This is a genomic window from Corynebacterium sp. HMSC055G02 (genome assembly GCF_001809065.1).
Classification (GTDB): Bacteria; Actinomycetota; Actinomycetes; order Mycobacteriales; family Mycobacteriaceae; genus Corynebacterium; species Corynebacterium jeikeium_D.
The window spans coordinates 1-57,331 of the sequence record NZ_KV795638.1; the positions used below are offsets into that span (position 1 = coordinate 1).

At 59.9% G+C, this 57,331-nt stretch carries 50 protein-coding genes and 4 tRNA genes; 15 read left to right on the forward strand and 39 right to left on the reverse strand.

Annotated features, from left to right (window positions below; translation table 11 throughout):
• Nucleotides 1-167: 167 nt before the first annotated feature.
• The 20 genes from holA to HMPREF2547_RS03050 all read right to left on the reverse strand — a co-directional run bounded on the left by holA (nucleotide 168) and on the right by HMPREF2547_RS03050 (nucleotide 25,341).
• Nucleotides 168-1,226: a DNA polymerase III subunit delta gene (holA, locus tag HMPREF2547_RS02960; protein WP_083296851.1), complete on the reverse strand. Its 1,059-nt coding sequence runs from the start codon at nucleotides 1,224-1,226 to the stop codon at nucleotides 168-170.
• A gap of 166 nt (nucleotides 1,227-1,392) precedes the next feature.
• The gene (locus HMPREF2547_RS02965) at nucleotides 1,393-3,198 is read right to left on the reverse strand and encodes a ComEC/Rec2 family competence protein (RefSeq protein WP_070604672.1); all 1,806 of its coding nucleotides are present in this window, start codon (nucleotides 3,196-3,198) and stop codon (nucleotides 1,393-1,395) included.
• Nucleotides 3,182-3,952: a ComEA family DNA-binding protein gene (locus HMPREF2547_RS02970; protein ID WP_241482456.1), complete on the reverse strand. Its 771-nt coding sequence runs from the start codon at nucleotides 3,950-3,952 to the stop codon at nucleotides 3,182-3,184. Before HMPREF2547_RS02970 ends, HMPREF2547_RS02965 begins: the two co-directional genes overlap by 17 nt.
• Nucleotides 3,953-4,078: 126 nt before the next feature.
• On the reverse strand, nucleotides 4,079-5,422 hold the full coding sequence (locus tag HMPREF2547_RS02975) for a DegV family protein (protein WP_070439396.1): 1,344 nt from the start codon (nucleotides 5,420-5,422) through the stop codon (nucleotides 4,079-4,081).
• Nucleotides 5,412-6,119, reverse strand: coding sequence for a histidine phosphatase family protein (locus HMPREF2547_RS02980; RefSeq protein ID WP_049193921.1), 708 nt, complete (start codon nucleotides 6,117-6,119; stop codon nucleotides 5,412-5,414). The genes HMPREF2547_RS02975 and HMPREF2547_RS02980 overlap by 11 nt, the downstream gene beginning before the upstream one ends.
• A 2-nt stretch (nucleotides 6,120-6,121) precedes the next feature.
• Nucleotides 6,122-6,580, reverse strand: coding sequence for a ribosome silencing factor (gene rsfS / locus HMPREF2547_RS02985; RefSeq protein WP_005511538.1), 459 nt, complete (start codon nucleotides 6,578-6,580; stop codon nucleotides 6,122-6,124).
• An 87-nt stretch (nucleotides 6,581-6,667) separates the two neighbouring features.
• Nucleotides 6,668-7,423 carry a nicotinate-nucleotide adenylyltransferase gene (nadD, locus tag HMPREF2547_RS02990; RefSeq protein WP_049171017.1) on the reverse strand — a complete coding sequence of 252 codons (756 nt, stop codon included), beginning with the start codon at nucleotides 7,421-7,423 and terminating at the stop codon, nucleotides 6,668-6,670.
• Nucleotides 7,424-7,444: 21 nt separating this feature from the next.
• Nucleotides 7,445-8,788 carry a glutamate-5-semialdehyde dehydrogenase gene (locus HMPREF2547_RS02995; RefSeq protein WP_239660012.1) on the reverse strand — a complete coding sequence of 448 codons (1,344 nt, stop codon included), beginning with the start codon at nucleotides 8,786-8,788 and terminating at the stop codon, nucleotides 7,445-7,447.
• 14 nt (nucleotides 8,789-8,802) lie between these two features.
• Nucleotides 8,803-8,955, reverse strand: coding sequence for a hypothetical protein (locus tag HMPREF2547_RS10830; RefSeq protein ID WP_016422316.1), 153 nt, complete (start codon nucleotides 8,953-8,955; stop codon nucleotides 8,803-8,805).
• Entirely contained in the window at nucleotides 8,956-9,669 is a 714-nt protein-coding gene (locus HMPREF2547_RS03000) for a class E sortase (RefSeq protein ID WP_049171011.1), read from the reverse strand.
• A gap of 175 nt (nucleotides 9,670-9,844) precedes the next feature.
• A complete protein-coding gene (proB, locus tag HMPREF2547_RS03005) occupies nucleotides 9,845-11,191 on the reverse strand; it encodes a glutamate 5-kinase (protein WP_049171008.1) in 1,347 nt (448 codons plus the stop codon).
• A gap of 98 nt (nucleotides 11,192-11,289) precedes the next feature.
• Complete coding sequence (gene obgE / locus HMPREF2547_RS03010) at nucleotides 11,290-12,804, reverse strand: GTPase ObgE (RefSeq protein WP_049171005.1); 1,515 nt, start codon at nucleotides 12,802-12,804, stop codon at nucleotides 11,290-11,292.
• Nucleotides 12,805-13,060: 256 nt separating this feature from the next.
• Nucleotides 13,061-13,318: a 50S ribosomal protein L27 gene (gene rpmA / locus HMPREF2547_RS03015; protein ID WP_016422312.1), complete on the reverse strand. Its 258-nt coding sequence runs from the start codon at nucleotides 13,316-13,318 to the stop codon at nucleotides 13,061-13,063.
• Nucleotides 13,319-13,358: 40 nt separating this feature from the next.
• Nucleotides 13,359-13,667: a 50S ribosomal protein L21 gene (gene rplU, locus HMPREF2547_RS03020; RefSeq protein ID WP_005511541.1), complete on the reverse strand. Its 309-nt coding sequence runs from the start codon at nucleotides 13,665-13,667 to the stop codon at nucleotides 13,359-13,361.
• A gap of 383 nt (nucleotides 13,668-14,050) precedes the next feature.
• Nucleotides 14,051-18,100: a translation initiation factor IF-2 N-terminal domain-containing protein gene (locus HMPREF2547_RS03025; RefSeq protein WP_070604675.1), complete on the reverse strand. Its 4,050-nt coding sequence runs from the start codon at nucleotides 18,098-18,100 to the stop codon at nucleotides 14,051-14,053.
• A 571-nt stretch (nucleotides 18,101-18,671) separates the two neighbouring features.
• Nucleotides 18,672-19,082, reverse strand: coding sequence for a nucleoside-diphosphate kinase (gene ndk, locus HMPREF2547_RS03030; RefSeq protein WP_038629458.1), 411 nt, complete (start codon nucleotides 19,080-19,082; stop codon nucleotides 18,672-18,674).
• An 84-nt stretch (nucleotides 19,083-19,166) separates the two neighbouring features.
• Nucleotides 19,167-19,682: a DUF4233 domain-containing protein gene (locus tag HMPREF2547_RS03035; RefSeq protein WP_049190860.1), complete on the reverse strand. Its 516-nt coding sequence runs from the start codon at nucleotides 19,680-19,682 to the stop codon at nucleotides 19,167-19,169.
• Nucleotides 19,679-21,184 carry a bifunctional tetrahydrofolate synthase/dihydrofolate synthase gene (locus HMPREF2547_RS03040; RefSeq protein WP_224784299.1) on the reverse strand — a complete coding sequence of 502 codons (1,506 nt, stop codon included), beginning with the start codon at nucleotides 21,182-21,184 and terminating at the stop codon, nucleotides 19,679-19,681. The genes HMPREF2547_RS03035 and HMPREF2547_RS03040 overlap by 4 nt, the downstream gene beginning before the upstream one ends.
• A 224-nt stretch (nucleotides 21,185-21,408) precedes the next feature.
• Nucleotides 21,409-24,144: a valine--tRNA ligase gene (locus tag HMPREF2547_RS03045; RefSeq protein WP_070604680.1), complete on the reverse strand. Its 2,736-nt coding sequence runs from the start codon at nucleotides 24,142-24,144 to the stop codon at nucleotides 21,409-21,411.
• A 213-nt stretch (nucleotides 24,145-24,357) separates the two neighbouring features.
• Complete coding sequence (locus HMPREF2547_RS03050; RefSeq protein ID WP_016422306.1) at nucleotides 24,358-25,341, reverse strand: malate dehydrogenase; 984 nt, start codon at nucleotides 25,339-25,341, stop codon at nucleotides 24,358-24,360.
• Between the two features lie 230 nt (nucleotides 25,342-25,571).
• On the opposite strand from HMPREF2547_RS03050, the gene HMPREF2547_RS03055 reads away from it, so the two are divergent.
• A complete protein-coding gene (locus tag HMPREF2547_RS03055) occupies nucleotides 25,572-26,357 on the forward strand; it encodes a TetR/AcrR family transcriptional regulator (protein ID WP_016422305.1) in 786 nt (261 codons plus the stop codon).
• Nucleotides 26,358-26,420: 63 nt separating this feature from the next.
• Here HMPREF2547_RS03055 and clpX read toward each other — a convergent pair whose 3' ends face one another.
• The 5 genes from clpX to HMPREF2547_RS03080 all read right to left on the reverse strand — a co-directional run bounded on the left by clpX (nucleotide 26,421) and on the right by HMPREF2547_RS03080 (nucleotide 30,753).
• Nucleotides 26,421-27,683: an ATP-dependent Clp protease ATP-binding subunit ClpX gene (gene clpX, locus HMPREF2547_RS03060; RefSeq protein WP_042388518.1), complete on the reverse strand. Its 1,263-nt coding sequence runs from the start codon at nucleotides 27,681-27,683 to the stop codon at nucleotides 26,421-26,423.
• Nucleotides 27,684-27,856: 173 nt separating this feature from the next.
• Nucleotides 27,857-28,480: an ATP-dependent Clp protease proteolytic subunit gene (locus HMPREF2547_RS03065; RefSeq protein ID WP_369707172.1), complete on the reverse strand. Its 624-nt coding sequence runs from the start codon at nucleotides 28,478-28,480 to the stop codon at nucleotides 27,857-27,859.
• Nucleotides 28,481-28,526: 46 nt separating this feature from the next.
• A complete protein-coding gene (locus tag HMPREF2547_RS03070; protein ID WP_016422302.1) occupies nucleotides 28,527-29,099 on the reverse strand; it encodes an ATP-dependent Clp protease proteolytic subunit in 573 nt (190 codons plus the stop codon).
• Between the two features lie 141 nt (nucleotides 29,100-29,240).
• On the reverse strand, nucleotides 29,241-30,704 hold the full coding sequence (tig, locus tag HMPREF2547_RS03075) for a trigger factor (RefSeq protein ID WP_141744327.1): 1,464 nt from the start codon (nucleotides 30,702-30,704) through the stop codon (nucleotides 29,241-29,243).
• Nucleotides 30,677-30,753: transfer RNA gene (locus tag HMPREF2547_RS03080), tRNA-Pro, on the reverse strand. The genes tig and HMPREF2547_RS03080 overlap by 28 nt, the downstream gene beginning before the upstream one ends.
• Nucleotides 30,754-31,316: 563 nt before the next feature.
• Here HMPREF2547_RS03080 and HMPREF2547_RS03085 point away from each other — a divergent pair.
• Nucleotides 31,317-31,391 (forward strand) — tRNA-Gly (locus HMPREF2547_RS03085).
• 186 nt (nucleotides 31,392-31,577) lie between these two features.
• Nucleotides 31,578-31,790, forward strand: coding sequence for a hypothetical protein (locus HMPREF2547_RS03090; protein ID WP_048735147.1), 213 nt, complete (start codon nucleotides 31,578-31,580; stop codon nucleotides 31,788-31,790).
• Nucleotides 31,791-31,828: 38 nt separating this feature from the next.
• Here HMPREF2547_RS03090 and HMPREF2547_RS03095 read toward each other — a convergent pair whose 3' ends face one another.
• From HMPREF2547_RS03095 to HMPREF2547_RS03105, 3 genes are all read right to left on the reverse strand, one after another.
• A complete protein-coding gene (locus tag HMPREF2547_RS03095) occupies nucleotides 31,829-33,349 on the reverse strand; it encodes an alpha/beta fold hydrolase (protein ID WP_126107929.1) in 1,521 nt (506 codons plus the stop codon).
• Between the two features lie 260 nt (nucleotides 33,350-33,609).
• The gene (locus HMPREF2547_RS03100) at nucleotides 33,610-34,899 is read right to left on the reverse strand and encodes an MFS transporter (RefSeq protein WP_070604682.1); all 1,290 of its coding nucleotides are present in this window, start codon (nucleotides 34,897-34,899) and stop codon (nucleotides 33,610-33,612) included.
• Nucleotides 34,896-36,419, reverse strand: coding sequence for a glycoside hydrolase family 1 protein (locus tag HMPREF2547_RS03105; RefSeq protein ID WP_049170990.1), 1,524 nt, complete (start codon nucleotides 36,417-36,419; stop codon nucleotides 34,896-34,898). Before HMPREF2547_RS03105 ends, HMPREF2547_RS03100 begins: the two co-directional genes overlap by 4 nt.
• Nucleotides 36,420-36,794: 375 nt before the next feature.
• Between HMPREF2547_RS03105 and HMPREF2547_RS03110 the strand changes: the two genes are divergently transcribed.
• Nucleotides 36,795-37,028, forward strand: coding sequence for a hypothetical protein (locus tag HMPREF2547_RS03110; protein WP_048734899.1), 234 nt, complete (start codon nucleotides 36,795-36,797; stop codon nucleotides 37,026-37,028).
• 146 nt (nucleotides 37,029-37,174) lie between these two features.
• Nucleotides 37,175-38,056 (forward strand): hypothetical protein, encoded by an 882-nt coding sequence (locus HMPREF2547_RS03115; protein WP_016422295.1) that lies wholly within the window; start codon nucleotides 37,175-37,177, stop codon nucleotides 38,054-38,056.
• Between the two features lie 16 nt (nucleotides 38,057-38,072).
• Here the strand turns inward: HMPREF2547_RS03115 and HMPREF2547_RS03120 are convergent, their stop codons facing one another.
• On the reverse strand, nucleotides 38,073-38,690 hold the full coding sequence (locus HMPREF2547_RS03120) for a DJ-1/PfpI family protein (protein ID WP_016422294.1): 618 nt from the start codon (nucleotides 38,688-38,690) through the stop codon (nucleotides 38,073-38,075).
• Nucleotides 38,691-38,797: 107 nt separating this feature from the next.
• Complete coding sequence (locus tag HMPREF2547_RS03125) at nucleotides 38,798-39,271, reverse strand: ribose-5-phosphate isomerase (RefSeq protein ID WP_005511109.1); 474 nt, start codon at nucleotides 39,269-39,271, stop codon at nucleotides 38,798-38,800.
• Between the two features lie 228 nt (nucleotides 39,272-39,499).
• Here HMPREF2547_RS03125 and HMPREF2547_RS03130 point away from each other — a divergent pair, with 228 nt between their 5' ends.
• Nucleotides 39,500-40,705 carry a TIGR04053 family radical SAM/SPASM domain-containing protein gene (locus tag HMPREF2547_RS03130; RefSeq protein WP_049170988.1) on the forward strand — a complete coding sequence of 402 codons (1,206 nt, stop codon included), beginning with the start codon at nucleotides 39,500-39,502 and terminating at the stop codon, nucleotides 40,703-40,705.
• 27 nt (nucleotides 40,706-40,732) lie between these two features.
• Here the strand turns inward: HMPREF2547_RS03130 and HMPREF2547_RS03135 are convergent, their stop codons facing one another.
• Nucleotides 40,733-41,377, reverse strand: a complete 645-nt coding sequence (locus tag HMPREF2547_RS03135) for a mycothiol-dependent nitroreductase Rv2466c family protein (protein WP_016422291.1) — start codon at nucleotides 41,375-41,377, stop codon at nucleotides 40,733-40,735.
• A gap of 129 nt (nucleotides 41,378-41,506) precedes the next feature.
• Between HMPREF2547_RS03135 and pepN the strand changes: the two genes are divergently transcribed.
• Complete coding sequence (gene pepN, locus HMPREF2547_RS03140) at nucleotides 41,507-44,209, forward strand: aminopeptidase N (RefSeq protein ID WP_049170984.1); 2,703 nt, start codon at nucleotides 41,507-41,509, stop codon at nucleotides 44,207-44,209.
• 67 nt (nucleotides 44,210-44,276) lie between these two features.
• Nucleotides 44,277-44,675 (forward strand): globin, encoded by a 399-nt coding sequence (locus tag HMPREF2547_RS03145; protein ID WP_038628076.1) that lies wholly within the window; start codon nucleotides 44,277-44,279, stop codon nucleotides 44,673-44,675.
• Between the two features lie 36 nt (nucleotides 44,676-44,711).
• Here HMPREF2547_RS03145 and HMPREF2547_RS03150 read toward each other — a convergent pair whose 3' ends face one another.
• From HMPREF2547_RS03150 to HMPREF2547_RS03170, 5 genes are all read right to left on the reverse strand, one after another.
• Complete coding sequence (locus tag HMPREF2547_RS03150; protein ID WP_048734886.1) at nucleotides 44,712-45,515, reverse strand: DUF8185 domain-containing protein; 804 nt, start codon at nucleotides 45,513-45,515, stop codon at nucleotides 44,712-44,714.
• A 6-nt stretch (nucleotides 45,516-45,521) separates the two neighbouring features.
• Nucleotides 45,522-45,965: an acyl-CoA thioesterase gene (locus HMPREF2547_RS03155; RefSeq protein ID WP_048734885.1), complete on the reverse strand. Its 444-nt coding sequence runs from the start codon at nucleotides 45,963-45,965 to the stop codon at nucleotides 45,522-45,524.
• 136 nt (nucleotides 45,966-46,101) lie between these two features.
• A complete protein-coding gene (ettA, locus tag HMPREF2547_RS03160) occupies nucleotides 46,102-47,772 on the reverse strand; it encodes an energy-dependent translational throttle protein EttA (RefSeq protein WP_016422285.1) in 1,671 nt (556 codons plus the stop codon).
• A 285-nt stretch (nucleotides 47,773-48,057) separates the two neighbouring features.
• Nucleotides 48,058-48,618, reverse strand: coding sequence for a single-stranded DNA-binding protein (locus tag HMPREF2547_RS03165; RefSeq protein WP_049170979.1), 561 nt, complete (start codon nucleotides 48,616-48,618; stop codon nucleotides 48,058-48,060).
• 232 nt (nucleotides 48,619-48,850) lie between these two features.
• The gene (locus HMPREF2547_RS03170) at nucleotides 48,851-50,998 is read right to left on the reverse strand and encodes a bifunctional copper resistance protein CopD/cytochrome c oxidase assembly protein (protein WP_049170976.1); all 2,148 of its coding nucleotides are present in this window, start codon (nucleotides 50,996-50,998) and stop codon (nucleotides 48,851-48,853) included.
• Nucleotides 50,999-51,084: 86 nt separating this feature from the next.
• Between HMPREF2547_RS03170 and HMPREF2547_RS03175 the strand changes: the two genes are divergently transcribed.
• Nucleotides 51,085-51,157, forward strand: a tRNA-Arg gene (locus HMPREF2547_RS03175).
• Between the two features lie 651 nt (nucleotides 51,158-51,808).
• Here HMPREF2547_RS03175 and HMPREF2547_RS10835 read toward each other — a convergent pair.
• Nucleotides 51,809-52,084 carry a hypothetical protein gene (locus tag HMPREF2547_RS10835; protein ID WP_160313715.1) on the reverse strand — a complete coding sequence of 92 codons (276 nt, stop codon included), beginning with the start codon at nucleotides 52,082-52,084 and terminating at the stop codon, nucleotides 51,809-51,811.
• 366 nt (nucleotides 52,085-52,450) lie between these two features.
• On the opposite strand from HMPREF2547_RS10835, the gene HMPREF2547_RS03185 reads away from it, so the two are divergent.
• The 4 genes from HMPREF2547_RS03185 (at nucleotide 52,451) to HMPREF2547_RS11045 (ending at nucleotide 54,746) form a co-directional block, all read left to right on the forward strand.
• Nucleotides 52,451-52,852: a hypothetical protein gene (locus HMPREF2547_RS03185; protein WP_049193745.1), complete on the forward strand. Its 402-nt coding sequence runs from the start codon at nucleotides 52,451-52,453 to the stop codon at nucleotides 52,850-52,852.
• A gap of 48 nt (nucleotides 52,853-52,900) precedes the next feature.
• On the forward strand, nucleotides 52,901-53,302 hold the full coding sequence (locus HMPREF2547_RS03190) for a hypothetical protein (protein ID WP_070438898.1): 402 nt from the start codon (nucleotides 52,901-52,903) through the stop codon (nucleotides 53,300-53,302).
• 110 nt (nucleotides 53,303-53,412) lie between these two features.
• A complete protein-coding gene (locus HMPREF2547_RS03195; RefSeq protein WP_049193743.1) occupies nucleotides 53,413-54,081 on the forward strand; it encodes a DUF3800 domain-containing protein in 669 nt (222 codons plus the stop codon).
• A 542-nt stretch (nucleotides 54,082-54,623) separates the two neighbouring features.
• Nucleotides 54,624-54,746 (forward strand): hypothetical protein, encoded by a 123-nt coding sequence (locus tag HMPREF2547_RS11045; RefSeq protein ID WP_255456329.1) that lies wholly within the window; start codon nucleotides 54,624-54,626, stop codon nucleotides 54,744-54,746.
• Nucleotides 54,747-55,405: 659 nt separating this feature from the next.
• Here HMPREF2547_RS11045 and HMPREF2547_RS03200 read toward each other — a convergent pair.
• Nucleotides 55,406-56,050, reverse strand: a complete 645-nt coding sequence (locus HMPREF2547_RS03200; protein WP_016422282.1) for a TetR/AcrR family transcriptional regulator — start codon at nucleotides 56,048-56,050, stop codon at nucleotides 55,406-55,408.
• A gap of 95 nt (nucleotides 56,051-56,145) precedes the next feature.
• Nucleotides 56,146-56,334 carry a hypothetical protein gene (locus tag HMPREF2547_RS03205; protein WP_042388509.1) on the reverse strand — a complete coding sequence of 63 codons (189 nt, stop codon included), beginning with the start codon at nucleotides 56,332-56,334 and terminating at the stop codon, nucleotides 56,146-56,148.
• Between HMPREF2547_RS03205 and orn the strand changes: the two genes are divergently transcribed.
• On the forward strand, nucleotides 56,333-56,986 hold the full coding sequence (gene orn / locus HMPREF2547_RS03210) for an oligoribonuclease (protein WP_016422281.1): 654 nt from the start codon (nucleotides 56,333-56,335) through the stop codon (nucleotides 56,984-56,986). The two genes, HMPREF2547_RS03205 and orn, sit on opposite strands and share 2 nt — an antisense overlap.
• A gap of 142 nt (nucleotides 56,987-57,128) precedes the next feature.
• A tRNA-His gene (locus HMPREF2547_RS03215) sits at nucleotides 57,129-57,204 on the forward strand.
• The last annotated feature ends 127 nt before the right edge of the window (nucleotides 57,205-57,331 follow it).

Sequence of the window (57,331 nt, forward strand, 5' to 3'; positions counted from 1 at the left end):
CTGAAAGTCAGACACACTTTTTGCTACTTAACCCTTAGTGGTTGCGTTTATGGTTGGCGGCGGTGGGGCGATGCGAGTTACTGACTACGTTTATGACAAAAATGGCCTGAAAAATGGCTTGAAAGTGTCATAAACTCACACAGTTTCACATTTGCAGCCCGTAAATTTTAACGCCGATGGGACGAATGGGCCAGCTCAGCGATACGAAGCACCGACTGTTCCAGCGACAGCTCGGGAGTCGACGAGGCTCCCTTGGTGTCCGCATCCAGTTGTGCCGCGACAACCACAGCGCGAGCAACCGCCGGGGTTGACCAGGCAGATGCCAACCGCTGAGTTTTTTCCAACTTCCACGGCGGCATGCCATAGCGGTGGGCATCTCTACGCGCATTGACACCACGTGCCCCGTGGAGCCGCGCTACATCACCGACCATTCCCGTGATTGCAGCCGACAGCAGTGCCGGTGCCATGCCCAGCTGCAAGGCGCGGCGCATCTTGGCCAACGCTTCCCCACCGCGACCGCGCAGTGCGAGCTCGGCAATCTCAAAGCCCGAGACCTCCGCCGAAGCACCGTAGTAGGTGCGCACTGCTTCCGAGGTGACCTTGCCCGCTGTATCCGCACACAGCTGGGAAATGGCGGTCGCCAGTTCGCGGAGGTCTGAACCGACCGCATCCAGGACGGTATCGATGACGTCGCGACGCACCTTAACCCCGTGTGAGGCGAATTCTTCGCCAACAAAACCGGGCAAGTCGTTTCGCTTAAGCGGTTGAGCTTCGAAAAAGCGGACCCCCAACTTACGCAGGTCAGCGACCATCTTTTTCTGACGCCCCTCACCGCTGTGAAGGAGAATCAACGTGATGCCCGGCGCGGGATCCTTAACCGAATCCATCAACAGCTTGGCAGGCTCTTTGCCGGCGTCTTGGCAGTCGGTAACAACCACGATCCGGTCATCTCCAAACAACGAGGGGCTGAAAAGCTCCACGGCATCGACAGTGGTCATGTCCCCTGCGCGGATGTTGGTCACAGGCACCGAGCGTCCACCCGGATCGGACTCCGTTGCTGCCTGCGCGCGGACGGCAGCGACAATGGCGAGGCGGGCGCGGTCTTTCAGCAGTTCCTCTTTGCCCACAATCAAATTCACGGGTGCGACGGCGCTCAATCCCGACCTCTTTTCCGCGTTGATTCCTGCGACTGTTGTTTCTAGCCTACGGGACAGCCCGGATTTCACCTTCCTCGCCAGACTTCACCATTGGAATACAGGGCTTGTGGCCCATCTCGCTGTGGGCACACCACAGGAATGTGGTCGGGTGTCATTACGGTTTCTCGCACACGCGGACCACACTCGCGGGCGATAAACCACTGGGGTGAGCGGCCTGATTGGGACGGTTGGCCGCTCACGGATTCAGCGATGTACGACGGGGACTCCACCGCCACGGTTTCTGTCGTGGGGTTATTGGTGGTGTCATCGAGCACCTGGACGTCCCCGCCTCTTCCTCGGTGAGTCCGAGTGCAATTCGGCACTGCCGGCTGAGCGAGGTCGGTGCAGGGTAACCAACCGATGCCACATGGTTGACGGGTTCTCCGACAGCCTCCGCGTGAATGAGAACAACCTGGTTCTTCTCAGCGCAGGCGGCAGCACTCCACCCCTGTGGGGCACGCGCAATGTCCAGCCCGAACACCCAAATAACGGCATAACTACCTGCTGCCAAGACAGCGACACAGGCCCCAGCGCGGAGCGCAAAACGGGGCCACGCCCAGAGCGTCGTCAAGCATGCGAACGTGAGCGTGCAGGAGATGACCAACGTGACCGCCCCAGTGGCGGACGCGACGATTCCCGCAGCGAGGCGTGCGACCTGATGAATCCACCATGCGCACGGCGCGGCGCACCAGAGCAGCGCACTGACCAGCCAATTGAGATGCAGTGCGGCGGCAACGGCAGCGAGCGAACCAGCGATAGTAACCGGTGCGACGGCGGGCGCGGCGAGGAGATTGGCGAGCAGTGAGACGTGACTAATTTCGCCGATGAGAAGCGCCAATACGGGCATGGTGACCACGTGTGCGGCAATCGATACGGCGACGGCGCGGACTACTGGGGCGGGCCAGGTACCCATAACGGTGGTGGCGGACAGGCGTCTGGCAAGGGGCTCGGCAAGAAGGACTAACCCAGCGGTGGCTGCGACCGACAGGGCGAAGCCCACTGATACCGATAGGTCTGGTGCCAGGAGAATCAACCCAATAATGCCAGCCGATAGCGCCGCGATGGCTTGGCCAGCTCGTCCTACGAGAATCGCCAACAGCCCAATGCAACCGGTGACCACTGCGCGTAGCACTGACGGTTCTGTGCCCACAATTGCCACGAAGCCGTACAGGGCAAGTGCGGCGACTGCGACCCGCACCCGCGGCCCAGCCCACGAGAACACGGTTACAACAGCCCCGATAACAAGCGCAACGTTCGCTCCAGAGACTGCTGATAGATGTGAAAGCCCAGAGGCAGTCATCATGTCGCCGTCGTTGAGGCTAAAGCCGCGCTCATCGCCGATGGCCATGGCGGGAATCAGGCGGTCGGGACCAACGGGAAGATTCTGCGCCGAGTCAAAGAGCTGCTGGCGCACCTGAGCTGCCAGCCCCTGCGGTGGCGCGATGACCTCAATATCGCCGCGCAGATTCAGCTGGATACCACTAATGCAGGGTTTGCTGGCCACACGTATACCGGCTGTGGATTCAACTACGGCGTCTCTCGTGACCGCCAACAGTTGCTCGTCTCCGAAAACCGACACCTGCCCCGGAAGGCCCTCGATGCGGGCCTTCGCGCTGGCCCCGAACTCGGTAGCTTTCGGCTCGGTGACGAGGCGCAATTGCACTTTCGACATCCCGCCAATGTCGTCATAGAGCTCGTGGGCTCGGGCTTGCGCTATGCGGATTCGCGTGGCCACCGCAACACTGGCCACCGCCACAGCTGGCACCACGATAGTGACGATTGCTCGCCAGCCGGAGGTCACCGCACCTCTTCCCCATCGCCACGACCAACGCTGCCACGCCCACGGCAACACCACCGCAGTCACGATTGCGGTTGGTGCCACAACTATCGCCCATTCTGGGCGCATGATCACTGCCACCGCAGTCGCCCACGCCAACACCGCTGCTGGCACTAGCCGCACGTCGAGCCCAGCACGAGCGCGCAGGTCAGACGGTGGCGGCATCGCGCAGAGCCTCTACCTTAGCCGGGCCGATTCCCGGAACCTCCTCAAGTGCGTCGATACTCGCAAAAGGCCCGTTCTTTTCACGAAAGTCGATGATTTTGGTCGCCGTTGCGGGTCCAATTCCGGGCAATTCCTCCAGCTGCGTAGCAGTGGCGGTGTTGATGTTGATCTTTCCGTCAGAGCCACCCGGGCCAGCCCCGCCTGCAGCACCGGCGCCAGAACCGCCAGAAACATCGGAACCGCCCTCCGCCGTCCCTGCTGGCAGCGCCTCTGTCCCAACCACAATCTGTTGACCATCTACCAACGGTGCCGCCAGGTTCACGCTGGCAGGATTAGCCTCCGGCAAAAGCCCACCCGCACGCTCAATTGCCTCCACCACCCGCGCACCCACTGGCACCTCCACCACGCCTGGATTCACAACCAATCCCACCACCGACACAATCAACGGCCCCATCTGTGCCTGAGCGTTAGTCTCCTTTCCCGCACCGGCTGGCGTCTCCGCTGGGGTTTCGGTCGTCTCCGGTGTCGTCCCCGCGACAGCCGCGTCCTGCACCGCAGGCATCTCCACCTGCGGCGTCGACGGCCACACCACCGCAGCGATTACTCCCAAGGCCAACACCGCAATCACAATGCACGCAGCCATCGCCACCCGCGGCGTCACCACCGCCCGGCGCGTGGAAAAGTCCACCGCCATGCGCTTGTCTTGATCAATCGGTTCCAGATAGTCCGCCAGCCGATTCCGCAAATTCGTCACGATGCGCACACTAGCGCCCCGCCCCACATGCCACCTCGACGAAAGCACTCATCGAGGCGCCATCTGTGGATAAAAATTGGCCTGTGGGGGTTATCCACAGGCCACATCATCTTCGCAGTTCAGCAACTACTTCTTCTTCTCGTCGCCGTCATCATCACGCTTGTTGCTTGACGACGACTCCCGCGATTTCTCCCCTTCGGTGCCAAATACAGCTCCCTCGGGATCGGACTTATCGCGCAGCGCCAAATCAGAGATAGCCTTCGCCAGACGCTCAGCTTTATCCAGAGCTGCTTGGCGATTCTCACTCCACGTTGGCAATTTAGAAACCGCCGTGGTGAAAAGCGGAATTCCCTGTTCATTAGTCACGACTGTGCGATGGATTCGTTTATTGCGGTTGCGACTGGCAGCCGGATTCTCAACTACTTTCACCGCAGCCTGGTCGGTGATTGGCTCACCTGGGTCCGTGGTGCCAGCGTTTTCAGCCGAACCATCCGTGTCAGCAGAGTCACCGGAATCGACTAAGTTCCCGGAATCGTGTTCCACCGTGTCCGCAGCCTCAGCATCAACAGCAGGCGCGTCACTCTCCTCCACGCTGTGGAGCAGCGCTGTCACGCCCATCTCTGTTTCAAAATCCATGGCATCCGAATCAATCGAGCCACCGGAGACCATGCCAACTGCATAGGCTCCCTGTCCGACATGAGCGGTAAGAGACTCCGGCAAATCGAGGATTCTAAACCGGGTATCGTCGGGTAGCTCTTCGGCAAGCATGGCCTGGAGCTCGTGAACGTCGTCAAGCGCGTCGGAATGATGCAGCAATACCGCAGGCGGACGGTTCGCCGATGACGCGGACCGCACCATCTTCGTGGCGAAATCCACCATGCGCTGCTTGACCTTCGCTTCTGTCCGGCACTTGGCGACGAGCGCCAGTGAGCCATCTTTGATGCCGACGATGGGCTTGATAGCGAGAGCCGTGGAAAGCATCGCTTGGCCCGCGGAGATGCGACCACCACGGCGCAGCGAATCAAGCTTTGGTACGAACAACCAGAGTCGATAGCGCTGCAGCACATCACGAGCAACATCGGCAACCTCATCACGACTGGCCCCGGCCCTCGCAGCCTTGGCCGCCGCGATGGCAGCGGCACCGACTCCGGCTCCGACTGTGTCGGTATCGATGACGGTCACACGGTCAAGCGCACCAGCAGCTGTGACAGCGTTAGACCAGGTCGCGGACATTCCCTTGCCAAGATGCAGGGCGACAACGCCAGCGTCAGAACCATCCTTGTTGGAGCGTTCCAGCGCACGCGCATATGCGGCGCACAACTTCAGTGGACTGACTGCCGACGTGGTGACGGCGTCTTCATTGATGTCATGGCCGATGGGAACCACGGTGATGTCGAGCTTGCGGGCAACCTCGGGCATCAGGCACGCGGTGTCATCAACAACAATGCGAACGCGACCGTCACCGGGCATGGCGGCCTCCTGAAGAATCAGAAACCTGCGACTCCCGCTCACGGACCTTCGCGTTAAAAGCATTCAGGTACCAGGAGGTCTCACCATTGACGCGCGTGCGCTGCTCCATTTCGACCCACGCAGTGTTGCCCAGGCCGTTGAACGTGCTGAAGTAGTCGCGCGGCATCTGCAGCAGGGCTGCGGTAGCGGCAGCAATGGCACCACCGTGGGATACGAGCACAAAGGTATCCAACTCCCAATCGGGGTTGGCCGCTAGCTCAGCAATGACCGCCAGCATTCGGTTGGAAACCTCAAAGCGGGTCTCGCCGCCCTTGGGAGCCCAGTTGAGATTATGGCGCCAGTGGTCACGCATACCGGGAAACGCGGAGTCAATCTCGTCGTAGGTGCGCTCTTGCCATTCACCGAGGTTGGTCTCACGCAGGCGCTTATCAAAACTCAACTCTGCACCGGTGGCCTCAGCTAGCGCGCGGGCGGTGTCGGCTGCCCGGGTCAGGTCAGAGGACACGATTTTTGTGATTCGCGGTTCAGCCTCCGCCAGGTACTGCGCCGCAGTACGGGCTTGCTCGCGACCAACGTCGGAAAGCTGCGTGTCCAGCTGTCCCTGAATGCGGCCGGTAGCGTTATACGAGGTCTGCCCGTGCCGCAGCATAATCAGGCGACGTCGAGCGGCAACATGTGCCTCGCGTGAGCCCGCCACAATTAAAACTCGTCCGTGTCCGGGTTTTCGGCAGCCAGCGGAATCTCGTCGATAGAACGAGCATTGCGGGCGGAATCTTCGCCGTCCTCGTTGCTCGGCTGCTCGATGCCCTCGACCTCGATGCGCGGGCAATCGCGCCACAGTCGATCCAGGCCGTAGAAGTCGCGTTCTTCACTGCGGAAGACATGCACGACAATGTCGCCGTAATCCAGCAGCGCCCAACGTCCCTCACGGACACCTTCGCGGCGAACCGGCTTTGCGCCGAGGTCACGCAGATCGTCCTCAATTTCGTCGACGATTGCGGCAACCAGACGCTCATTGTCAGCACTGACCAGGACGAATGCGTCCGTAATCACCACCGGGCCAGAGACATCGAGAACAACGACGTCCTCACCCTTTTTGCTATCGGCGGCCTTCGCCGCGGCGGTCGCCAGCTCAATGGCGCGTGGTTGTGCAGTCACGAAAGACTTCAGCTCCTTGTGATTAAAAGTCGTGAAAAACAGCGTTTGTACTTGTAACTTACCGTCTCAGCGGGATTTTGCTAACTTTCAGTCCGCGGTATCGGACTTCGCATCCACCGATGCCGCATCCTCGGAGGTCGAGTTCACCGATGCGGGGCCCACAGAACCAACCGTGCCCTCAGCAGACTGGTACAGACCCCGCTTAGCGATGTACTGCACCACGCCATCCGGCACCAAGTACCAAACAGGGCGTCCTGCCTCCGCACGCTTTCGACAATCGGTAGAAGAAATAGCCATGGCGGGAATCTCGATGAGGTGCAACCGTGAAGCGTCGATTCCTTCCAGGTCCTCTGCCCGCAGGTGAACCCCTGGACGAGTGACACCGACGAACGTTGCTGCGTCGAACATCTCCTCCCAGTCCCGCCACGTCATAATCTTCTGCAGCGCATCGGCACCGGTAATGAAGAACAGATCCGCGTTGGGATAGATGACCTTCAAATCCCGCAGCGTATCGACGGTATAGGTCGCACCCGGCCGATCAATATCAACCCGCGAGACCGAAAACTGCGGGTTCGACGCAGTGGCAATGACCGTCATCAGGTAGCGGTCTTCGCTGTGAGAGACCTTCCGGCCGCGTTTTTGCCACGGTTCACCCGTGGGCACGAAAAGCACAAAGTCGAGGTCAAAACGGTCTGCCACTTCGCTCGCGGCAACCAGGTGACCATTGTGAATGGGGTCAAAAGTGCCACCCATTACGCCAATGCGCTGCCGGGGCGCTTCCGCCGACTTCGCTGTCAACGCGGCGTGTACTCGCGACCGCACACTTTTCTTGCGCTTAATCATGACTGGCACTTTACCCGGGCACTACGGACGAGTCTGTCCACGACCAGCCAGAACCCACTTGCTGCTGGTCAACTCCGGCAGCCCCATGGGCCCACGGGCGTGCAGCTTCTGGGTGGAAATACCAATCTCTGCGCCGAAACCGTACTGCTCACCATCGGTGAACGCAGTGGAGGTATTGACGCTGACAGCGGCAGCATCAACACGGTCGACGAACTCCTGGCACACGCCCCAGTCACGTGCAGAGATAGCTTCCGTGTGACCCGAGGAGTACTCAGTGATGTGATCCGTCGCGGCCACCACACCGTCGACAATGCGTGCGGCAATGTCTAGCGAAAGGTACTCATCCGACCAGTCTTCTTCCGTCGCAGGAATGACCTCACCGGTCCACCCAGAGGCCGCCAGATTATCGACATCGCCGTGGACCGCAATGCCCGCGTCGGCAAGCGCGTCCAAAATGCGGACCTGATCCTGCGCGGACAGCGCCGAGTCAATGAGAACCGTTTCAGTGGCGTTACAGACGCTCGGACGGCGGGTCTTGCCGTTAATCATCAGCGCAATCGCCTCGTCGATATCGGCGGAAGCATCGATGTAGATATGGCAGTTACCGGTACCGGTCTCAATGGTCGGCACCGTTGCCTTCGTCACGACGGCCTCAATCAGACCGGCACCGCCGCGCGGAATCACTACGTCAACCAGGCCGCGGGCAGTGATGAGATCCTGCACGGAATCGTGGGTCTCACACGGCAGCAGCTGAACAAGGTCCTCCGGTGCATCGTGGTTGGCCAGCACCTCACGCAAAACCGCGACCAGCTGCGTGTTGGAGTGGACGGCGGACTTGGAGCCACGCAGCAAGGCCACGTTGCCCGACTTCAGCGCCAGACCAAAGGCATCGACAGTAACGTTCGGGCGAGCCTCATAGACCATGCCCATCACGCCCAGCGGAACGCTGACCTGGGAAAGCTTAATGCCGTTAGGAAGAGTGCTTCCCCGCAGCACCTCGCCTACCGGATCCGGCAGGGCCGCAACCTGGCGCAGCCCACCGGCAATACCCTCAACACGATTGGCGTCAAGACGCAGGCGATCCAGCAGGGAGTCACTAAAACCACGGGCCTTACCGGCCTCGATGTCCTTGGCGTTGGCTACCAGAATCTCTTCAGTACGGGCGACCAGCGCATCTGCTGCGGCCAGCAGGAGCTCGTTCTTGCGTGCCGACGTAAAGCGAGCCAGCTCTCCCGCGACAGCCTTGGCACGCTGTGCCTTATCTAAAACCTCGGCGCGCTCAGCAGCACGCTCCGGGCTAAGAGCCGAATCCTCGGCAATGCCCTGTTGAATGGTGTTAGCAGTTTCGTTCGTTTGAGCAGTCATGTCTACCAGCATAACTAGAGTGAGACATCATTTGAAGGAATTAGCTCAGCAACCCAAGGAAAGATGTAATTCATCAACAGCAGGAACACGATGACGGCAATCACGATGGTGATGATCGCTTTCACCCACCACGGACCCGGCAGGGATCGCCAAAAAGCTGCGTACATCTAGTTGACCTCCTTGGTCTCAACACCGGCGAGAACCGCGTGAATAATGAGCCGATGAGTGTTGTCCCACTGCGGATGGCAGGTAGTCAGCGTAAGTAGAGTCGCGTCACCGACCGGATTGAGGACATCGGCGCGGTCTGGAGTGACAATGTGCTGGCCGGGAATCTCGGGGACGTTAGTTCCTTCTGGCACGCAGTCGAAGCTTTCCCCTGCGCCAGCCATACCGTCGACCGGCAATACCTTGTAGCGGTAAATAGCATCACGCGTCTCTACGGTGATGTCATCGCACGTCTGCAGGCGGTCAATGTTGTCAAAGGGAGCTCCGTGGCCGTCACGATGGGCGGCATAAGAGCTGTTGCCCACCTGCCCCGGAAGGGCTGTGCTCGGATAATGGCCGGGGCCACCGCGCAAAACTTCCTGAGAGACACCTTCGAATACGACCAAATCGCTAAAACCGGCCTTAGGAGCGGAAATCATCGCCACCGCAGAGCCAGGCACCCAGGAGCCCTCAACAGCTGGCTCCGTGCCTTCTGGCGCCTGAGCTGCGGCCGATGCCGGTGCGGACCATGCCTGCTGCAGCTCATCACGAGCCTGCTGCTGAGCTTTCCCAGTTTCAAGACCAGACCAGTACAGCAGATAAAAGGCGAAGAGCGCCACCAGCACTCCAGCTGTCAAGAGCAACTCGCCGATGACGCCAATAATTTTCGATAACACACTTAGGATTATGCCCGAAAGTTCCTCATCCAGGCAGTCCGCGCTCAGGCGCTCCTCCCCCCAGCCAGTCCGCACTCAGCTAGTCCCCACTCAGCCGGTCTTTGCCGAGGCACCTCTGTCCGGGCGCGCCCAGGTGCGCGTCTTTAAGCGCTGCAGCTCTCAGCGCAACGCTCTCCTAAGCGCGGGAGGCGAAATCCGACAGGTAGTCGGCATGGACGACAGGCTTCTGCATGTCATTCGGCAATTCCTCGGTGTGGTAGCCGATCATGCCCAGCAATTCTTCAGAGTCATAGTTGACCTCGCCGCGTCCGATGACCTCACCGCTCGGGCCAATCAGGTCGACGATGTCACCAGCGGAGAACTCACCGTCAACCGAGGTGATACCGACCGGGAGCAGCGACTTGCGCATGCGGGTCACAGCGTCGACCGCGCCGGCATCCAGGCGAAGCAGGCCCGAGCTATCCGCTGCGTAGAGCATCCAGAACTTCCAGGCGCTCAAGCGGTTGTCCTTCGCGGCGAAAGCGGTTCCCACATCTGCCTGGTCCAGTGCTCGCTCAATGTTGGACGCCGAAGTCAGCAGCACCGGCACCCCAGCACGCGAAGCCAGGCGTGCGGCAGACACCTTCGAGGCCATTCCACCGGTGCCCAATGCCCCACCGTCACCGGCGATAACACCACGCAAGTCGTTACCGCTGCGCACCTCTGGCACAAAGGTTGCACCTGGATCGGCCGGGTTGCGGTCGTAGAGGCCGTCGACGTCGGAAAGCAGAATCAGTGCATCGCAGTACGCCAGGTGACTGACCAGGGCGGCCAGGCGGTCGTTGTCGCCGAAGCGGAACTCCGAGGTCGCGACCGTGTCATTTTCGTTGACAATTGGCACTGCACCCAGCTGGCGCAGGCGGTCGATAGTGCGCTGAGCGTTGCGGGCACGCGAACGCACACCTGCATCGTCCGAGGTCAAAAGCACCTGCGCAGAAGTGCGGCCATAGCGCAGGAAGGAGCGTCCCCACTCCTGTGCCAGGCGCACCTGCCCCACCGCTGCAGCCGCCTGCTTGGTCGCCAAATCAGTGGGACGCGAAGTCAGCCCCAGCGGCCCCATTCCGGATGCCACCGCGCCGGAGGACACGACAATGACATCGCTAAAGCCCATCCGCTTTTCCAGGGCATCGGCAATGAAGTCGATGCGTTCGGGATCGGTACGACCGTCAGATCCGGTCAACGAGGAAGAACCAATCTTCACCACGACACGCTTCGCGGTCCGAATTGCCTCACGAGTCTCGGAATCGAAACCGCCTTTGGTTCCCGGAGATAAATTCTCAGTCGCCTTTTCAATCTCAGCGACGGTGGACTCAGGATTGTTGTGAAGCAGCTCGTCGACCTCCTCACGGGAAATCGGCGCGTCCGATTCAGACTTCGGGGTAGCTACCGGGGCATCTAATGCATCTGCTCCAGTGACGTCAACATCGTTGGCAACGGTGTCGGAAGGGATAACTGACTCACTCATTTCACTAATGGAAAACATGACGGTCTAATGTAATTCTGACTATATAATTGTTTAAACAATTAATGGCAAAATGCAAGTTTGAAGTCTTCGCTTGCCGACGACGCTGGCGCCCGCGACTATGAGTACCGGTCGCGAATAGCCTCTTCGCCATCTCCGAAATCGTACTCGTCAATCAGACCACGGCGGGCCTGCGATGCACGCTTACGCTGCTCAGCGCTAGTGCGCTCGTTGACGTAGAGACGATCGTCGGTACCACGGCCACTCGGCACGAAGTCATCGGTGCCCGCGACCTGCTGCGGGTACCACTCGAAGGTGAGATAGGAAATCGTCACCGGGCAGCCAACCGTTGCCCCAGCCTTTGCCAGGGCATCTTCTACACCAAGCTTGGCCAGGCGGTCAGCCAAGTAGCCGACTGCCTCGTCGTTTTCGAAGTCCGTCTGGTTAATCCAGCGTTCCGGCTTACGGCCACGCACAATGAACCCATCTGGGGTATTCGGATCGCGCTCGATGGTGAAGTCCGCGCCTTCGCGCTTCTTGCCACGCACACCTTCCGGACGGATGACCGCACGGGGCTCCTGCTCTGTTGGCAACGGATGCGCCTTGCGGTAGGCGGCAATCTGATCCTTCAGGCCGTAGGTCAGCTCCTTGAGTCCCTCGTGCGTCACCGTAGAGATCTCATAAATCGGCCAGCGGAACTTCTCCAACTCCTCGCGCTGCATGTCAATCATCTCGCGAGCATCGGGCAGGTCAATCTTGTTCAGCACGATGACGCGCGGACGCTCTGCGAGGTCCCCAAGCCCCACGTCGGCCTTCAGCACCGACTGGTAGTTGGCGAGTTCCGCCTCCAACGCCTTGATGTCAGAGACCGGATCGCGGTCGCCCTCCAGCGCAGCAGCGTCCACCACATGCACCAGCACAGCACAGCGCTCAATGTGACGCAGGAAATCCAACCCAAGACCACGGCCTTCAGACGCCCCCGGGATAAGGCCCGGCACATCTGCGATGGTGAAGGACTCGTAGCCAACGTTGACCACACCCAGGTTCGGCTGCAGCGTGGTAAATGGGTAGTCACCAATCTTCGGCTTAGCAGCGCTCAAGGTGCTGACCAGCGAGGACTTTCCGGCTGACGGGAAGCCCACCAGTCCAACGTCTGCCATGGATTTGAGCTCCAAGACAAGATCCTTGGCCTCGCCAGGCTCACCGAGGAGAGCGAAGCCCGGCGCACGGCGGTTCTTGTTCGCCAGCGCTGCGTTGCCCAGGCCACCGTAACCGCCTTCAGCGGCGATGAAGCGGTCCCCCTTACCGGTCATGTCCGCCAGCACTTCCCCATCCTCGGTCATCACAACCGTGCCCTCCGGCACTCCGAGAACCAGGTCCTCGCCGCGAGCACCATTGCGGTGATCACCCGCGCCGGGCTTACCGTTGGCAGCCTTGATGTGGGGATGGAAGTGGAAGTCCATCAGAGTGTGAATCTGCGGGTCGACGACCAGCACAATGTCGCCACCGTGGCCACCGTTGCCGCCATCGGGCCCGCCGAGTGGCTTGAACTTTTCACGCAGCACCGAGTTACAGCCGTGACCACCGTCGCCGGCCTGCAAATGCAGTACGACACGATCTACAAAACGAGACATAAAATCACACACACTTCCGAGCGGAGAGCCATCTTCTAGTGCCTGGAGTAATGCCCTAATTTAAGCGAGCCGACGGGCAGAAGTCTAGGCGGTAACAAAACGCTGCCTCGCAACCTAAAAGCGCGAAACAGTAATAAACAACAAAAGAGCCGATTACCTTTCGCAGTGGGAAAGGAATCGGCTCTTCTGCAAGGCAGTTAAACCTGCCTCAAATTCAACGTTGCAGTAATCCTATGTGGACAACCGAGGGTTGTTCTTAGGAGTTATTCTCAACGATGCTGACAATGCGGCGGTTACGGCGGGTACCGAACTCGACTGCGCCTGCCTTCAGAGCGAAGAGAGTGTCGTCGCCGCCACGGCCAACGTTCTCACCCGGGTGGAACGAGGTACCGCGCTGACGAACGAGAATCTCGCCTGCCTTAACCTGCTGGCCGCCGAAGCGCTTCACGCCGAGGCGCTTAGCTTCGGAGTCGCGGCCGTTGCTGGTGCTGGATGCACCCTTCTTAGTAGCCATGATTTTCTCCTAGGGAAAAGCTAATTGGAATTTCGGCGGTTTACTTGGAGACGCCGGTAATCTTCAGAACAGTGAGCGGCTGACGGTGGCCGTAGCGGCGCTTGTAGCCAGTCTTGTTCTTGTAGTGCATGCCGCGGATCTTCGGGCCCTTAGCGGCCTCGACGATCTCTGCGTTAACGGTAACGTTGGCAAGCTTGTCGGCATCCGCAATGACATCTGCGCCATCGACGAGCAGAACCGGGGTGAGAGCCACGGACGAACCCGGCTCACCCTCGATCTTCTCGACCTTGACGAGGTCACCTTCGGCAACCTTGTACTGCTTGCCGCCGGTCTTGACGATCGCGTACATAGGAGGGCTACCCCTTTATCTGAGAAACTCGACTCAAGGAATCTTTGTAATTCCTTGACTGGACAATGGAATTGCGATTAGTTGCGTGTGCAGAACACTTCAGGGACATACCCGAAAGCCAAATCCGAGTAGATTTCCCCGCTCTGGCCGTTTCCTTACCACCAGCGCCTCAAGCACCAGTGGGCATGACCAGATACGCCTACTAATCAGCGACTGGTCAAGAGTAGCGAAAAATCCCCCTAAATTACAAACTGCCCGAGTAAGACCCTGTCCCCCATTGGTTTTCACGGTCTTCCCGGGCAGTTTCCGAAGCCACTTTCCACCCCCTGCTTTAGGGAACGGAAAACAGCCTTCTATCTGGTCTTACTCCAGGTTTCCAATACCTAGTTCTGGCCACTTCGGCGCACCGCACGACGCACGCGACGACGACGATTGGCCGGTTTCGTCTCCGGCGCCGCAGCACCGCGATTAGCCTGCTTCTGCTCTGGCTTAGTAGCGCGGTTTGAAGCGCCCTGTCGCTGCTTCGGCTCAGTCGCTCCGGCATCGCTTTGCGACGAGACCCTGCGCACCGCCCGACGGCGATTACGGCGAGCTCCCGTGCCCTGGACCGCTACGACCTCAACCCGTGACTTGCCCGAGCGGCGTCCACCGCCACTGCGGTTGGCGCTGCGGTTGGTGCTGCGGTTGCTGTCATCGCGGTTGTCTTTCGCACGATCTCCGCCCTTGCTGCCTTCAGCGTCCGCCTTTGGCTTAGTGGACTCGAAGTCCTCGCGGCGCGGTGCGCGATCCGAGCGAGAGTTACCGCGCGTCGGACGACGACGGCGTGGAGAACGCTCGAACGCCTCCTTCGCCTCCTCATAGGTCTGGGACTCCTCGGCCACAGCCTTACCGGTCTTGTTAGCGTTGCCGCCCTTGCCATTCCTGGCTGGCTCCCTCACATCTGTGGTGGAAGCTGCCTGAGACCCAGCCTGAGGCGCAGTGGTTTCATCCACAGCAGTACGACGCACAGCGCGACGACGGCGATGTCGAGCGCTAGCGCTGCTGGAGCGTTCAGCGTCGCCACGGCCTCCACCGTTATCGGTGCGCTCGGCACGCTCAGCACGGGTCGGGCGCTCCGAACGCTTGCGACGATCACCATATTCTTCGTCGCGGTCATCAGCGTCGCGTGCAGCCGAATCAACGGCAACATGCTCCGCTACACGGCGACGCGTAGCCCGACGGCGGCGGCGCTGCCCCTCCTGCGGCATGTAACGGTCATCCGACGGCTCCTCTGGGTCCTTCTCACGGGCTTCCGCAACAGCTGCGGCAGCCAGAGCAGCCAGGTCATTGGAGTTCTCCGATTGCTCAGTACGCTCGCGGCGCTCCTGACGGCCACGGCCGTTCTGTCGCTGCTCATCGTTTCGGCCCTGGCTCTTACGAACCCGGCGACGACGCGGCGGCTTCGGCTCATCGTTCTCAGAAGAGACGATGACAGCTTCGACAGCAGCTGCGACACGCTTGTCGGCTGCGTCCTTATCGCGCTGGTTGGTCTCCGTGTCGTCGTCACGCGTTGCCTTGGAAGAGCCTGCCTGGTCGCTCTGATCGCGGTGCATGGCCAGCGCGGCCGGGTGGTTGGCCGGATTGTGCTCCGAGCGCGACTTGTTGCGGCGCTTGGACTTGTCCTGCTCGTCGTTGCGACGGCCATTCTTGTGGCCACGGCCCTGATTGTCCTGCTCAACCGGATCGATGTGGATAATCAGACCGCGGCCATTGCAGCAGCTACACGGCGTGGAGAAGGTCTCCAGCAGGCCTGTGCCCAGACGCTTGCGAGTCATCTGGACGAGGCCGAGCGAGGTGACCTCGGAGACCTCGTGACGCGAGCGGTCGCGGCCCAGGGCCTCCTTCAGACGGCGCAGCACCAAGTCCTGGTTTTCCGGCAGCACCATGTCGATAAAATCGACGACAATCATGCCGCCCAGATCGCGCAGACGCATCTGGCGGACGATTTCCTCAGCGGCCTCCAGGTTGTTGCGAGTGACCGTCTCTTCCAGGTTTCCGCCAGCGCCGGTGAACTTACCGGTGTTGACGTCGATGACCGTCATGGCCTCGGTGCGGTCGATGACCAGCGTGCCGCCCGAAGGCAGCCAGACCTTGCGGTCGAGTGCCTTGGCCAGCTGCTCATCGATGCGGAAGTGCTCGAAGACATCAGCGCCGCCGTGCTCCTTGGCGAAGTAGCGCTGCAGTCGCGGCTCCAGCTCTGGTGCCAGGTCGCCGATGTAGTCCGTCACTGTGTTCCACGGGCGATCGCCCTCCACCACGAGACGCGAGAAGTCCTCGTTGAAGACGTCGCGGACGACCTTGACCAGCATGTCTGGCTCTTCGTACAGCGCAATCGGCTTTGCTCCACGCTTCGCCTTCGCTGCCTCGGAGGCTTCCCAGATCTCCTGCCACTGCGACTCCAAGCGCTTGATGTCGGCCTCGATGGCCTCCTTGGACACACCCTCGGCTGCGGTACGGATAATCGTGCCCGAGCCCTCCGGCGTAACCTCGCTCAGAATCGACTTCAGGCGCTTGCGCTCCGGCTCCGGCAGCTTGCGGGAAATACCCGCGCTCCGGCCGCCCGGCACGTACACCAGGAATCGACCAGCCATCGAAATGTGGGTGGTCAGACGCGCACCCTTGTGACCAATCGGGTCCTTGGACACCTGGACCAAAATCTGGTCGCCGGCCTTCAGCGCATGTTCAATCTTGCGCGAACGCGACTTCGTGCCCAGCAGCTTCCAGTTCAGGTCACCTACGTAAATGACACCGTTGCGGTCGGTTCCGATATCGATGAACGCCGCTTCCATGCTGGGCAGGACGTTCTGCACGCGACCGAGGTAGATATTGCCGATCTGCGTGGTCTGCGTGTCAGAGGTAACGAAGTGCTCGACCAGCAGGTCATCTTCCAGCACACCCACCTCAGTGACAATGCCCGCGTGGTCATGGCGCTTGCGCTCACGCACCACCATCGTGCGCTCCACCGACTCACGACGAGCCAGGAATTCCGCCTCCGAGATTACATGGCGCTTGCGCGATTCCTCACGACGCTCGATACGGCGACGTCGCTGCGCCTCCAGGCGAGTCGATCCCTTAATCGCCTGCGGTTCCTCGACCTCTTCGCGGGTTTCCTCTTCCTCGCGCTCTGTGTTTTCGGTGGTCTTCTCCGCCTGTTGCGCGTCATCATTACGACGCCCACGTCCACGACGGCGACGACGCGGGCGCGGCTGACGCTCCGTTTCGCTTGACGACGAGCCGTCCTGCCCCTCCCCCGCGTTGTCATCGGTGCCCTGGTTGGAGGCCCCGTTGTCAGCTGAAGCTGCATCCTCGGTGGCCGAATTCTTGGCCGTAGCCGGGACAGCCTGCGGCGCCAGGAAGATAGGCGCAAACGCGGTCTGCTCTTCCGCAACCGGCGGCTCCGGGACTACCGGCGGCTCGATGTCTTGCAGGGCTTCGCTCTGAGTTGCCTGCGTATCCTGCGGCTCTTGCGTTTTCTGCGGCTCTTGCGCTTCCTGAGCTTCCTCTGCCACTGGAGCGCTGGTCGTGCGGACCGCACGGCGAACTCGGCGGCCACGACGTGTGGTCACTGCAGCGCTCTTTGCAGCAGGTGCTTCGGCGGAAGCTTCCTCAGCGGAGGTTTTCTCAGCGGTCTCGGCTACGGTGTCGGCAGCCTTCTTATCGGAAGCATTCTTGTCTGCAGCCTTCTTCGACGACGACTGAACGACAGCCTCAACAGCTTCCTCGACGACCGAGTTCGAGTCCTTCTGCTCGTCCTTCGCAGCGGTTTCTTCCGGAGCGCCAGCGGTCTTCTTCACAGCCCGCTTACGCGTTGCTCGCTTCTTAGTCGTGCTCTGCTTCTCTGCGCTCTGCTTCTCTGCGCTCTGCTTTGCCGAGGATTTTCTAGCCGAGGCCTTCTTGGTGTCCTTCTTCTCGGTCACTTCCTCGGCAGGCGCTGCGTCCGACTCCGCTTCGCTCTTGGCTGCCTTCGGCGCAGCCTTCTTTGTGGCCTTCTTCGCAGCCGACTTCTTGCCGCTCTTCTTCGCAGCTGGCTTCTTCTCGGACTTAGCTGCAGTTTGCTCGTCCGACTTCTCATCTGCCGCGTTCGGCTTACCTGCCGACTGTTTTTCCTTCGCGGCTGGCTTTTCGCCGGTTGGCTTGGTCGCAGCGGATCCGTCGTCAAGCGAGGCATCCTCTGGATGATCACCGATGAATTTCAGCACTGCGTCGAGCTGATTTTGATTAATGGTGGACGCAGCGGACTTTACGACGATCCCCGCGTGCCCCAGTGCTTCGATGGTTTCCTTCGAGGTCAACCCCAAGCTCTTGGCCAGGTGGTGGACTCGGGTTTTCAGAGCCGCTGACTCACGATCAAATTCGCGTGCCTTAGCGACAACATCCTGGCTGAAATTTGCCACTGTATTTGTTTCTCCTTGACACCCCACCACGCAAAACCCGACAACAGGAAGCACACTCTTTGTCATTCCATGTGCGCCTACATCCGTTGTGGCCTTGGAAACCAGGCGGAGCAACGATGTTGCGACAGCCACTTCATTTGCGCCAAATGCGCAGATAGAGGGCCGAAAACGATGAACAATTATGAAAGTCTTATTGGCAGGCCTACCGGCTGACTCGGGGATTCAGCGATCACATGCGGCATATTTCATCCGCCGGAGCGAACTCCCGGGCACTACTGCTGCTGTCCATTGTCGCACATATCGAGCAGGTGGCGCGCACCGACATTGGTGGCGGCGGGCCAATCCGAGTTACTGACTGCGTTTATGACAGAAATGGCCTGAAAAATTGCCGGAAAGTGTCATAAACTCCTACAGTTTCACATTTGCAGCCCGTGCCCGCATTCACACGTGCAGCCCGCTGAAGGGCCGCCCCACGGTCGTCGACAAGCAAAAAGCGCCGAACCGGCAAACAATTGCTTGCTCAGTTCGGCGCCAGTTCAACGCTCACGGGTCAATGCTGAACCGTCAACGTTTAGAGGTTCGGGAACCAAATACCAATCTCGCGCTCAGCGGACTCCGGGGAATCGGAACCGTGAACAACGTTGTTAGCAACCTCAAGTGCGAAGTCACCGCGGATGGAGCCCGGAGTTGCGGCCTCAACCGGGTTGGTGCCGCCAGCGAGCTGACGCCACGCAGCGATTGCGTTCGGGCCCTCGATAACACCAGCGACCAGCGGTGCAGAGGTGATGAAATCAACCAGCTCACCAAAGAACGGCTTATCGACGTGCTCTGCGTAGTGCTCCTTCGCAGTTGCCTCGTCAGCAACACGGAGGTCAAGCGCGACCAGCTTCAGGCCCTTGCGCTCGATGCGGGAGATAACTTCGCCGACCAGACCGCGGGAAACGCCGTCCGGCTTGATCAGAATAAGAGTACGTTCAGTCATGGTGAGCATCATACTATGACAAACCCCGCTGCACCGGAGTGGTGGTGCAGCGGGGTGAAAGTCGCGACTACGAGCGCGGGAGACTTACGAGTGCTGGGTGGTCAACAGACCGCGCTCCATACGCTGGAGGAGGTTCTTCCGCAGATGCAGAATGTAGGCCCACACCAGGGCGAAGAAAATACCCACCACGCCCATAGACACGTGCGTGAAGATAGCCAGCACACCAAAGACCTGCAGCACAATGTTCGCCTTCAGTGCCCAAGGCTGCTTCTGCAGGAAGGCCATCGCAATCAGAGCCAAGCCCAGGATGGTGATGTACGTAACCGAGAAGGTCTGGTTAATCTGGCCGTCGGGAATGCGCGTGACCACAGTCAGACCAAGCAGCACCGAAATAGCCTGCATAATCAGCGTGCCGGACATAACACCGCGCAGACCCTTCAGCGGGTCCTTAGCCGGATCGTGTCCCGCACCGAGCGGGCCATACTTGCCGCCCTCACTCAGGTCACGCCCCTCGCGGTAGGCGCGCAGGGCCTCGCGGTCGGCAGCGGTGTAATCCTCCGCGCCATTGCCCTGTGGCTGGCTCGCCTGAGATTCGCTCATTGCGGGTCCTTTCCAAATAGTGTCCGGGCTTCGCCCGCAGTGACAACAGATCCAGTGACGATCACACCGGAACCAGAGACAATACCGTCTCCGGTGTCGGTTTCCTCAGCCAGCGCTACAGCTAGCTCAACGGCGGACGGCAGAGTCGGTACGCGATGCACGCGCTCCTCGCCGAAAATCTCCTCCGCGAGGTCAGCCAGGTCGTCGTAGTGCAGCGCACGCGGCGATGTGTTCTGGGTAATAACCACTTCTTCGAAGTAAGGCTCCAGCTCCACCAGCAGCCCACGAGCATCCTTCTCCCCCAGCACCGACAGCACACCAATCACACGGCGGAAGTCGAACTCAGCGGAGAGGGCCGTGCGTAGCGCACGGGCACCGTGCGGATTGTGGGCGGCATCGATAAACACCGTCGGGGTCGAGCGCACGCGCTCCAGACGGCCGGGCGATGCGACCGTCGCAAAGCCTTCGCGAACCGCATCAATGTTGAGCGGACGCCCCGGACCTGCGCCGAAGAACGCCTCCACCGCAGCCAGTGCTGTGGCTGCGTTACGCGCCTGATGCGGACCGTGCAGCGGCAGATGGATGTCGTCATACTCGCCGGCCAGGCCCTTGAGCGTCAGGTTCTGCCCGCCGACCGCCAGCTGATGACTGACGACGCCGTACTCAACTCCGGCGCGGGCGACGGAGGCGTCCATTTCCACGGCACGTCGCAAAACGACGTCCATTGCTTCCGGCTCTTGCTCGCCGACAATGGCGACATTGTCCGGTGGCGTGAGCAAGTCGTCCTTATTCCACCGCGACTTGATGATGCCGGCCTTCTCAGCAGCGATTTCAACCAGGGTATCGCCGAGGTACTCCGTGTGATCGAGACCGATTGGGCAGATGACTGCCACGTCGGCCTCCACCACGTTGGTCGCATCCCATGTGCCACCCATGCCGACTTCCACCACGGCGACATCAACAGGAGCGTCGGCGAAGGCAGCGTAGGCCATGGCCGTGAGAACCTCGAACTTGCTCATCTGTGGGCCGCCCTTTTCGGCGGACTTGGCGTCAACCATTTCCACGTAGGGCTGAATCTCGCGCCAGATGCGCACGTAATCGCGTGGATGAATGGGCTGGCCATCGATGGCGATGCGCTCGGTAACCAGCTGCAGATGCGGACTGGTAGTGCGGCCGGTGCGACGACCGAGAGCGCGCACCAGCGACTCAATCATGCGCACCGTGGAGGTTTTGCCGTTCGTCCCGGCAACGTGAATAACCGGGGTTGCGCGCTCCGGATGGCCGAGGATGTCCATCAGCATCTCGATGCGCTCGAGCGATGGGTCGATCTTGGTCTCCGGCCAACGCTGATCCAGCTCGGCTTCGACCTCTGCGAGCTCACGCAGCTCCTCGGCGGTGGCCTCCAGCGGGGCCGGCTCATTGACCGGGCGGTCCACATCGACCGGCAGGCTCAGGCCTTCCTCGGACACGGAGACCTCACCGAGGCGCATGTCATCGGGCATGCGGTCATCGGCCATCACACCGGCGATTTCGCGAGGCTCAAGGTCCTCGACGATCTGGGAGTCAGCCGGATCGAATTCGAACTCAGGCGCTGCGGTGGACTCTTCTCGCACCGCAGACTCTTCCTGCGCCACCGAATCGTCCTCGCCGCCAAGATTCAAACGAATCTCCCCTGCAATCTCATCGTGTGATTCAGCACCCCGAGGTTCGATATCCCGTGGTTCGGTCATGCCTGCGGAAGTCCCTCCAAACGAGCCTTAATGCGGTCAATCTCCTCCAGTGCGAACTGGTGGCGAGTCTTAATCTTCTCCACGACTTGCTCCGGAGCCTTGGACAGGAAGGCCTCGTTGCCGAGCTTCTTTTCGGTGCCGGCCAGTTCCTTCTCGGCCTTGGCCAGGTCTTTTTCCAGGCGCTTGCGTTCAGCGGCCACGTCGACGGTGCCGGAGGTATCCAGCTCGATCAGAACCGTGGCCTGAGACAGGCGCACCTCAATGGAAGCGGTAGCGGTGAATCCATCCTCCGGTGCCTCAGCACGAGCCAGCGAACGAATCATCTCTTCCTGAGCAGCCAGATCAGCATCCGCCAGGTTCATGCGTGCCGGCACGCGCTGCGACGGCTTCACACCCTGGTCATTGCGGAAACGACGCAGCTCGGTGACCAACTTCTGGGCATCGGCAATACGACGTGCGGCAACCTCGTCGACAGCAGCGCCGTCGGCGGTCATGGTGGCATCCGGCCAGGCGGAAATAACCAGAGAATCCTCGAAGCCCTCCGCGCCGTCGGTAAGCGCCTTCCACAGCGTCTCCGTGACGAACGGCATGGACGGGTGCAGCAGACGCAGCAGCGTATCCAGCACGCGGCCGAGAACCAGACGAGTGGAGGCGGCGCGGGCGGCCTGCTCCTCGGTCATGGTCTCGCCGTCGTTCAGGCGCGGGAAGTCAACCTTGGTCATCTCCAGGTACCAGTCACAGACCTCGTCCCATGCGAAGTGGTAGAGGGCCTCGTTGGCCTTGGAGAACTCGTACTTATCCAGCGCAGCGTCAACCTCGGCGCGGACCTGTTCCAGGCGGTCCAGGATCCAGCGGTCGGTGTCGGTGAGCTGGTCGCGGTCCGGCAGCTCGCCCACGTGGGCCCCGTTCATCAGCGCAAAGCGGGTGGCGTTGAACAGCTTGGTGGCGAAGTTACGGGAGCTCTGAGCGGCGTCATTACCGACCGGCAGGTCAGAGCCTGGGTTAGCGCCACGCGCCAGCGTGAAGCGAAGTGCGTCCGCACCGTAGTCACGGACCCAGTCCAGCGGGTCAATGCCATTGCCGAGGGACTTCGACATCTTGCGACCCTGCTCATCGCGGACCAGACCGTGCAGGAAGACATCCTTAAACGGCACCTGCGGACGACCGTCGCGCCCCTTACCCAGCGGTGAATCAGCCAGGGTGGCAGCAAAGGTCGAGAACATCATCATGCGCGCGACCCAGAAGAACAGAATGTCGTAGCCGGTGACCAGAACGGATGTCGGGTAGAACTTCTCCAGCTCTGGGGTGGCGTCCGGCCAACCCATCGTGGAAAACGGCCACAGCGCAGAGGAGAACCAGGTATCCAGCACGTCCGGATCCTGCGTCCAGCCCTCGCCCGTCGGAACCTCATCATCCGGGCCGACACAGACGACCTCGCCATTCGGGCCGTACCAGATCGGGATGCGGTGACCCCACCACAGCTGACGCGAAATACACCAGTCGTGCATGTCATCAACCCAGTCGAACCAGCGCGGTTCCTGCGAAGCCGGGTGAATAACCGTGTCGCCCTCGCGAACAGCATCGCCGGACATCTTGGCCAGCTCATCGACCTTAACGAACCACTGCAAGCTCAGCAGCGGCTCAATCGGCTCACCCGAGCGCTCCGAGTGACCAACCGAGTGAACGTACGGGCGAATCTCCTTGACAATGCGCCCCTGCTCACGCAGCGCCTCCGTCAGCGCAGTACGGGCTTCTGCACGATCCATGCCGTCGAAACGCGTGCCAGTGTTGAAGATACGGCCAGTGGTGTCGATGACCTCCGGCATATCCAGGTCGTGGCGCTGGCCCATGGCGAAGTCATTCGGATCGTGCGCCGGCGTGATCTTCACCGCGCCGGTACCGAACTCGCGATCCACGTAGTCATCGGCGATGACCTGAATCTTCAGGTCCTCGCGGAACGGGTGGTCCAGAACCTTGCCCACCAGGTGCGTGTAGCGCTCATCCTCCGGGTGCACGGCAATTGCCACGTCACCCAGCATCGTCTCCACACGAGTCGTCGCCACAACAATGGAGTCTTCCCCATCGCCGTAGCGGAAGGACACGAGCTCGCCTTCAGCGTCCTCGTACTTGACCTCAATATCCGAGATTGCAGTCTGCAGCACTGGCGACCAGTTGACCATGCGCTTGGCGCGGTAAATCAGGCCGCGGTCAAACAGTTCCTTAAAAATCGTCTGAACCGCACGGGACAGCCCCTCGTCCAGAGTGAAGCGCTCACGAGACCAATCCAGGGAGTCACCAATCTGGCGCATCTGGTTGCCGATACGTCCGCCGTAATCGTGCTTCCACTCCCAGACCTTCTCCACGAATTCCTCGCGGCCGTAATCGAAGCGGTCCTTACCTTCGGACTCCTTCAGCATCGCCTCGACCTTGGTCTGAGTTGCGATACCCGCGTGGTCCATACCCGGCAGCCACAGCACCTCGTAGCCCTGCATGCGCTTACGGCGCACCAGCGCATCCATCAAAGTGTGGTCCAGTGCGTGGCCCATGTGCAGCTGACCCGTCACATTCGGCGGGGGCAGCACAATAGAGTAAGCCGGCTTGGAGCTAGACGGGTCAGCCTTGAAATAACCAGCGTCTACCCAGCCCTGGTACAGGTCCGACTCCACGTCAGCCGGGTTCCACGACTTGGGCAACTTATCTGCTCTGTTTAGGTCCACGTTGTTCTCAGTCACGCGTCACATCTTAGCGCCTTGCCCGGATTTGGTTTCCCAGGGGCTTTACGACGGCCCTTGCGCCCCACCCATATCTGCTATCGGCGACTTATACACCGCCTAATTCAAGCCTTACTCTCGCTCCGACCCGAACCGCGATTACCGCGCAAAATAAAAGCACTCTCTTGTGAAATCATCACAAGAGAGCGCCTCTAAACGGCCGTTGAACAGCTCTTAGACCAGCAGGTCCTTAACAGCCTCGCGCTCTTCGCGCAGTGCCTTGACGTTGCGCTCGATGCCAGCGCGCTGAACCTCGGAGAGATCCAGGCCCTCAACGCGAACCCACTCGCCGTCCTTGGCGTAGCACGGAACACCAGCGACCAGGCCCTCGTCGATGCCGTAGGAGCCATCGGACGGAAGGGCGACAGAGACCCACTCGCCCTCTGGGGTACCCGTGACCCAGTCACGCATGTGGTCAACTGCGGCAGCGGCAGCGGAAGCTGCGGAGGAGGAACCGCGGACCTCGATGATTTCTGCGCCACGCTTCGCGACACGCGGAATGAAGTCCTGCTCGACCCATGCAGCGTCCACCTTGTCGGAGACCTTCTCGCCTGCAATGGTGGCGTAGGTGATGTCCGGGAACTGGTCTGCGGAGTGGTTACCCCAGACAATCATGTTCTTGATCTCAGTGGTCGGAACACCAATCTTTTCCGACAGCTGAGACAGGGAACGGTTGTGGTCCAGGCGCATCATGGCGGTGAAGCGCTCTGCCGGGATGTCCTTAGCGTGGGACGCAGCAATCATGGTGTTGGTGTTGGCCGGGTTGCCGACAACCAGAACCTTGATGTCGTCTGCTGCATGATCGTTCAGTGCGGCACCCTGCGGGCCGAAGATCTTGCCGTTGGCACCCAGCAGTGCGGAGCGCTCCTCGCCCTTGCCGCGCGGCTTTGCACCGACCAGGAAGGCGGCGTTAGCACCGTCGAATGCCTTGGCCGGATCATCGGTGATGTTGATGCCAGTCAGAAGCGGGAAGGCGGAGTCAAACAGCTCCATGGCGACGCCTTCGGTGGCGTGCAGCGCCGGAGTGATCTCCAGCAGGTTCAACTCAACCGGGGTCTCAGGGCCGAAAACCGAACCGCTGGCAATGCGGAAGAGCAGGGAGTAAGCGATCTGTCCGGCGGCGCCGGTAACTGCAACCTTTACGGGAGTCTTGTTCACTTCAGGCCTTTCTCGAGAGAGAATCAATTCGCTGCCCACTCTAATGCGACTACAGAATTGGCGCAGACGGGGGCGACGGGCTCAGGCCAATTCTGAAAAACGGATAGCATTAGGCATGACTTACGGTCATGTACTCATTTCACTAGAAAGAAGTCCGCGACCGAGCAATTTCACCCCCGTTAGATAGCCAAAACCCCGTAGTCGCCCTCTAGTCCAAGCAAAGGATTTTCATGAAGTCTCCAGGCTCCTCTGATGCAATCCCCCATGCAGTCTTGGTGGCAGCACTTCAAGAATTCACCGCAAAGGGGTATGCAGATGCCCGTTTGGATGCCATTGCTGCCGCCTCTGGTGTCTCCAAGCGCATGCTTCACTACCACTGTGGTGACAAGTTGGGACTCTACAGGGCGACGTGGGCACATGTGCTGGAGACCGTAAGGCCTGACGACGACGACCTGCGCCCGCACTCCAATGTGCCGGTGGAAGCCCTGCAGCATGTGGTCGGTGTTATCTATGACTACTTCTCGGCGAACCCGCTCGCCGTGCGGTTCATCATCCAGGAAAACCTACATCCGGTCCTGCCGCTAGAAGGCGTGACTGGGCTTGGTGGTCAGAGCCCAATTGTTTTGGAGTTTGACCGCATCTTGTTGCTCGGTCGCGATTATGGTGCATTCCGCACTGATATTTCCGCACTTGATCTTTATATTCTCGTGCTGTCGCTGGCCACCTTCCCCACCCTGCACCAGCGGACTTTTGAAAACCTCTACGGCATTGAAATGCAGTCGACAGTGTTGTCGGACAAGCTGCGTGAGTTCGCTCAGGACACTGTGACCAGCCTGTTGACGTCCTCGCCTCGCAACGAACCGGGCAGCTCGTACACTTCCCTGCTGGCCTCCCATGGCGCCAACTCGTCCGCGCTTGGCGCAGAGGTCTACGGCGATCAGCCCAACCCAGAGACTCAGGACTTGACTACTGACGATGCCCCGGATTACCGCGACATCTACGGCATGGACGACTAGGGCTCCATACAGACATCAAAAACCCGGTTAGAGCGGCTACTCTAACCGGGTTTTTAGCTACCTTTACGCAGTCTTCTTATCCTCGCTGCGTTCAACGAGTTCCGGCGCTGCACCGTCCGTGATGCATTCCTTGTGGACAATGACCTCCGCGACGTCGTCACGCTCTGGTACCTCGAACATCACGGGAACCAGGATCTCTTCCATGATGCCGCGCAAACCACGGGCGCCGGTATTGCGGCTAATCGCCTTGGCAGCAATGGCGCGCAGTGCCTCATCGTCGATGGTAAGGCGCACACCGTCCATGTCGAACAGGTGCTGGTACTGGCGAACCAGGGAGTTCTTCGGCTCGGTGAGTACACGAACCAGCGCGTCCTCATCGAGGTTGGTGACCGATGCGATAACGGGAAGGCGGCCAATGAACTCAGGAATCAGGCCGAATCGAACGAGATCCTCCGGCAGTACGTCGCGGAATGGATCCTTCATGTCCTCGTCGTTAGCCGAGGTGACATCTGCTCCGAAGCCCAGGCCCTTCTTGCCGACGCGCTCCTGCACGACCTTCTCCAGACCGGCAAACGCACCGGCGACGATGAACAGGACATTGGAGGTGTCGAACTGAATGAACTCCTGGTTTGGCAGCTTGCGCCCACCCTGCGGGGGCACGGCGGCTACGGTTCCCTCGAGAATCTTCAGCAGCGCCTGCTGCACACCTTCACCGGAGACATCGCGAGTGATAGAGGTGTTTTCAGACTTACGCGAGATCTTGTCAATCTCATCGACGTAAATGATGCCGCGCTGCGCCTTCTCGACGTCGAAATCAGTAGCCTGCAGCAACTTCAGCAGGATGTTCTCCACATCCTCACCGACATAGCCGGCCTCGGTCAGGCTGGTGGCGTCAGCGATTGCGAACGGCACATCCAGCTTGCGAGCCAGCGTCTGTGCCAGGTAGGTCTTGCCACAGCCTGTCGGCCCCAGCAAGAGAATGTTCGACTTCTGTAGCTCGACGTCGTTGTCCGACTTGGTCTCTGCAGCACGAAGGCGCTTGTAGTGGTTGTAGACCGCGACGGCTAGGGTGCGCTTTGCCATGTCCTGGCCGATGACGTACTCATCGAGGAAGTCGCGAATTTCCATCGGACGCGGCAGGCGGTCGTCGTTGCCAGTTGCCTCGCCGCCGGTGTTGAGCTCCTCTTCAATAATCTCGTTGCAGAGCTCGATGCACTCATTACAGATGTACACACCAGGTCCGGCAATCAGCTTTTTGACCTGCTTCTGACTCTTTCCACAGAAAGAGCACTTCAGCAAATCCGCACTTTCTTGCATACGCGCCATGAGGCTCCCGCCGCCGCCTTTCCGCTTCGTTGCCAATAACTGCTTCAGACCAGCCTACCGTGAGTGTGCGCAAATACCGGCTTCCACGCCAGGGGCGAGGCGAATTTCACGCGATCTCGCCCGGTGCTTTACGACGGCCAGTGCGCAGCACTCCAAAGAGACCATGTCCCCATTTAGGCGTTGTGCTTGCGGTACTCGAAGACCTGGTCGATGATGCCGTACTCGACGGCCTCTTCAGCGGTCAGGATCTTGTCACGGTCGGTGTCCTTGCGGATCTGCTCTGCAGTGCGACCGGAGTGGCGAGCCAACGTCTCCTCCATCAGCTTGCGCATGCGCTCGATTTCGTTCGCCTGAATCTCCAGGTCGGAAACCTGGCCCTGGATTCCCTGGGTAGCCGGCTGGTGAATGAGCACGCGCGCATTCGGCAGAGCTGCACGCTTACCCGGTGCACCCGCAGCGAGCAGCACGGCTGCCGCGGAGGCAGCCTGGCCCAGGCACACGGTCTGCACGTCGGGACGCACGTACTGCATCGTGTCGTAGATGGCCATCAGCGAGGTGAAGGAGCCGCCTGGGGAATTGATGTACATCGTGATGTCACGATCCGGGTCCAGGCCCTCGAGCACCAGCAACTGCGCCATGATGTCGTTAGCGGCGGTGTCATCGACCTGGGAGCCGAGGAAGATAATGCGCTCTTCGAAGAGCTTGTTGTACGGGTTGGATTCTTTAGCACCAAAGCTGGAGTGCTCCACGAAAGAAGGAAGCACGTAGCGCGACTGCGGCATCTGCATATTGTTCATCTCCATGTTGATTAATTCGCCTCTAATTCTTCGCTACTATCCGCTTTTAGCGTGCGGTGTCCTTGAGAGCGGTCACGACGTGGTCAACCAGGCCGTATTCCTTAGCCTCAGCCGCGGTAAACCAGCGGTCGCGGTCCGAGTCTTCCTCAATGCGCTCGACCGGCTGACCGGTGTGCTGCGCGATCAGGCGAGCCATCTCCTTCTTGGTGGCAGCGAACTGCTCAGCCTGAATGGTGATGTCGGATGCGGTTCCGCCGATACCTGCAGATGGCTGGTGCATCATAATGCGGGCGTGCGGCAGCGCGTAACGCTTGCCCTTAGCACCTGCGGCGAGCAGGAACTGGCCCATGGAAGCTGCCAAGCCCATGCCGTAGGTAGCCACGTCGCACGGAACAAACTGCATGGTGTCGTAAATGGCCATGCCGGCGGTGACGGAGCCACCCGGGGAGTTGATGTACAGCGAGATATCCGCCTCTGGGTCCTCAGCTGCCAGGAGCAGCATCTGACCGCAGAGCTTGTTGGCAATCTCGTCGTCGACCTGCTCACCCAGCCAAATAATGCGCTCCTTGAGCAGCTTGTCGAAAACCGTGTTCGTCGACATCTGGGCGTTATCGCTCATCGGTGTACTCCTTTTTCGTACGTGTGCGAGTTTTGTCGTTCATTAGAGGGTAACGAAAAGGGCCGCCCCTTTGTTTCGGGAACGGCCCTTGTTCGCTATAAGCGTTGCGTCATGTCGAACGCGCCGCGCTAATTGCGGGGCTTACTCAGCGGAGGTGTCCTCAGCCTTGTCGGACTCAGCCTTCTCAGCCTCCGGCTCGACCTCACCGAAGTACTCGTTCAGGTCGATTTCGTTGCCCTCGGTGTCCTTGGCGGAAGCCTTCAGGATCGAGGTAGCCAGAGCCTTGCCGCGGCGAACGTCTGCGAACAGGTTGCCGAGCTGGCCGGACTGCTGAATCTGCTGGATGAACTGGTTCGGGTCCATGCCGTAAGACTGAGCAGTGAACAGGATGTGGTCGGTGAGTTCCTGCTGAGAAACATCCGGCTGGATCTCTTCAGCCAGTGCGTCCAGGAACAGCTGGGTGCGGACAGCTTCCTCAGCGGACTTCTTGGAGTCCTCGTCGAACTGCTCACGGGTGGTGCCCTGTGCCTCCAGCATGGAGTTCAGAACCTTCTCGTCGCCGCCGAACTGACCCAGCAGCTGCTGCAGCTGGCCCTCGACCTGCTCCTTGACAACACCCTCCGGCAGAGCGATGGTGGTCTGCTCCATAGCGGCAGCCAGAACCTTGTCGCGAACCTGCTGAGCCTGCTCACCCTTCTTGGTGTTCTCAACCTGGCGAGCCAAATCTTCCTTCAGCTCGTCGATGGTGTCGAACTCGGAAGCCATCTGAGCGAAGTCGTCGTCAGCTTCCGGCAGCTCGCGGACCTTGACGGACTGAACGGTAACGGTGACCTGAGCGTCCTCGCCCTCGTGCTCGCCAGCAACCAGCTTGGTGGTGAACTCCTTGGACTCGCCCTGGGACAGGCCGACAACAGCGTCATCCAGGCCGTCAATCAGGTCATCGGAGCCGACCTGGTAGGACAGGCCCTCGGTGGAGGCCTCTTCCAGCTCTTCGCCGTCGATGGTGGCGGACAGGTCGATGGAGACGAAGTCGTCCTTTTCGACTGCACGCTCGACGCCGGTCAGGGTGCCGAAACGAGCGAGCAGGTCCTGCAGCTCAGCCTCAACAGCTTCGTCGTCGGCGACCAGCGGATCAACCTCAACTGCGATGTCCTCGAACTTCGGCAGCTCAATCTCCGGACGGACGTCGACCTCAGCGGTGAACTCAACGAGCTCGCCGTCTTCCAGCTTGGTGATGTCGACCTCAGGCTGACCGATAACCTTCAGGTCCTCCTCGCGAACGACCTCGTCGTAGCGGGACGGAACCATGTCGTTGAGCACCTGCTCCAGGATTGGGCCGCGGCCGAAGCGGGCCTCAATCAACTTTGCAGGTGCCTTGCCCTTACGGAAGCCCGGAATCTGGACCTGCTGAGCCAGTGCCTTGTAGGCGTTGTCGAACTCTGGCTTCAGCTCGTCAAACGGGACCTCGACGGTAATCTTCACTCGGGTCTCATTGAGCTTCTCAACGGAAGACTTCACTGGTGCACTCTCCTGCAACTCGATGATTAATTCATAGACCACGGGAGTGCCCGTGATACTGGTCGGGGTAGCGGGATTTGAACCCACGGCCTTCCGCTCCCAAAGCGGACGCGCTACCAAGCTGCGCCATACCCCGTATGCGTCATTCGAAACCTAGCAGAAACCCCTTTGGAGCATCTGCACCGGGGCCCTCATAGGCGCGAAATCGCGTTTCCACAACGGACCCGTATAGATTTACCTGACGATTAATGAAATCACAAAACCACGCGTTCAACCAGGCTAATGCTCTGTCTGAAAACGCTTTACGACGCCATCGAGAGCCAACCTGCCAACTACTACTGGTTTCATGAAATCCATGCATATCACCGGGCGTTTGCATCTCCTCGGCGCTGCTTTTGGCGGCCTCGTTTACTGCAAACACTCCATTCGTCGGCCGACTCCCCAAAGAAGCCGCCTAAAACGACTGCCCCTTTGTTGAGTCGTGTGACAGTGTAATCAACGGCTATACGCCTGTTTCATATACCCCATATTGCTTTAGTTTCATTTTCTGTTTTTCCCGGCCACAGCCACTTTTCTTTAAATCCTTCGAGAAAAACCTGGCATCGATTTTTGTATGTGCGCTTTAACGAGTTAATATGCCTTGTACCAAGACACGGTCTGGTTGAGGCGAGTGCGCATCTAAACCGGATTTCTGTCTATGGGGATGTCGTATAGTGGCTAATACCTCAGCCTTCCAAGCTGAAGACGCGGGTTCGATTCCCGTCATCCCCTCCATGTGAAAGCACCCTCCGGCCAGCGTCGGAGGGTGTTCTTCTTTTTGACGGGATCCGTCCCGAAATCCGTCACAGGCATGTCACGACCGCGTGCGCGCGTCACGGTTTCATACAGCGTCGGTAACAAGTCGGTGGCACTGTCATGTCGGGTCTTTTGCCGTCGTCACGCACAACTAGTCCCGGCGGCATGAATCCTCGCATCATCGACAAGGACACCGGCGTCGAGCTGTGGACCGTCGCCGAATGCGCGGAGTTCACCGGTACCGCGCGCGGCACGTTCACCAGCTATGCGGGCCGTGGCAAAGCGCCGGTGCCGGCGGCGAAGCTCCACGGGCTGAACCCGCGGAACTCCGACGACGTGCGCGAGTGGCAGAAAGGCCACGAGGCGAAGGGCAAGTAGCCGGCCCAATCTCGGACCGGTCAGCCCGGCATGACCGGTCAGCCCAAGTAGTGGGCGGCGACGACGTTGGCGATCTCGTCGGCGTCGTTGTGGGCGACGAGCACGCCGTGGCCGTGGCCCGGCAGCTCGATGAGCTCGCCGCCCATGACCGCCTGCATCGCGCGGCCGCCCGTGCCGGTCACCGCCGCATCGCGGTCGTAGTGGAGCAGCAGCGGCTTCGACTCGAGGGCGTCGCCGCTGAGTTCCACGGCAGCGCCCTGCCCCGGCCAGCCGAGGCATAGCTGCCCCGACGACAGCGCATCGGCGTTGAGGCGGAAGATGTCGCCGCCGGTGAACTGGTCGAGGTACGTGCGGGGAATGCGGGACGGGTCGGCGGCGGTGACGTTGTCGTTGCAGATGATCGCCCGCTCGATGGTTCCCATCGCCTCGGTCTGCGCCATCATGTCTTCCGGGGTCACGCCCTCGGGTAGTTCGGGGGTCTCCACCTCGCCGGTGACCACGGCGTCGGCGATGTCGGGCCACATGCTCTCCGAGTACGTCGCCGCGAAGGTCTGCTGCAGCAGCACCGACTGATTGCCGGCGCCGGGGCGCATCAGGTTCGCCGCGAAGGAATGGCTGCGCCACGCGACGGGCAGAACGCCGTCGGCCAGCTGCATGAACGCCTCCGGGTCGTCGGCGAAGGCGGCGGGCACGTCGCCCACCTGCGTCGGCGGCGGGTAGACCTGACCCGGCGCGCCAACCTCCTCGTTGATGCGCTGCGACCAGCGCGCGTACACCTGCAGGGCGGTGGTGCCCAGGCCGTACTCGTCGTCACGGTCGGCGATCCACTGGAACATCGCGTTGAGAGCCTCGCGGCGCCACGGCTCGCGCGAGTCTCCGAGCCGAAAGTAACGGTCGGCAGGATCGACCGAGGAATCCAGCACCATCCGGCCCGTCTTGTCCGGGAACAGGGTCGCGTACGTGCTCATCAGATCCGTGCCGTAGGACAGGCCGTAGAGGTGCATGACGTCCTGGCCGAGCACGTCGCGGACATGGTTGAGATCGCGAGCGGTGTTCTCCGTGGTGATGGTCGCCGCGTATCCCGGTTCATTGGCTTCGCAGGAGGCGTACATCGCGCCGACCTGCCCGGAGAGCAGACCCGTCATCGGGATGTCCGCCACGTTGCAGTTCAGCGGGGTGCCCCAGGCCAGGCCGCGCGGCTCGACGGCGATGAGGTCGAAGTGCTCCCGGACGGCGGTCGGCATCCTCACGGCCTCGTCGGAGAACATTCCCAACGCGTCGCCGCCGGGGCCGCCCGGATTGCCTGCGATGACGCCACGGCGCTCCCCCGTCGCCGGAACCCGGCTGACAGTGAGGGAAATCGTCGCGCCCTCCGGGTCGGAATAATCACGTGGCACGTCGATGTCCGCGCACACGGTGCCCGGCGCGGTCATCGCCGCGGTCGGGCACGCGCCCCAGTCCAACCCGCCGAGATCGGCCGGACCGGCGGAGCCGCCGGCCGACGCCTGCGGCACCGACAGCAACGTGCCCGCCAGCGCGAGCGCCGTGACCGGGGCCAACGCCCTGCGGACGAAGGACGTCCGGGACGACGGGGCCGCTGAGACTCGGCTCGCGGACCGGGCCTCGGCACCGGTCTCCACAGAGGAGACGGCGGGGGACGCTGCGCCGAATGCGGCGGGGGACAACTTCTTCGTGGGGCGCACGGGGATAAACACCTTTCATCGACTGCAACGAACGGTATCAAACCGTAACGCCGACCGCACGCCGTTCAAGGCACGAAGATTAGGGCACCGGCCGCACGCTGTTCAACGCACGGAGATCAGGGCACGGACCGCACCCGGTACACCAGCACCGCACCGACGGCGGTGAGCGCGCCCGCGAAAACGTACAGGCCGGGGTACCCGCCGAGGTTCGCCAACGCGAAGGCGGCGAGCACCGGGGCGGCCATGTTCGGGCCGGCGACGGCGAGGTTCATGACGCCCACGTCACGCCCGCGCTCATCGGCCTTGGGCAGCACCTGGTTGATCAGGGCCTGATCGACGGCCATGAACACGCCCCACGACAGACCCAACAGCACCGCCGCGCCGACGACCATGGCGAAGCTCCCGGCGAACGCCATGATCGCGCAGGCCCCGGCGACGCCCATCGACGACAACGCCACGAACACCCGGCGCTTGCCCATCTTGTCGGACACTTTGCCCGACAGGATCGCGGTGACGATGACGCACAGGGCATACGCGCCGGTGAGGACGAGCACGCCGGCATCCGGATCGGGGTGGCCGATGTGATCGCGCAGGTAATAGAACAGGTAGAACAACGCGACCGAGTTGCCCGTGGTCACCAGGAACCGGGCGATGAACACCCACGTGAAGTCGCGGTAGAGCCCTCCGGGCACCTCGGCGACGGCGGGCACCACGGCGTCAGCGTCCCCGCCGGCGTCGTCAAGCACCGGAGATGCGGCCGCCTGCGACCGCACCCGGGACACGTCGCGGAAGCCCGGCAGGAACTGGCCGATGAGCACCAGCAGCAGCGCCGCGGTGACGATGTACGCCAGCCCCAGGTCGAACACCGTGGCCACGACGGTGCCCAGCACCACGCCGAGGGTGTACGTCAGCCCCAGCACACCCGAGACCACGCCGTACTGATTGTCCGGCACCGTATCCGGCGCCACCGCCTGGGCCGCGTTGATTGACGCCGCGATGGCCAGCTGGAACACCGCCCACCCGATGGTCAACGCCATGAAGCCCGGCGCGGCGCCCAGGAACACCAGCGACCCGGCCGCCGCCAGTCCGCCGAAGAGGATCCACGGGGCGCGGCGGCCCCAGCGCGTGTCCGTGCGGTCCGACAACCACCCGGCCAGCGGATGTCCGATGATGGAGAAGAACCCGCCGACCGCCATGAGGAGCGCGAACTTCTCCTCCTTCTCCCCCGGATGCCAGATGAGGATCTGCTGCGCCAACAACAGCTGCGTCGGCGCTGCCCACGAGATGTTCTGCCCCAGGTACAGCAGGCCGTACCGCACGATCCAGCCGGTGGTCACCGGCGTGCGCTGGGCGGGGTCGGCGGTGAAACGCCCGACGTCGGAGATGGCGCGTTCGGAGGAGCTCATCCCTGCACCCCATCCGGCTCCGGCGGCTGCGCCCGCACGTTGGGGTCGGTGTGTTCGTCCGCGACGGGGTAACGACGGCCTGCGGTGTAGCGCCGGTGCAGCTCCGGGGTGATCCGCCCGGTGCGGGCCAGCTCGGCCAGCAGGTGGCCCGACGGCTTCATCGTCCGTTCCTGCGTCTCGTAGTCCAGGTGGACGATGCCGAATCGCGGCTCTTCGCCGTCGGCCCATTCCCAGTTGTCCACGAAGCACCAGTGGTACCAGCGCTCGATGGGCACGTCCGACTCGGCGATGGCCCGCAGGTGCTCCAGGATGAACCGCGGCCGGAACGACTCCAGCCTGCGGTCGGCAGCCCCGGCGTCCGGGTTGGCGTAGTCCCCGGCCGGATTCGGCTTTTCGACGCCCGCGTCCACGCCACCGACCGACAGCTCCAGATCGCCGAGATCGCAGGTGCCGTTTTCGGTGATCCAGACCGGTCCGCCGAAACGCTCGTTCAGGTCGCGGGCGCATTCGACCAGGCCCTCGGGGTGGATTTCCCACCCGAGGTCGTTGACCGGAGCCCCGACGAAGGTGCCGTCGTCGAACTTGTCGACGGCCGTGCGCGAGTAGTAGTTCAGGCCCAGGAAGTCGTGGTGGCGGCCCGACGGCAACCCGCGGCCGACCTTCGCCCCGCCCAGCAGCGGATGGAACTTCCCCGCCAGATGCGCGTCGGCGACGATGTCCTGGAACAGATGCCGATTGATCCGCGCCAGGCCGCGGTGGATGGGGTTGCGCGGATTGCGCGGCGCGAACGCCCGTGCGTGGTGGGCGATGCCGACCTTCGCCCGATCCCCCTGGATGCCGTGGATGACCTCGTAACCGCGGATGTGGGACACCGCCATGTTGCGCAGCACGGCCATCGTGTCGCCCCACGAGCGGTTGCCCGGCGGGCCCGAGCGGAACATGTGCGCCTGGGTGGCGTACACGTTCGGCTCGTTGACGGTGATCCACTCGTCGACGAGGTCGTCGAGCGCCCGCACGGTCGTCTCCGCATAGCGCAGGAAAGCCGCCGGCGATTCATCGGAGGTGAAGCCGCCGCGCCGAGCGAACCAGAGCGGATTGACGAAGTGATGGAGCGTCACCAGCGGACGAATCCCCTTGTCCCGCAGGTCGGCAATCTCCTCACGGTAGCGATCCAGCACCGCATGGTCGAACTCCCCCGGCCGCGGTTCGATACGCGCCCACTCCACGCCGATGCGAGCGATGGGCAGACCCAGCGACGCCATGAGCTCGTTGTCCTCCCGCCACCGGTTCCAGTGGTCGGTGGCGCGCAGCGGGGTCGAACCATCGGCGATGTTGCCGGGCTCGCGGGCCCAATCGAACCAGTCGTTGTTCTCGTCACCGCCCTCGATCTGCCCGGCGGCCGACGCCGTGCCGATCAGCAGACCCCGCAGATCGACGTCGTGATGCAACGGCTTCGCGAGCGGCGACGTGCGCGGCTGAGGATGGAGAGTTCGGTCATTGGCAGGCACATTGGTTGACATGCCGACATCCTATGTCACACATCACGCCTAGTTTTTGGTTTTCAAACAAACTATTATGGGTTTCGCGCGTCGACGGGGTCGTCGTAAAGCAACCGAGTAGAGCAACCGGATCGTTCGCGAAAAATCCGCTCCCCCTGGAACGAATCGGAGCCCCGGCCCGTTGTTGACGATGTCCCCCCCCAAAAAAAATCAAAAATCACGTTAGGAACCCCACTTGTCAGCCTTCTAAGCTGAAGACGCGGGTTCGATTCCCGTCATCCCCTCCACGCAACCGGGCGCATTGCTCCCGGTTTTTACTTTCTGAGCCGACGTCCGGGGACCAGAAATTCTTCTGACCTCTGTTCAGGATCCAGTGCTACGGGTACTCTGGGCACCATGAAGCCCACCATTATCGATGCCGATACTGGACACGAACTATGGACCGCGGTCGAATGCGCTGCTTTTTCCGGCACCGCACGTGGCACTTTCACCAGCTACGCTGGCCGCAAGAAGGCTCCTGAACCCGTCGCGAAGCTTCATGGGTTGACCCTGTGGGATTCCGAAGAAGTTCGCGCATGGCACGCCAATCGGAAGAGCCGCACCAAGAGCACCGACTCCGCCGAATCATAGATACCTACCCATACCCAATCATTTCCTGGTTCCCGAGCTACATCTGTCGGACAGATATGTAAGCTCGGGAACTTTTTTCGCTCTACATGCGTTATCTCAAGTAATTACAAGCAGTACCCGCAATTTCCTTTTTGGAGGCCTAGCCCATGGGGGCTTTAATCCTGATCGCGATCACCGTCGGCGGCGCAATTATCATCGCGTCGATGGCTCAAAACCGCTCTAACAGGGCCTTTGATGCTCGCCAGAACAATCAATTGGAAGACGCCGTCGCAGACGCCCGCCGATGGATTGAGCGACTGGGCTCACAGGTATTGAACCTGGCTGGCACCGATTCGGCTTCCACGCAGGCTCTTGCTGACGCATCCGAGCGCTACAATGCCGCTTCCTCGCAGATTTCTACTGCGCGCACCCCGGCACAGGCGCGAATGGCCCGCGAATCGGCGCTGGAGGGCCTGCACTACATCAATGCGGCTCGCGAAATTATGGGCCTGCCGGCGGGGCCGACACTGCCACCGCTGGAGGGGCAGAAGGCCGCTGGTTCTGTGACCGAAACTCGCACCATTGAGCACGAAGGCCACTCGGTTACCGCCTCTCCATACGCCACCCCGGAAACTCCGAACTACTACCCCGGTGGTCGTGTCGCTGGCCGTCCGGTTCCGGCCGGTTGGTACTCCGAGCCATGGTGGAAGTCCGCGCTCCGCACCGGTGTCTGGACCGCAGGCTCGATGCTGCTGTTCTCTACCCTCTTCCACGGTATGGCCGGTGTTGCCTACGGCGCTGATGAGTTCGCCAGCGGCATGGGCACCGGCGCTGACGACTTCGGCGGCACCGAGGACTTTGGAGCCGAAGACTTCGGTGGCGACGATTTCGGTGGAGATGACCTTGGCGGCGACTTCGGTGGCGGCGGTGCAGATGCCGGTGACGCAGGCGACGGCGGAGGCTTCTTCGACGGCCTCTTCGGTGGCGGCGACGGCGGCGGCGACGGCGGCGGATTTTTCGACGGCGGATTCGACGGTTTCGATATTTAGAAAAAGCCCGGCGCCGCTATTTCGCTAAATCCGCAAAAGGATCGACAGTGCCGTCTGTCTGAGGCCGATACTCAATTTTTCTGGCGGCGAATCGACCAGCTTCCTTGCCAAGGATGCTGCTAATTAAAGCAACAGCCATATCCATACCTGCTGCGACTCCTGATGAGCTCCAGCGATCTCCGTCTTCAACCCATCGAGCCGCTTTCACCCACGTCACTTCGTTTCCGAACGAGGTAGCCCAATCAAAAGCCAACTTATTACTAGTTGCCCGCTTTCCTTCAAGAAGCCCAGCCGCAGCAAGCAGTGCGGAACCTGTGCAAACCGATGCCACTAACCGCGCCCGGGATCCGAGGTTGTTGAGCCAGTCCAAAAACTCTGCATCGTCAACTAGTGTTCTACTCCCGGCTCCACCAGGAACTAGAAGAATATCGACCGTTTCGAGGTCAGTGGCACAACGTGTGGCGATAACCTGCGCCCCCTGAGCGCTGGTTATCGGACCAGCAATGTTGGCGACATATTCGACCTCAATCTCTGGGACATGGCCAAAAAGGCCAACCGGTCCAAATACGTCCAAGAGCTCGAACCCGGGGAATAGCACAACAGTTACTCGGCGATGCGCTTCTTGATTTGTCATACGACAATTCCTACTCCGTCTACACATGAAAAAAGGTCTGGTCCCAGAGTTTTCTGGAACCAGACCCCTTTTTTATTCCTATCAACAGATAGCGAACAGCAATCCCTTTAAGCTTCTGGCAGCTCCGGGGCAACGCCAGTCTTTTCGTACTCTGCCAGAATGTCGATGCGGCGCTGGTGACGCTCCTCCTCGCTCCACGGCTGGGAGACGAAAGCATCGACGATAGCCAGGGCCTCTTCCTCAGAGTGCATACGACCGCCGAGGCCGATCAGCTGAGCATTGTTGTGCTCGCGGGCGAGCTTTGCGGTCTCCACCGACCAAGCCAGCGCACAACGAGCGCCCTTGACCTTGTTAGCAGCAATCTGCTCGCCGTTGCCGGAACCGCCGAGCACGATGCCCAGGCTGCCCGGATCAGCGACGGTACGGGAAGCCGCCTCAATGCAGAATGCTGGGTAATCATCTGCAGGGTCGTAGGTGTGAGCGCCGCAATCAACGACGTCGTGGCCAGCCTTCTCCAGGTGGGCCTTAATCAGGTTCTTCATCTCAAAACCGGCGTGGTCTGCACCAAGGTAAATACGCATGGCAGCAAGTTTAGCGGTTCCCACGGATTCCACGGCGCCTGCACCCGTTTTAGGTATTGCTTGACGACGTCTCCTGCGCAGCCGAATAGGGTGAAAAGTGACTGTATTTGCGTTTCAGCACGCCTTCGAAACCGGAAATTGGGTGCTTTTACCGTGTCTCCTGCGCCGCAAGCTCACTTCCAAGTCGATCCTGAAGCCCATGGCTCCCATGGGAATCATCACGCACCGGTGGTGCGAACGGTTCGGCATGACATCAACAAGAAACCATTTATTGTCATTTGGGAGGTCACGCGGGCTTGTGGCTTAGTCTGCAAGCACTGCCGTGCAGATGCGCAGCACGAGCCGCATCCTCACCAGCTTTCGACCACCGAGGGCAAGATGCTGCTGGAGACCTTGGCGTCGTATAGCAAGCCGAAGCCGCTTGTAGTGCTCACCGGCGGTGATCCTTTTGAGCGTGATGACCTGGAAGAATTGGTGCGATTCGGCACGGAGCAGGGCCTGAATATGTCGCTATCTCCATCGGTGACGCCGCGGCTCACGCCAGAGCGGATTCAGTCACTGCGTGAGGCCGGTGGCAAGGCGATGTCCATGTCGCTCGATGGCGCGACTGCCCAGACCCATGACAAGTTCCGTGGATTTTCGGGCACTTTTGAAAAGACGCTCGAAATGGCTCCGCACATCAACGAGGCCGGTTACCGGCTGCAGATTAACTCGACCCTGACCAAGGGAAATATTCATGAGGCGCCAGCGCTGCTGAAGACCGTCATGGAGATGCAGGCCAAGATGTGGTACGTCTTTTTCCTCGTTCCCACTGGTCGCGGTGCGGATTTGGGCGCATTGTCACCGGAGGAACGCGAGGATGTTCTGCACTGGTTGTCTGATGTGTCCAACCGAATTGCCATTAAGACGACGGAGGCGCCGCAGTATCGGCGCGTCGTCATGCAGCAGGAGGAAGCGAAGGAAAAGGGGCTGCCACCCTATGAGGGCGGCGAGCTCTACCGTTACTTGACCGAGGAAACGACAAAGCTGCTCGGTGCTGTGCCGGAAAAGCCACGTCGCCCGCGCTCCCCCATGGCCGTCAATTCCGGGTCAGGTTTTGCCTTCATTGACCACATCGGCGACGTCTACCCCAATGGTTTCCTGCCGTTGCACTGCGGTAATGTAAAGGCAACACCCTTCCAAGAGATTTATTCCAACTCGCCGGCTTTTAAGGCTCTCCGCGATCCTGATAATTGGCACGGCAAGTGCAGCGTCTGTGAATACCACAGCGTATGCGGTGGATCCCGCTCGACTGCTTACGCTTTGACCGGGGATTACACGGCATCCGATCCGACATGCATCTACATCCCGCCACGGTGGGCTGCCATGAGCGAAGAAGAACGGCAGGCCTCCACCGGGCAGAATGCCGAAGCTGGGGCCGCTCAGGTTTCTTAGCCGCATGCCCCAGCTGCTACAGGTTTCTTAGTCGAAGCGCGGATCCTCAGTGCGAGAGCGCTTAATTTCGAAGAAATACGGATAGCTGGCGACGGCAACCGAGCCGTCGAAAATCTTGCCGGCTTCTTCGCCGCGTGGGATACGGGTAAGCACCGGACCGAAGAAGGCAACGTCGTTGAGCTTGACCACCGGAGTGCCGACGTCGTTGCCGACCTCCTTCATGGCCTCTGCGTGGTTTTCACGCATGAGCTCATCGAACTCGGTAGTCAGGGCCTGTGCCAGGCGCTCTTCCGGCAGTCCAACCTCTGCGAGGGCTTCCTTAATCAGTTCGTCGAATGCGTGCTCCGGCTCGTCGACATGCGCGTGGCGATCGATGCGGTTTTCGTTGTGAATCTTCGTGCCCAGCGCGGTGTAGAGCTTGTCGACAGCCTCCTGACCATCCTGGGAGAACACTGCATTAAACAGGCGTGCCGGGGTCCAGTTGCACTGCATCATGAACTTGTACTCTTCCGGCAGCTCGTCGCGGCCTTCATTGAGTACCGACAGGCTCATCGGCTTCCACTCGACCTCGATGTCGCGGACCTTTTCGACTTCCTTAATCCAGCGGGATGTCACCCAGCAAAACGGGCAGGAAACGTCGAAGTAGAAAGTGACCTTGTCTCGATTGCTCATGTGAAAGTCCTCCTAAAGCATTGATTGACTTATCAACGACTATAGGGCGGAATTTTTTGGCTCGCATTCATGCATTCCGCGCATAATCGGAGTCTGACTCCAATCCGGGGTCGTGGTTACACTTGTCGCATGACTTCCACGAACCTAACCAGGACCGAAGCCGCCGACCGTGCGGCCATGCTCGAGGTGTCCCACTACGACATCTCTCTCGACCTCACTACCGCACCTGTTGGCGCGCCGCACAGCGCACCAACATTCGCTTCCAAGACCACAATTTCTCTGACGGCGAAGCGCGCTGGTTCCACCTTTATTGACCTGCGTGATGCGGTTGTTAAGAGTGTGACCATCGACGGTGTCGATGCCACGGAGGCCGCTCGTTATGCCAGCGAGACCGGTATTAACGTGGACCTGACCGAAGGCGACCACACCGTCGTTATCGACGCGGACTGCCGTTACACCAACAACGGCCAGGGCATTCACCGGTTCCAGGATCCTGCCGACGGCGAAACATACCTGTACTCGCAGTTTGAAACTGCCGATGCCAAGCGCGTGTTCGCCTGCTTTGACCAGCCGGATTTGAAGGCGACGTACTCAATCCACGTCGTGGCACCGAAGGGTTGGAAGGTTGTTTCCAACTCGGTGGCCAAGACCGGCGCCACCACCGATGTCCACGGCAATGAGGCCGATACCTTCGACTTCTCGGTGGATGTTCCGCTGTCGACGTATCTCGTCGCAGTCTGTGCGGGCCCGTGGCACGAGGTCACTGACTCGTGGACCGGCACTGTCGCACCGCACCCGGAGACCCCTGCCGAGCACCAGCCGGATGGCGAGCTGACCATTCCGCTGGGGCTCTACTGCCGCCAGTCCATCGCCGAGTACCTCGATGCCGACACCTTGTTCAAGGAAACCAAGGAAGGCTTCGACTTCTACGCCAAGCATTTCGGTGAGCCCTACCCGTTCGGTAAGTACGACCAGATCTTCTGCCCGGAGTACAACATGGGCGCGATGGAAAACGCCGGCTGTGTGACCATCCGCGACGAGTACGTCTTCCGCTCCAAGCCCACTCACTACCTCTACGAACGCCGCAACGACACCATCCTGCACGAGATGGCTCACATGTGGTTCGGTGATTTGGTCACCATGCAGTGGTGGGATGACCTCTGGCTCAATGAGTCCTTCGCCACCTGGTCGGCCGCCGCCGCTCAGGTCGAAGTTTCCGATTACAGCCACGCCTGGACCACCTTCGCCAACGTAGAGAAGGCCTGGGCCTACAAGCAGGATCAGCTACCGTCGACGCACCCGATTGCCGCCGATGCCAGCGACATTGACACCGTCGAGCAGAACTTCGACGGCATCACCTACGCCAAGGGCGCATCCACGCTCAAACAGCTGGCCGCCTACGTTGGTCAGGATGCTTTCCTCGCCGGTGCCCGCCTTCACTTTGCCCGCCACCGCTTTGGCAACGCCACCTTCGCGGACCTTTTGGAGGCGCTCTCCGAGGCCTCGGGACGCGATCTGTCCGGCTGGGCCGATCAGTGGCTGACCACCACCGGCATCACCACTTTGGCACCGGAGTTCCAGCAAGAGGACGGCAAGTACACTTCCTTCGCAGTCACGCAGGAAGGTGCCGAGCCGGGTGCTGGTGAACTCCGTGACCACCGAGTCGCCGTGGGCATCTACAACCTGCGCGGCACCGGATCGGATGCCGTACTCGAGCGCACCAAGCGCGTGGAAATCGACGTCCGTGGTGCACGCACCGAAGTCCCAGAGCTGGTCGACACCCCAGTCGGCGATGTCGTGCTGGTTAACGACGACGACCTCACCTACAGCATGATCCGCTTGGACGAAGGCTCGCTTGCCACCGTCATCGACAACATCGGCGCCTTCACCGATTCAATGGCACGCACACTGTGCTGGTCCGCTACCTGGCAGATGGTTCGCGCAGGCCAGATGCGCGCTCGCGACTTCGTCAACCTGGTGCTCCGCGGCATCCCGGGCGAGGACAAGCTCTCCGTCTTGGAGCGCGTCATCGCTCAGGCGGTCAGCGCCGTCAACGTCTACGCCGATCCACAGTGGGCTGATTCCACCGGCCGCGACCTGCTGGCTCAGGGCCTGTTGGACTACGCGAAGAAGGAAACCGACGCCGACCGCGCCCTGGTTTTCGTTAACGCTTTGACCACCGTGGGCTCGTCGAATAGCGACGTCGTTGACGCACTGCGCGCCATCTACACTGGCGACGCAGACAAGGCTGGTTTCCCAGCTGTCACGGTAGACACCGACATGCAGTGGCGCGCCCTGAAGCCGCTGGTTTCCGCCGGTCTCGAGGGCGAGGAAGCCATCGCAAAGCTTGAAAAGACCGACAACTCGGCACTCGGTGCGCAGGCCGCCATCGCCTGCCGCGCCTCCGTGCCGACGCTCGCCAACAAGTCCCGCGTCTGGGCAGAGGCGACGGTCTCCGGCAACGATGCCCCGTCGAACCTTGTCATTCGCCACTTGCTGGCCGGCTTCAACGCGCCGGGCTCGGGTGAGGTGCTCGCACAGGCGCTTGACGACGACTCCCGCGCCACCATCAACGCGGAGCAGTCGGCGACCTCGCTGTCGGAGCACTTCTTCGCCGTTGCCAACAGCTGGTGGAAGCAGTTCTCCTCCGAGACGGCACAGACGCTGCTCGAGGGCTTCTACCCAACCTGGGAGATCAGCGATGATGCAATTGCAGCCGCTCAACGTCTGCTCGACAGCGACGAGACTGCATCGCCGGTCAAGCGCATCATCTCTGAGCAGCAGTTCCTGGTGAAGCTCGCTCTTCGTGCCCGCGAGTTCGACGCGAAGTAACAAGTGATTTCGGCCGGCACTTTGGCCGTTATCGTTTTCGTGGCATCAAGTCGATAGACTTGGTGCCATGACAACTTCTCAGACGCTCTTTGACTCCGTCGGCGGCGAGGATGTCTTCAATCGCATCGTCCATGGCTTTTACACGCGTATGCGTTCCGATGACCTCATCGGCCCGATGTACCCCAGCGATGACTGGGAGGGCGCCGAGGATCGACTCCGCATGTTCCTCGTCCAGTACTGGGGCGGGCCGCGTTCGTACAGCGAACAGCGTGGTCATCCGCGCCTGCGCATGCGCCACATGCCGTTTTCCATCGGCGAAGCCGAACGCGACCGCTGGCTGGAGATCATGAGCGCCTCACTCGCAGACATTTCCGATGAAGAGCTCCCCCGCCCCCAGCGCGAAGCCATGTGGAACCACATGGTGCAGGTCGCTGACATGCTCATCAACCGCTTCGACGCGCAGTAGGAATTAGGCCCCTGCCCCGCTAGTTCAGCAGCCCCGCTAGTTCAGCAGCGGCAGCACGCCAAAGGACTCGAGCGTAAAGATCGAGCCAAACCGTCCATCCAGCCGGTGCCACCGTCCCTTCGTGGACACGCGCACCGGCTCTTTTTCATCCGGTTGCTCTGGAATGAAGCCCATCGCACACAGCGCAAACACATCCCGCATGGTCACGTCGACAACGCTTTTCGACGTCTCCTGCGACTGCCCCTCCCCTGAGTCAACGGCGGCTTCACCGGCCTCTCCGCTGACAGTGAGAACCTTCTGATCCAGCAGAGATGGCGGCATACCCATGGGGCCGGAAGATTCCACAGCGACCGCGCGCCCCTGCTTCTCGAGAGTCCGGAAAGCAGTGGCCGGAACATAGTCGACAACCTGCCATCCTTCCGGAACTGGCAAGAATCCCGGCCAGGAGGACGCCGACTGCGCATGCACCCGATACGGCAGCGCGGTGAGCGAAGCTTCTTTGTCCTCCGCATTGTCGGATGATTTTGCCTGCGCAAAGGCACGCACTGCGATGTCTTTAATCTCCGCGGCAGTGACGATGATGTCGTCGGGAAGCGCGTGTAGCGCAATTGTGCGCATGGCGAGCGGGCCGATCGGGGTCTTCACCCATACCTGTGACATTGCTGGCGCAGCGGTGGGCTCGGGCGATGAACTGATACCGGCGGCGGCGGTCTTTCGTGCGCGGATGCGAAGCAACGTGTTCTCGTCGAGGGCGTAGGCCTTATGGGCTAGGACGCCCAGGTTCTTCAGGGCATCGGGAGTGCCGAAGGTCAGCTCGGCAGCGGGATGAGAAGTGGTCACGGCGAATTACTTGTCCTGGTCTTCCTTGTTGTCTTCGATTGCGGGAGCTGCAAAACGCTCCAGTTCACGGCGGGCAGACGGGGAGAGCTCGACTGCCTTCGCAGTCTTGAGATCAAACATCACCATCACGGTTTCGAGCACAGCCACGATGTGACCATGCTGGTCGGAGATAGTCTGGCGGAGTGTGAAAGAGGTGCGACCGAAGTTGATGATCTCGGTCTCAACCACAACTTCCTGGGTGTCCGGCAAGATAGCGCGGACGTAGTCAATCTCCAGGCGACGCACCACTGCCGCAGGCATACCTGCCCCGCCGCCGAGGCCGCGCATCACAAAGTCGAGACGAGCCTGCTGGGCGTATTCCAGGAATGCGGTGTTGTTAGCGTGACCATACTGATCAAAATCAGACCAGCGGATAGCGACGTTGGTACGAAATGGTGCTGATTCAGTCATACCCAGAACTATAGGCGTTTTCTGGAGCTACGAACCTGCAAATAACGCGAAAGCCCGGGACCTGTGCACTGGTGCGAGCCAGTCCACACGGTTCCGGGCGTTGCCGTTGGCAAAGATCAGATTCGCGGGAAACTGATTAGCGGGTCAGGCGACGGTGAGTGACACGCGACGGGCGTGCAGCCTCCTCGCCGTAACGCTCAATCTTGTTCTTCTCGTAGCCCTCGAAGTTGCCTTCGAACCAGAACCACTTGCCCTCTTCGAAGTTGCCTTCCCATGCGAGGATGTGGGTACAGGTGCGGTCCAGGAACCAACGGTCGTGGGAAATGACCACGGCACAGCCCGGGAAGTTCTGCAGTGCGTTTTCCAGCGAAGACAGGGTTTCGACGTCAAGGTCGTTAGTCGGCTCATCCAGGAGGATAAGGTTTCCTCCCTGCTTGAGGGTCAGCGCGAGGTTCAGACGGTTGCGCTCACCACCGGAGAGAACCTTCGACGGCTTCTGCTGATCCGCGCCCTTGAAACCGAAAGCAGATAGGTATGCACGAGACGGCATCTCGTTCTGGCCGACCACGATGTAGTCGAGACCATCAGAGACAACCTCCCAAACGGTCTTTTCCGGATCGATGTTTTCACGGCCCTGGTCAACGTAGCTGAGCTGAACAGTCTGACCGACCTTGACCTCACCGGAATCCGGCTGCTCCAGCCCCACGATGGTCTTAAACAGGGTGGACTTACCAACACCGTTCGGGCCAATCACACCGACGATGCCGTTACGCGGCAGGGTGAACGACAGATCCTTGATCAGGACGCGGCCATCAAAGCCCTTCTCCAGGTCCTTGACCTCAACAACCTGGTTACCCAGGCGCGGCGGGGTCGGAATCTGAATTTCTTCGAAGTCGAGCTTCTTGTACTGCTCGGCTTCCTCCACCATCTGCTCGTAGCGCTCCAGACGGGCCTTGTTCTTGGCCTGGCGAGCCTTCTGCCCCGAGCGGACCCACGCCAGCTCATCCTTCAGGCGCTTCTGCAGCTTGGCGTCCTTCTTACCTGCAACCTCAAGGCGCTCAGCCTTCTTCTCCAGGTAAGTCGAGTAATTGCCCTCGTACGGGTAGAGCTTGCCGCGGTCGACCTCACAAATCCAGCCAGCGACGTGATCCAGGAAGTAACGGTCGTGAGTCACGGCCAGGACAGCGCCCGGGTACTTAGCCAGGTGCTGCTCGAGCCACAGCACAGACTCGGCGTCCAGGTGGTTAGTCGGCTCGTCGAGAAGCAGCAGGTCCGGCTCGGAGAGCAGCAGCTTTGCCAGTGCTACACGACGACGCTCACCACCGGAGAGGTGAGTAACCGGCTCGTCCGCCGGCGGGCAGCGAAGCGCATCCATTGCCTGCTCAATCTTGGAATCCAGCTCCCAAGCATCAGCGGCGTCGAGCTCCTCCTGGAGCTTGCCCATTTCTTCCATGAGCTCGTCGGTGTAATTGGTGGCCATCTCCTCGGCGATGGCTTCAAAACGAGCCTTCTTCTCGAAGATGTCGCCGAGGCCCTCCTCGACGTTGCCGCGAACGGTCTTCTCCTCATTCAGCGGAGGCTCCTGCAGCAGGATGCCGACAGTGGCGCCCGGCTCCAGGAAAGCTTCACCGTTACTCGGCTGATCAAGGCCAGCCATAATCTTCAGAATCGACGACTTACCTGCGCCGTTCGGACCGACCACGCCGATCTTTGCGCCCGGGTAAAACGCCATGGTGACGTTGTCGAGAATAACCTTATCGCCGTGCGCCTTGCGCACGTTTTTCATCTGGTAGATGAACTCACCCATGGTGGAATTTCGTCCCCTCGTAGAAAGGAAATAAGCAATCCCTGTAGAGGTTACGCATAGGAACCAAAAGGCACAATCTACATGGGCGTACCCGCAATCCTTTCCCACCAAAATCTCTGCCAGGCTCCTAGCAAAACTAGCTGCGAGATAACGCTGCCGAATCGTATGCGATCCCTCCCCTTTCTCAGCAGCGTCACCTCACGTGCAGTAATTACCCCTCCCCTCTTTCCGCTCTTTCAGCGGCTCCCCCTCATTCCGCTCTACAACGATGTACTGGCTCCTGGGTTAGAACGGCGCACTGACTCCTGCATCAGCCATTTCTCGCTGCTCCGAACTAGCTGCACCTGTGTTCCCCGCCTCACCAGCGCCGCCCGTACTAGCAGTGAAGGTGCGCACGGCCCCGGCCTGAGACGCAACTGTCTCAGTAACCGAAGCTTCCGAATCCCCAGTCGATGACTCACCAAGACCAGTCGGCGACTCATGCGGCTTCTCAGTCATAGTCTTCACCGTTGCCAGGTGACGGCGCAGATTCGGACCTACCGCCTTAGCAATGATCTTCTGGCGCTGATGCTTCGTACCATCATCGCCCTCCCAGCGATCCGTACGAACGTGACCGTGGACAATGACGGCTTGGCCCTTCCACACCGTGTTATTCACGTTCTCGGCGAGCTTGCCCCAACATTCAACATCAAAATATGACGTCTCCGACTGCTCCCAACCATTCTCCCCCTTCCATGACTTGCTGGATGCCACAGAAAACTTGCAGACCTTTGCCCCAGAATTGGTATTTCGATTTTCCACATGATGGACCACATTGCCCACCACGGTAATAACTGCCTCAGACATCGGGCTCCTCCCCCAAAGAAAGCGTTTACCTACTGCGGCCGAATAATTCGAAGGTGTCTCATTCGTGCCGTGCCAATTACTTTTCCGGCTTCGAGAAACAAATGAAAGAGGTACATAAAAAGCCTGTGGATAAGTTTGTCGAAAAGACAACTATCCACAGGCTACGTATGAAGTTGAGGGGCGAAGTCGCGGCAATCCTCGTCGTCAAGCATGCAAAATCAGCTTAACGACGCTACCTTCCGCGCCTCTTCGAGGCATCAATCGGATTATCCATGTGCACCGGATGCTGCGCGTCAACCTCCGAGGTGTAGTAATCGCGCTCATCCTCGCCGCCAACACCGACCTGCTGGCTCATGCGAGCGAGCATTTCGTTGTAAGCGGCCAACTCCTCATCATTGTTGCGGTCCGCGACGCGGTCGTAGCGGGCTGCATCCTTTTCATCGGAACGCCGCCACTGTACAAACAGCGCAACGGTGACGATGTAGAGCGGAACCTCACCGGCAGCCCACGCGACGGCACCACCAACGTTCTGATCTTCCAGGAGATTCACTGCCCAAGGGAGATCCAGGCTGGCGTAGTAGGTCTCGGCAAGCACCTGCTGCGACTGCATCAGCGAAATACCGAACCAAGCGTGGAACGGCAACGACCCCATCAGCGTGACCAGCTTGACCGACGGCTCAATCTGCTGTGGTGCAGCATCGACACCGATAATGACCCAGTAGAAGATGTAACCGGAGATCAAGAAGTGGATGTTCATGAACACGTGGCCCGCGTGCTCATCAGCCAGGAAGTCGTAAATCGGTGTCATGTAGAGCAGGTAAAAGCCCGCGACGAACTGCACCGTTGCCACAACCGGGTGCGTGAGGAAACGCGACACCGGGTTGTTGATGAAGACCACCAGCCACTCACGAATACCAGGCAGACCATCGCGGCCGGCCGGCTTCAGCGCACGCAGCGCGAGCGTAACTGGGCCGCCCAGGACCAGCATGACCGGAATGCCCATGGAGTAAAGCATGTGGGCGATCATGTGAACCGAGAACAGAGCCGGCATGTACACGCCCAGCGCGCTGCACGAAGTAAACAGCAGCGTGGCACAGCCGGCGAGCCACCACAGGGTGTTGGACAGCGGCCAGGTACCGCCGCGCTTCTTCAGCAAGTAGAGCCAGTACAAGTAAATCCACGCGGCAATGATGGCGGCAGAGCCGAAGAAGATGTCAAAGCGCCACTGCGTGAACATGGCCTCCCAACCGAATGGGATCTCCAGGTTGTAACCTAGCTTGACCTGCATCTGCGTAATCGACGGCAGGCCCTCACCGCCGGCCTGCTCAGAGAAATTCGGTGGCGGCGGAGTACGGCCCAGAGCTACGGCAACGCCGATTGTCAGCGCCATGATGATGACCTCGACAATGGCCAGACGCCAGAATGGACGATTCGACTGAGCGCGCTCAATCTCCGGAATGGTGATCTTGCGGTGCACATAGCCGCATAGGCCCAGCAAGATAGTGAGAACGGCCTTGACCAGCACCATGATGCCGTAGTTGTTGCTGACCAGGTCAGACCAGTCAATGTTGATGGCTGCGTTAATGAAGCCGGAGGCAGACATGGCGATGAAAGCCACCAACGCCACGAAAGAATAGCGCTTCACTACCTCTGGCATCCATTCACCGCGACGACGCGCGTGGCCAACCAGCGCCATCAAACCGCCGACCCAAAACACAGTGAAGGTCAAGTGCCAGATGTAGGAGTTAGTGCCGTAGTCATGGGCACCACCGGAGGCATTGTGGCTTACAACCGCCAGCGGCATCATCGACACCAAGCTGATGGCGAAGAACACCGGCTGCCAAATCCACTTACGAGTCAGCGATGAACCAAGCGCCACAATGCCCGCAAAAATAGCTACCCACAGCCACGCCAAGCCCTCCTTGGTCTGCTCCAACGACACAGCCCAGTTACTCAGCTGAATCGTCGTCGACAGCGGCTGGCCCGACACATCGGAGAGCACCAGCGGAATCTCCATCAGCGCCATGAGGCCCCAGCCGAGCATGGCCCACATACCCGTGCGGGATGCCGTGTAGCCGTCGAGGCCCAAAGTGCCGTCGGCACGCTGCTTCGTACCGAAAGCGGCGAGCATAAACGAACCGACACCGAGGCAGGCGAGCAGCTCACCGGCCGCCTTCGCGAACGGGAACCCGAAGGTGGTGATTGTGCCGGGATCGGGAATACCCAACGTGGCGCGCGAATCCATGTTGAACGCCATCGAGAGCAAACCAGCTAGAACGCCGCCGATAAGTACAAAAACAACGTACCAACCAGCAGATTTACGGACTTTCTTATCCTTGCTAACAGGCGGAGAGGTCTCGGCCTTGGTCGTGGCAGTCATAGCCCTAAGCTTAGCGACCAAAGTCCCTAGAACAGAACCGGTTGTGATTGGCTACATTAGAGACGCTACAATGCTTTTCTTAGCTAGCCTCCATAGCTCAGTGGACAGAGCAGTCGGCTTCTACCCGATTGGTCGAGGGTTCGAATCCTTCTGGGGGCGCGTTTTCTACCCCCGTCTTGAACTGGTGTTTTACGAGTTCAGGCGGGGGTTTACCCTATCTAACTACCCCCGCTAATGTAGGCTCAGATTGGCTCTTGTTGGTTTAAATGCAGCGGAAATGCAGCGGATTTTGGGCATGAAAAAGGTGCCCCACCGGCCAGCTGTTCGGAAATCCCGAACAGCTCAAACCAGCGGGGCAACGGCTCTTCATTAGTTCTCGGTCGGTGGATTCCTGGCTGTCGGTAGCGCCTGCGAATCTCCCACACTTGGTGCCGCAAACCGGCGCTACATCCGAGCCCGTGAACTGGCTCAAGCACCCCGCTCTGGTAACCCGCATTCGACACCAGAGCAGAATATTCCGCAGCCCAGATAGCTGCCGGGCTACTCATCTCCCATACCAAGTACGCTGCAGCGGAAGCAATCTACGAACCAGCCACTGGGGCCATAGCCCGGGAATTTGATGTCGCCACTCAGCTACTGCCAGTGTGGCGAGAACTGCTCGAGAGAACACGAACATGCGGCGGGCGACGTATCGGGGGTGTTTTACACTAGGTTTTGAGGTCAAATTTACCCCCGTCGTGTGGTCAAAGATTGAAAACCATTCACCTTAACGCAGAATAAGGGCAGTCATAAAGAACGCCAAGAAAGGAATCATGCGATGGCCGCCCACACCGCCAAACGAGTCCTCATCATCGCAGCCTGTGTTGCAATTCCGTTCGCCGCTGCCTGCGGATCAAACAACGACCCCTCCCCATCAAGCAGCAACATGTCGACCAGCTCGACATCAACGCCCTCGCCGTCAAGCACCACGTCCACTGAATCCACCACTGATTCTCCGTCTGAATCATCAAGCCCAAAGAACAGCCCCAACCCCACCCTCGAGCACACCACCGAACCTACCTCTTCGCCCCGTGGAGGTGAGTCCACGTCCGCACGCCCAACCGGGTATACCGAAGCCCCAGGCCAAGCAGAACCATCTGAAATGAACAAAACCGTGGCATCCTGCGGCGACCCCGCTTTGCATGAGACCGGGACAACATTCTTCACCGACGGTTCAAGCGGCTGGACGCAGCAGTGCGCCTCCCAGATGATGGCGCAGCAGCCGGCGGCGACACCAGAACCAGCTCCGGCTCCCGCCGCGCCGGCTCCTGAACAGCAAGAATACTACGTAACCCCAGGCGCTTACTGTTCAGGAGGAGGAACAGGAGTCAGTAAGAACGGCACACCTATGACCTGCTCCGCCGGCCCGGACGGCCAAGCCCGCTGGCGCTCTCAATAAACAAAGGAAACGCAATGACTTTCGAAGACCGCACTACGCAAGCCGCCGCAAGGAAGCCGTTCTATAAGCGCTGGTGGTTCATCTTACTGACGGTGCTAATCGTTCTCGCCCTCGTATTTTTCGGTGTGGTGTTATACGAGGCAAAGCGCATCGCCGGTGATATCGACGCCTCAGTTGATGATTGCAAGGAGCAGGTCATCAACCGCGCTAAATACCCTGGGGGCGCGAGAATCGTTGACTACGACGTGGAACATTCTCCTGTAGAAAATTCCAACCACGCTGTTCGTGTAACTGGTGAAGCTGACTTCCCAAATGGATTCGGGACACCGGTGCGGATGACGTTTGAATGTCCAAACATCATTGTATTCGGCTCCGACGGATACAAAGTGCTCGATGTATATGTCCACGAAAAGTAAGGCCGTCTCTCTCCCCCCCCCCTTCCCTTATCTAGAATGACGATTCACATGAATAAGAAATTCCTCGCAGGCGCATTATTAACCACGATTCTCGTCAGCGCCTGTGGCACTGACGAATGGGCAAGCGCTGAAGACGAACGCGATGCATACGCATCTCTTCTATGCAGCCGGGCACTTAAGGATGACGCGGCAGCACAGCAGGTGTTTACAGAGATCCTTACTAACAAAGATGATTACTCGCATGCAGATTACAAGGCTGCGATGAAGGGGATGCTGCATCTGGAGGGCGCCGAGGCTATCGGCGGAGAGAACCTGGAGATTGACGCTGCGGGTGACGGGTCATGCAGTGGGTGGCTGTGGAATAAGTACCGGGAGCAGAATTGGGATGACGAGCAGATGCGGAATTTTAAGCCGTCTGATGCTCGTGAATTGGGTTTGCTTGAGGATTAACGGTAATGGGAAGAGGCGCTCAATCCGATACAGCATCAGGGAGCGCCCCACTCCTACGCCCCCGCAGTATCGACGGAAACAAATAGTGCGCTCAACAAGGTGAGATCCCATTGGCAAAACGTGTCTATCTTTACGCTGACGAAACAGGAAACCTCGACTACACAGGAACACCTAACCCCCAGGGTGGTGGCGCCTCAACATACTTCGGTTTCGGCACCGCAACCTTCAGCACAGATCATCACGGCGACAATCTGCTCCAGGGGCTTCATCTAAGGGCTCAGTGCGCAAAACAAAATATGAAGCTCACTAGGGGCTTCCACGCTGTCGATGATTCCGCGCGGACCCGCAATGAAATGTTTCAAGAAATCAAAAGACAAGCGCCACGGTTCGACACAACCTTTCTCTACAAATCCAACGCTTACGAATCTGTTAAGCAAGCAGGACCTATGCGTTTATACAAGATGGCGTGGTACCTGCACTTAAAGGAGATTGCACTACAGGTATCCCGACCTGAGGATGAGCTTTTCGTAATCGTGGCCGAGTTCGGAACCAAAGGAATTCGAAAGGCCGCATTCGAGGCGGTCCACGACGTCTGCCAACAAATTAAACGAAACATCACCTTGTGTGTATGGACATCACAATCAGCCTGGGGGCTCCAAGTTGCTGATTACGGATTATGGGCAGTGCAGCGACATCTTGAAGGCAAAAAATGCTCTTGGTACAAGCCGTGTATCGAGCCAACTCTTGCTAGTACTTTCACGCCCTGGGGAATGCCTTAGACATGCTGAAACCGGCTATCTCACCTATCAGGGTGGGAAGTCCTCCCCTGGAGGACTTATCGCCGGTTTCAACCTCATTTTACCCACACCAGAAAAACTACGCAAAGGACACCACCTAACGCGCCCCAACATGACCGATGCAGACTCCGCCTGCGAACCCTGGCGCGTAACAGACTGAGCCCCAGTAGTGACATCAGTCCGCGCACGGATCAACTACGTAGCGAACGGACGCACCTCAAGAACCATCCCACTGCCCTCGGCAAGCGTGAACAATACAGAAAGCAAAAAGGCTCAGTGCCGAAGGACCACTACCGCGCACCAGACGGCACTACCCAGCCAGATCAAGGCTTCCGCAAGAGATGAACGCGTCGCGTGTTCATGTGGAGCCGTACTGAGGTTTAGCAGTTTGGCCAGATTAAACGCTCGGATGTGCAAAACCTGCCGTCAACTTTCAGCGTTGGGGCGGCCACGGTGAGGAAAGCTCATAGCTGTCTGCAAAAAGTTCTCGATGTCGCAGCCGGTGAAATGGCGCTGGCCGTGGTGTGGGCCTGCCGAGCAAACCGGAAGCTGCCAAGATGTACCTGGCCGCTGAGCGGGTCAAGAAACTAGACAAAGACTCCAAGCGCGCTGAGCCCATCTCGCTTCTGGCAACCGCCGGACTGTAGTAGAGCAAGGTGACGGTACTGCGAGTACGTGACGTTTTTGTTCTGCGCGGTCGTATGCATGTGGAGCGAAGCGCCGTGACAGTTCGGTGAGAGGTCATTACCGGCACGCCGAAGATCTATGAGCAGCTGATGGTGGCGGCGCCGAAGCGGATCACGCGGAGGCTAAAGCCACATTTGAAGGATGAGTTTCCGGATGCGTTTCTGTGGCTTGCGATTGATGGTGACCCGTTGCCGACGCCGAGTGAGCCGGATTGGTATTACTGAGATCTTGAGCGGGTGATGAAGGAATACGGAACGCGTATGTGATGCCGCACGGCCTGCGGGGGACTGACGAAAGGCAGCGGCGCTAACCCAAGGATTGAACAGCGCCAGCCCGGCCACCACTCTGCCGCAATGAGCCTAGATATCTACGTAGAACTCAAGGAAGACAACCTCGATACTGTCGCATAAGGTATCGAATCTGCTTGGTGATAGCCAGGTAGGTTAAATCTGCCCGTCGCTTTCTAGTTCAGGTGTCGTGGGAATGTCGTGGGGTGGCGCCTATTTGCCCTGTTCATACAGGTAGTTGGGGTTTTCCAGGTGGGTTCGAATCCTTCTGGGGGCGCAAAAATAACCCGCCTGAACTGGTTTTATACCAGATGCAGGCGGGTTTTTACTTCTTAGTTCTTCTTGTTATCCGCAGGATCCGGGCGCAAGTAGCGGTCAACCATGTCGACGACCTCTTCGACAGATTCCTTGTCTAGCGTCGCGTCCTTGCCATCCGGGCGCCACACCAGCACCATCGTCTGAATCAGACGGTAAATGTTGCGCGCCAGCAGATATGGATCGTGCTCGCGAATAGTGCCGTCTTCCTGCCCGTGACGGACACCGGGGAGAATGAATTTCTCCACAATTTCCAGCTGTGTATCGCTCATCTCTCCAGTGAGCGCTTCTAAGACACGGTCGGGATCTGTCTTGACCAGGCCAGGGAAAAAGTCACTTTCGATGATGCGTTGAACGACGATTCGAATACGCAGCAACATGCGAGCGCGCGAATCGCCAGGGACATAGCGGAGCCCCTCAAGCATGTGCAGGATTTCGCGGTTGGTCACTTCCCCCAGAAGCTCACCAATGTCAGCGTATCGACGATATACGGTCGGACGCGAAACTCCTGCCTTGCGAGCAATTTCTGCAATCGAAGTCCTACGCAAGCCCACAGTCATTACGCTTTCGCGCGCAGCGGCAATGATGACATCATCGACGGATGGTTTCTGTGCCGCAGTGGTGCTTTGAGCAGCGTCGCCAACACGCCTCGTCTCATCCATGTAACTATTTCTCCCGTTGGAATCCGAACTCAGAAGTAATTTTATCAGGCAAATAGGTCGATTTAGTTCATGCCCCGTTGTCCAATTCTAAGATCTTACTTTCCAGTTAATTTCGTTTCCCCCACAATTCGCTCCACAAACCACACGGCAATCCACACGCCCGACCACAGCACAATCCACATCGCTAAGCTGGGCGTAGTCAGCGTGTGCCCCACAGCCCAGTCCGGGCACAAAATAAGGCGCACTGCAGAATCATGCCGAATCTCAGCGAAAGGTGAAATCATGGCTCAGCCCGATCCCGACCTCCAGCTCTCCCCTGAGCTCGACCGCATCGTGTGGATTGACTGTGAGATGACGGGCCTCGAACCCGAGCGCCACGTCATTGTCGAAATCGCGGCTCTCGTCACCGATGCCAACCTCAACGTCCTCGGGGAAGGCGTGGACATCGTCGTGCACGCGTCCGAGACCGAATTGGCGCAGATGGATGATTTCGTCACCAAGATGCATGCGAAGTCCGGCCTGGATCAGGAAATTCGCGACAGCAAGACTAATGTCGCCGACGCCGAACAGGCTGTTTTGGACTACATCCGTCAGTGGGTTCCCGAGCCGCGCACCGCCCCACTGGCAGGCAACTCGATTGCCTCCGACCGCAAGTTCATCCACCGCTACATGCCAGAGCTCGACCAGCACCTGCACTACCGCATGATTGATGTCTCTTCCTTCAAGGAACTTGCCCGCCGCTGGTACCCCCAGGTCCTCAAGGGCGCTCCAGAAAAGGGTCTCGCTCACCGAGCTCTTGCAGATATCAAGGAGTCGATCCGCGAGCTGGACTACTACCGCCGCGCCATGCTTCTGCCCCACCCCGGCCCCGAAGGCGACGCTATTTCTGCCGCAAGCAAGGAATCGACGGAAAAGTACGGTGAGATTCGCGGCTAGCTCGCTTTACGACGACCCAAACCCCACCCTTTCCCAAATTCATCCGGGTTGACCTGCTGTTTTTGTTTCCAGCCCACTGTGGGCTACCATATAGTTCGCTGCAGAGATGAGCTGAGAAAACAGCTCCTTTCATGCGGTAATGGTGACTGTAGTTCAGTTGGTAGAGCACCAGGTTGTGATCCTGGGTGTCGCGGGTTCGAGTCCCGTCAGTCACCCCAAGTAGAACCCTCGGCCAGGTTTTTCCGGGCCGAGGGTTTTTGTGTTTCCGCCTTAGCAACTGCGTTTATGGTTGGCGGCGGCGGGCCAATCCAAGTTACTGACTGCGTTTATGACAAAAATGGCCTG

Coding starts and splice junctions, on each gene's coding strand:
- HMPREF2547_RS02965 (WP_070604672.1), bottom strand. CDS start 3,198: ATGCCGCCACCGTCTGACCTGCGCGCTCGTGCTGGGCTCGACGTGCGG.
- HMPREF2547_RS02975 (WP_070439396.1), bottom strand. CDS start 5,422: ATGCCCGGTGACGGTCGCGTTCGCATTGTTGTTGATGACACCGCGTGC.
- nadD (WP_049171017.1), bottom strand. CDS start 7,423: ATGATTAAGCGCAAGAAAAGTGTGCGGTCGCGAGTACACGCCGCGTTG.
- HMPREF2547_RS02995 (WP_239660012.1), bottom strand. CDS start 8,788: ATGACTGCTCAAACGAACGAAACTGCTAACACCATTCAACAGGGCATT.
- HMPREF2547_RS10830 (WP_016422316.1), bottom strand. CDS start 8,955: ATGTACGCAGCTTTTTGGCGATCCCTGCCGGGTCCGTGGTGGGTGAAA.
- proB (WP_049171008.1), bottom strand. CDS start 11,191: ATGTTTTCCATTAGTGAAATGAGTGAGTCAGTTATCCCTTCCGACACC.
- obgE (WP_049171005.1), bottom strand. CDS start 12,804: ATGTCTCGTTTTGTAGATCGTGTCGTACTGCATTTGCAGGCCGGCGAC.
- rpmA (WP_016422312.1), bottom strand. CDS start 13,318: ATGGCTACTAAGAAGGGTGCATCCAGCACCAGCAACGGCCGCGACTCC.
- rplU (WP_005511541.1), bottom strand. CDS start 13,667: ATGTACGCGATCGTCAAGACCGGCGGCAAGCAGTACAAGGTTGCCGAA.
- ndk (WP_038629458.1), bottom strand. CDS start 19,082: ATGACTGAACGTACTCTTATTCTGATCAAGCCGGACGGCGTTTCCCGC.
- HMPREF2547_RS03035 (WP_049190860.1), bottom strand. CDS start 19,682: ATGAGCGAATCTCAGGCGAGCCAGCCACAGGGCAATGGCGCGGAGGAT.
- HMPREF2547_RS03040 (WP_224784299.1), bottom strand. CDS start 21,184: ATGCCCGATGACATGCGCCTCGGTGAGGTCTCCGTGTCCGAGGAAGGC.
- HMPREF2547_RS03055 (WP_016422305.1), top strand. CDS start 25,572: ATGAAGTCTCCAGGCTCCTCTGATGCAATCCCCCATGCAGTCTTGGTG.
- clpX (WP_042388518.1), bottom strand. CDS start 27,683: ATGGCGCGTATGCAAGAAAGTGCGGATTTGCTGAAGTGCTCTTTCTGT.
- HMPREF2547_RS03065 (WP_369707172.1), bottom strand. CDS start 28,480: ATGAACAATATGCAGATGCCGCAGTCGCGCTACGTGCTTCCTTCTTTC.
- HMPREF2547_RS03070 (WP_016422302.1), bottom strand. CDS start 29,099: ATGAGCGATAACGCCCAGATGTCGACGAACACGGTTTTCGACAAGCTG.
- HMPREF2547_RS03090 (WP_048735147.1), top strand. CDS start 31,578: ATGAATCCTCGCATCATCGACAAGGACACCGGCGTCGAGCTGTGGACC.
- HMPREF2547_RS03100 (WP_070604682.1), bottom strand. CDS start 34,899: ATGAGCTCCTCCGAACGCGCCATCTCCGACGTCGGGCGTTTCACCGCC.
- HMPREF2547_RS03105 (WP_049170990.1), bottom strand. CDS start 36,419: ATGTCAACCAATGTGCCTGCCAATGACCGAACTCTCCATCCTCAGCCG.
- HMPREF2547_RS03110 (WP_048734899.1), top strand. CDS start 36,795: ATGAAGCCCACCATTATCGATGCCGATACTGGACACGAACTATGGACC.
- HMPREF2547_RS03115 (WP_016422295.1), top strand. CDS start 37,175: ATGGGGGCTTTAATCCTGATCGCGATCACCGTCGGCGGCGCAATTATC.
- HMPREF2547_RS03120 (WP_016422294.1), bottom strand. CDS start 38,690: ATGACAAATCAAGAAGCGCATCGCCGAGTAACTGTTGTGCTATTCCCC.
- HMPREF2547_RS03125 (WP_005511109.1), bottom strand. CDS start 39,271: ATGCGTATTTACCTTGGTGCAGACCACGCCGGTTTTGAGATGAAGAAC.
- HMPREF2547_RS03135 (WP_016422291.1), bottom strand. CDS start 41,377: ATGAGCAATCGAGACAAGGTCACTTTCTACTTCGACGTTTCCTGCCCG.
- pepN (WP_049170984.1), top strand. CDS start 41,507: ATGACTTCCACGAACCTAACCAGGACCGAAGCCGCCGACCGTGCGGCC.
- HMPREF2547_RS03145 (WP_038628076.1), top strand. CDS start 44,277: ATGACAACTTCTCAGACGCTCTTTGACTCCGTCGGCGGCGAGGATGTC.
- HMPREF2547_RS03155 (WP_048734885.1), bottom strand. CDS start 45,965: ATGACTGAATCAGCACCATTTCGTACCAACGTCGCTATCCGCTGGTCT.
- ettA (WP_016422285.1), bottom strand. CDS start 47,772: ATGGGTGAGTTCATCTACCAGATGAAAAACGTGCGCAAGGCGCACGGC.
- HMPREF2547_RS03165 (WP_049170979.1), bottom strand. CDS start 48,618: ATGTCTGAGGCAGTTATTACCGTGGTGGGCAATGTGGTCCATCATGTG.
- HMPREF2547_RS03170 (WP_049170976.1), bottom strand. CDS start 50,998: ATGACTGCCACGACCAAGGCCGAGACCTCTCCGCCTGTTAGCAAGGAT.
- HMPREF2547_RS03185 (WP_049193745.1), top strand. CDS start 52,451: ATGACTTTCGAAGACCGCACTACGCAAGCCGCCGCAAGGAAGCCGTTC.
- HMPREF2547_RS03190 (WP_070438898.1), top strand. CDS start 52,901: ATGAATAAGAAATTCCTCGCAGGCGCATTATTAACCACGATTCTCGTC.
- HMPREF2547_RS03200 (WP_016422282.1), bottom strand. CDS start 56,050: ATGGATGAGACGAGGCGTGTTGGCGACGCTGCTCAAAGCACCACTGCG.
- orn (WP_016422281.1), top strand. CDS start 56,333: ATGGCTCAGCCCGATCCCGACCTCCAGCTCTCCCCTGAGCTCGACCGC.
- HMPREF2547_RS03205 (WP_042388509.1), bottom strand. CDS start 56,334: ATGATTTCACCTTTCGCTGAGATTCGGCATGATTCTGCAGTGCGCCTT.